Genomic DNA, 57,671 nt, shown 5'->3' on the forward strand with positions numbered 1-57,671 from the left:
TTGGCCTGGTTCGAAGCATCGTCGCGGGGTTCGTGACGCTCCATCCGGGTGGTGTTCCGCGACTTTTCCCGCGCCATCGGCGCCGGATTCGGAACACTCAGCACGACCGAGTCGGCCTGGCGAATGTTCAGAGGGATCGCGGGTGTCGGCTTCAAAGACACATTGCGTGCATTGACCATCAATGGCTTCAACGCGCCCGCGTGCTTGCTCAGATCCGCAGTGGAGGTCAGTTCGCTCAGGCGCAACGCCGATGCGGCCAGCCATTGCCGCGCCCGGGGCGACTTGATCTTGCTCAGCACCTTGCTGCTCAGTCGCACGGGCACGCCAACGCCGCCGGAAACGCGCATCAGCAGAAAACTGATCAACAACTCGACCCGGACTTCGGCCACTACTTCTGCCAGATACTGCGGCGGCAGCATCTTCAGCCAACTGGTGAACGCTGCCAGATGGATAAACAGCAACGGCTCGTCACTAAGGATCAGCAAGCCATTGGCGATAGCCTCGCTGGAGGCGTCGAGTAGCGCTTGCAGCTCGACATCGCTCAGGTACTGCAGGAGTTTTTCGCTGTTGGCCTGCAGGTCGGCGAGCAGGGCAAACAGCTGTTTAACGTCATCCCAGATGTCGTGCAGGGCTTTCTCGAAACCGCGCCAGTCGGCCTGTTGCAACTGCTGGTAACGATCAGCCAAACCGGCGCCGGAAAACTCCGCCCACAGCGGCTGAAACCCGTCCCACTCCTGGCGAAGCCAGACCTCCATCCCGTCCAGAATCTCTTCATAGGAGGCGTACAGCGCTTGGATATGGTCGGTGGAAACATCAGGAAAGAAGGTGATGCGGTAACGCTGGCCCCGGTCGCAGTCGCTGACTTCCAGAATGCCGCTCGGGCCGATGGTATGGCGCAGTGGTTCACCGAAACTCAATACCCCGTCGATTTCGCCGATCACCGGTTCCAGCATCACCGGGGTATCGCCGATCGGTACGAACCGCGCCGCCTCGAACAGGTGCACCAGGGTCAACGGGCCGCTCGCGGGGCACATGACCACCGGGGTCTGGATCGGCTGGCGGGATTTGACCGGAGCGCTGAGGTGCACGTCGTCGCCGACCTTGAACACCTGCTCGACATCCAGTGCCGTACCCGTCCAGAGCTGCTCGGCCCAGGCCTCGTAGTTGTTCAGGCACAGGCGGAACTCGCGGATCAGCGTTTCGAAGTCCGGGTGTTGCGGGTTCAGGGCGGCAACCACCAGCAGGCCGATGCTGTTGTTCAGGGCCAGGAGCCGATCGGTTTGGAACATTCGCAAGCACTCGCGCACATGAAAGAGGTGCGCGGACTTTGCGGGGGATCAACATGGAAAGAAGTCGGGAAAGTAGGCGTTATCTGTAGGGCATTTCGCTAAATGTCAGCGAGTCATTCCACCGCCCGTAAACATTGCCCGTTGCTCAATGTCCGCTGGCCTCGCTATGCTGCTGAACCCATTAATCAGATCCGCGTAGCGGCGCCGTTTGGGCCGCCCGGGATGTTTTTGATAACGGATCCGATGATGAATGCACCGATGAAGACGTTTGGCCCGATCAAGGCCGTGATTTTCGACATGGACGGTTTGCTGCTGGACACCGAAGGTATCTACACCGAGGTCACCTCGCTCATTGCCGAGCGTTACGGGCGGACCTTCGACTGGAGTGTTAAACAGAACATCATCGGTCGTGGCGCCAATGACCTGGCGAACTACGTGGTGCAGGCGCTGGATCTGCCGATCAGCGCCGAAGAGTTTCTGCTGATCCGCGAGCCGCTGATGCGTGAACGCTTTCCCAAGGCCCAGGCGATGCCCGGCGCGGAGGAGCTGATTCGCCACCTCAAGGCGCACAACATTCCGATCGCCGTGGGCACCAGTTCGTCGCGGCAGTCGTTCGGCCAGAAAACCACCTTGCACCGTGACTGGTTTGCGCTGTTCGATTTCATCGTCACGGCGGATGACCCGGAAGTCGGCGCGGCGAAACCGGCGCCGGACATCTTCCTCACCGCTGCCCGGCGTCTGGGTGTTGCACCTGAAGATTGTCTGGTGTTCGAGGATTCGCCGTTTGGCGTCACAGCAGCCAAAGCGGCGGGGATGACCGCCATTGCGATTCCGGATGCAGCCATGGCCGATGAAAAATACGCGCATGCCGACGGGATTCTGCGCACGCTCAAGGCGTTCACCCCGAGTGCCTGCGGTTTGCCGACGCTGGAGTGGGCTTGATCTGCCGATAAGCGCCGAAAAAAACGCCGCCCTCTGTAAGGAGGCGCGGCGTTTTTTGTTTCCGGGATTCAGCGCAATCAGGCGCCAAAACCACCGTCGATGGTCAGGCTGGCACCGGTGATGTAACCGGCTTCCGGGCCGACCAGATAAGCGACGAAACCGGCGATTTCATCGGCGGTGCCGTAACGACCGACGGCCATCAGCGGGATCAGGCTCTCGGCGAAATCGCCATGGGCCGGGTTCATGTCAGTGTCGACCGGGCCGGGCTGCACGTTGTTGATGGTGATGCCGCGCGGGCCCAGATCACGGGCCAGGCCTTTGGTCAGGCCGACCAGTGCCGATTTGCTCATCGCGTACACCCCGCCACCGCCGAAGGGCATGCGGTCGGCGTTGGTGCTGCCGATGTTGACGATGCGTGAGCCTTCGCCCATGTGCTTGGCGGCTTCCTGAGAAGCGATGAACACGCTGCGCACGTTGATCGCCAGGGTCTGGTCGAAGTCTTCGAGTTTGAAGTCTTCCAGCGGCGCGATGGCCAGGACGCCGGCGTTGTTCACCAGAATATCCAGGCGGCCAAAGGCTTCGACGGTGGCGCTGACGGCATTGCGGATTGCGGCTTCATCGGCGCTGTCGGCCTTGATCGCCAAGGCTTTGCCGCCGCTGGCGGTGATGCTGTTCTGCAACTCTTCGGCCTTGGCGGTGGAGCTGACGTAGGTGAATGCGACAGCGGCGCCTTCAGCGGCCAAGCGTTTGACGATGGCGGCGCCGATACCACGGGAACCGCCTTGAATCAGAGCGACTTTGCCGCTGAGGTGTTGAGTGGTCATGTTCGATCTCCAGAAAATTCAAGGCGGGGTGCCTTGTTGTTGGAGCCGAGTATCGGCCTCGCATCGACAACCGTGTAGACCATGATTGCTATAGTCTGTGTAAACCAGAAGTTTATAGTGGCGATCATGGAAACTTTCAGCAGCATCGAATGCTTCGTGCGCAGCGCCGAAGTCGGCAGCTTTGCCGAAGCCGCCCGGCGCTTGAGCCTGACCCCGGCCGCCGTCGGCAAGAGTGTGGCGAAGCTCGAGGTGCGGCTCGGTGTACGGCTGTTCCAGCGTAGTACACGCAGCCTGACCCTGACCGAGGCCGGTCAGCTGTTTTTGAGTCAGGTCAGTGGCAGTCTGACGACGATTCAGAATGCGGTGGCCAATCTGTCGAGTGTGGAAGGGCTGCCGGCGGGAACGTTGAAAGTCAGCATGGGCACGGTATTCGGGCGCTTGTACATCGTGCCATTGCTGCAAGAATTTTTACGTCGGTTTCCGGCGATCAACCCTGACTGGCATTTTGATAACCGTCAGGTCGATTTGATTGGGCAGGGTTTCGATGCGGCGATTGGCGGCGGCTTTGAATTGCCCCAAGGCGTGGTCGCACGCAGATTGGCACCCGCGCATCGTGTGTTGGTCGCATCTGCTGAGTATCTGCAAAGGCACGAAGCCATCGCCGAACCGGATGACCTGCAACGTCACGATGGCATCCTGATTCGTTCGCCGCAAACCGGTCGGGTGCGCTCCTGGCAGTTGATCAGTGGCGGCAGTCAGCTCTGTCAGCCCTTGACCCTCAAGACGCGAATGACCATGAGCGACTCCGAAGCCGCCTGCGCTACGGCAGCACAAGGGCTGGGCATCGCGCTGGTCAGCATGCCGTTTGCCGTGGGTTACCTCGAGGCGGGCACGTTGCAACGGGTGCTGCCGGACTGGTACATCGATGACGGCAACATTTCGATCTACTACGCCGAGCATAAATTGTTGCCGGGCAAGACTCGGGCGTTTGTCGATTTTGTGATTGAGCAATTTGCGCAGCAGGGGTTGGCTCGGCGGTTCAGTGCTTTCTGAGCAAGACGTGGCACCGAGTTGACCCATTCGCGAGCAAGCCCGCTCCCACATTGGATCTGTGGCGTTCACAAATCCAATGTGGGAGCGGGCTTGCTCGCGAAGGATACTACTCGGTATTCGTCTGTGAACTCAGCGAGCAAACCGCTCCGCCCAGCCAATAATCTGCTTCGGCCGTGGTGTCGCGTAAGTCCGTACCTTGGACGTCGACAACCCCAGCCGCACCAGCGATTCAGCAATGGTCACCGCCGCCGTCACGCCATCCACCACCGGCACCCCGGTGCGGCGACGAATCTGTTCATCCAGCCCGGCCATGCCGCCGCAGCCCAGGCAAATCACCTCGGCCTTGTCCTGAGTCACCGCCAGTTCCGCTTGTTGCACGATGGCTTCCAGTGCGCGCTGTGGTTCGTGCTCCAGCTCCAGCACCGCAAGACCACTGGCCCGCACCGAGGCACAGCGATCCCACAGGCCCGAGAGTTTCAGCCGGTCCTCGATCAGCGGCACGGTGCGATCCAGCGTGGTCACCACCGAATAGGCGTGACCGAGAAACATCGCGGTACTGGCGGCGGCGTCGGTGATGTCCACCACTGGCACGTTGAGCAGTTCCTGCAAACCTTCGCGACCATGCTCGCCGTAACCGGCCTGAATCACCGCGTCGAACGGTTGGTCGTAGGACATCACCCGGTCCATCACGGCGATGGCCGCCAGGTAACTTTCGAAATTGCCTTCCACCGAGTCGGCGCCGAAGAACGGCGTGAGGCCGACGATTTCCGTGCCGGGAGACGCGACGGCCTGCGCCGAGCGGGCGATGGCCTGGGTGATGGATTCGGTGGTGTTGACGTTGACCACAAGAATACGCATGGGAAGTCCTTATTGCGGGCAGTTCAGCGGCCCAAATCCGGGCCACAAGGAAGTTAATGGCTGACGTTGTCGACGGCGATCGATTCGCCGCTGATGTCGGCGTAGTGCGGCTGACGTTTGGCGATGATCAGGTAGAGCATCGCGGCAATGCCGGCGCCCACCAGCCAGGAGAACGGCGAGATGCTGTGGAAGCCCGGCACCAGCGCCAGGACAATGGCGATCAACGCTGCCGGAATGAACGCCGCCACCGCGCGGAAATTCACTCCACGGCTGTAGTAATAGGCGCCGTTGGGGTCTTCGCTGTACAACTGCGGGACGTTGATCCGGCCTCTGCGGATCAGCCAGTAGTCGACCATGATCACCCCGTACAGCGGGCCGAGCAGGGCGCCGAGGCCGGAGAGGAAGTACACGATCACCAGCGGGCTGTTGTAGAGGTTCCACGGCAGGATCAGCACGGCGATGGTCGCGCTGATCAGCCCGGCGCGGCGGAAGGTCAGGTACTTCGGCGCCAGGTTGCTGAGGACGAACGCCGGGGCGACGAAGTTGGCCATGATGTTCACCGCCACGGTGACGATCAGGAACGCCAGGCAACCCAGTACCAGGAAAAACGTGTTGGGGATCGAAGCGATGATTTCGGTCGGGCTTTCGATGATCCGCCCGTTGATCTGAAATTGCGCACCGCAGAGCAGGACGGTGATGGCGGCGAATACCAGTATGTTCACCGGCAGGCCCCAGAAATTGCCGACCTTGATGGTCTTGCGGCACGGCGAAGAACGCGCAAAGTCACAGAAATTCAGGATCAGCGTGCCGTAGATCGCCAGCCACAAGGCGCCGCCGGCAAAGATGTTGCGCCACATTTCGCCACCGCTCAGCGGTTCGCGGATCGACCAGGCAATGGTCGCGTTGGCCTGGGTGTACATCCACGCGGCGAGGGCGGCGACGGTCAGCAGAATCACCGGGCCGGCAAAAGCCTCGTAACGGCGAACCATTTCCATGCCGTAGGCGAGAATCGCCAGCTGCACGAACCAGATCGCTACGAAGCACACCCAGCCCAGCGTCGACAGGCCGAGAATCGAGTTGTGGTCGTAATCGGCGAAACCGGGGTGAATCGCCGTCAGCAGCACGCGAAACACCACCGACGCCAGATACGTCTGAATGCCGAACCAGGCGATGGCGATCACCGCGCGAATCAACGCCGGAATCTGCGCGCCGTGGATGCCGAAACTGATCCGGCTGATCACCGGAAACGGCACCCCGGTTTTCTGCCCCATGTAGCCGGACAGGTTCATGAAGAAGTACACCAGCGCCGCGCCGATCCCCAGCGACAGCAGAATCTGCCAGCCCCCCAGGCCCAACGCATACAGCCCGATGGCGAACGAGTAGTTGGCGATGTTGTGCACATCGTTGGTCCACAGGGCGAAGATGCTGTATTTGCCCCAGCGCCGACCTTCGGCGCGGGTCGGTGCCAGGTCGCTGTTGTGCAGGCGCGGGCTGAGTTGTAACGGTTGAGCCAGACCCGCGTCGGGCAATGGCTGGTCGAGGGCAGAGGCGGGCAGATTCAGCGCGATGTTGTTGGAGAGACTTGTACGCATTCCGGCAGGCTCCTGATGGGCGGGGCCGCGATGACTGTGCATGAGCTCAGTGCTCGACAAATCTTCGTCGCGGCCAGCAGACATCACTGGTTACGGGGCATCTGCAGCCTGTACGGGATAGGGCGCTTCAGGCTTGCGGATCGAAAGTGTGGATTGATGTTTTGCAGTTTTGTATACAAAACATGTATGCACCAAAGCCAGATCTGTGCCAGTCAGCGATCTATGCAGCGATGCGCTCATTTCGAAAAGTTATCGATGAGCGCTAAGTGTTTGAAAATAATTGGTTATAAATTGACCGATTGAACAGGTATTTATTTTTTGCGAGGGATTTTGCGGAGGTGGCAGAACGCAGGGGAATTCAGCAGGGATGTAACTTTTCAGGGCGTGAAAGCAAAAAGTGCACACATAAATGGCACCGATGGTGACATTCGTGTGTACACATTTTTTTCATGGCACCACGAAGCAAATGTGGGAGCGGGCTTGCTCGCGAAGGCATCTTCCCAGTCAACAAATTCGCTGACTGACAGACCGCTTTCGCGAGCAAGCCCGCTTCCACAGGGGGAGACATCATTGGGGCGAGATTTACGCCTTGCTGATGATATTCCCCGCATGCAGCCCGCACTCTTTCTGCGTCGCTTCTTCCCACCACCAGCGGCCTTCGCGCTCGTGCTGGTTCGGCAGCACCGGGCGGGTGCACGGTTCGCAGCCGATGCTGATGAAGCCGCGTTCATGCAGGCTGTTGTACGGCAGTTCGAGCATGCGGATGTAACCCCAGATCTCTTCGCTGGTCATCTGCGCCAGCGGGTTGAACTTGTACAGGGTGCGTTCGGGCGTGGAGAACGCGGTGTCGATCTCCAGCACCGCCACGGCGCTGCGGGTGCCCGGGCTCTGGTCGCGGCGCTGGCCGGTGGCCCAGGCTTTGACGCCGGACAGTTTGCGCCGCAGCGGTTCGATCTTGCGGATGCCGCAGCATTCGCCATGGCCGTCCTTATAGAAGCTGAACAGGCCTTTTTCCTTCACGAACGGTTCCAGCTTCGTGTAGTCCGGCGACACCAGTTCGATATCGATCTTGTAGTGCTCGCGCACCTGATCGATGAAGCGATAGGTTTCCGGATGCAGGCGGCCGGTGTCGAGGCTGAACACCTTGACGTTCTTGTTCAGCTTCCAGGCCATGTCCACCAGCACCACATCCTCGGCACCACTGAAAGATATCCACAGCTCGTCACCGAACTCGGCGAACGCGAGTTTCAGGATGTCTTGGGCGGATTTGTTGGCATAGGTCGTGGCGAGTTCCACGACATCGAACGTTGGGCTCATCAGGGCGGCTTCCTACAGGTCGGTGGCGCTGGGCGCTCTATATGGCGGCGATGGTAACAAAAAGCGGCGGAGTAGGGTGTGCCCGCTGCGTTGCGCGGTGGCGGGGGAGTCGCTAGAGTTCGGGCTCGCTCGACTCAATAATCACTACAAACGGGAGTGTCTTGTGGAAATTGCTTGCCTGGATCTTGAAGGGGTACTGGTGCCGGAAATCTGGATCGCCTTCGCCGAAAAAACCGGAATCGAATCCCTCAAGGCCACCACCCGGGACATTCCCGATTACGACGTGCTGATGCAGCAGCGCCTGCGCATCCTCGACGAGCACGGCCTGAAGCTCTCGGACATCCAGGAAGTGATCGCCACCCTCAAGCCGCTGGACGGCGCGGTGGAGTTCGTCGACTGGCTGCGCGAGCGCTTTCAGGTGGTGATTCTCTCGGACACTTTCTACGAATTCTCCCAGCCGCTGATGCGGCAACTGGGCTTCCCGACCTTGCTCTGCCATCGCCTGATCACGGACGACAGCGGGCGAGTGACCAGCTATCAATTGCGTCAGAAAGATCCCAAGCGTCAGTCGGTGCTGGCGTTCAAAAGCCTGTACTACCGGGTAATTGCGGCGGGAGATTCGTATAACGACACGAGCATGCTGGGCGAGGCGGACGCGGGGATTCTGTTTCATGCGCCGGACAACGTGATTCGCGAGTTCCCGCAGTTTCCGGCGGTGCATACGTTTGTCGAGTTGAAGCAGGAATTCCTCAAAGCCTCAAACCGGGATTTGAGTTTGTAATTACAACATTGTGGCGAGGGAGCTTGCTCCCGCTCGGCTGCGCAGCAGTCGTAAGATTTTGGGGAGCGCTTCGCACTCCAGCGGGAGCAAGCTCCCTCGCCACAAAAAGTTATAGGTTTTGCAGGGTATCGAGGAGGATTCTGACCTTGGTAATCGACTCCTGATACTCCGCCTGCCAGTCCGAATCGGCCACGATCCCGCCACCACCCCAGCAGCACACCTGCCCATCCTTGACCAACAGACTGCGAATCGCGATGGAACTGTCCATCTCGCCGCGTACGTCCAGGTACAGCAACGAACCGCAATACAAACCGCGCCGGGTCGGTTCCAGTTCGTCGATGATCTGCATCGCACGGATCTTCGGTGCGCCGGTGATCGAGCCGCCGGGGAAGCTGCCAGCAATCAGATCCAGCGCATCGCGATCCTCGGCCAGTTCACCGGTCACGCTGCTGACCAGGTGATGCACATTCGGATAGCTTTCCAGGCTGAACAGCTCTGGCACTCGCACCGAACCAATCCGGCAGGTGCGGCCGAGGTCGTTGCGCAGCAGGTCGACGATCATCAGGTTTTCCGCGCGATCCTTGGGGCTGGCCAGCAGTTGGGCGGCGTTGGCGGCGTCTTCGGCCGGCGTCAGGCCACGCGGGCGGGTGCCCTTGATCGGGCGGGTTTCCACTTGGCGTTGGCTGACTTTGACGAAGCGCTCGGGCGACAGGCTCAACACTGCGTCGCCGTCGGGCAGGCTCTGGAAACCGGAAAACGGCGTCGGGCAGGCCTCGCGCAACGCGCAATAGGCCAGCCACGGATCGCCCTGACACGGTGCGCGGAAACGCTGGGCGAAGTTGACCTGATAGCAGTCGCCGGCCTGGATGTATTGATGAATGCGTTCCAGCGCCTGGCGATAGTCATCGGCCGACAGGTCGGCGGTCATCGGCGTGTCCAGCTTGAACGGCGTCAGCGGCGCTGAAGTCGGTTGGCTGAACAGCGCGATCAGCCGTTGCCGCTCGCTGTCGGCCAGTGACGGGTGAAATATCAGTTGGCTGGTGGCGGTCTGGTGGTCGCTGATCAGCGCCCAGTCGTACAGGCCGAACCGCGCGTCGGGCAGTTGCAGATCATCCCGGGCCTGGCTCGGCAGGTGTTCCAGATGCCGGCCAAAGTCGTAGCTCAGATAGCCGATCAGGCCGCCGGCGAATGGCAGGTCATATTCGCCAGGCAGCTGCGCCTCGCCCAGACGGCTCAGATTATCGCGCAGGCGTTGCAGGAAAACGCTGCCGCTTTCGTCGGGCAACACCGCCAGTTGTTCCAGCGGCCAGGCGCTGAGCAGGTCAAAACGGCCACGGTCGGCACTCGGCCGGCCGCTGTCGAGCAGCACGGCGCCGGGCGCATGGCGGATGGCCGCGAAGTAGTCGGCGGGGTTGGCGCGGTAGGGCAGCGGGTGTACGGAACAGGTCAACATGGGCGGGGCAGATCGGCCATTGAGGCGGGGTGGGGATTGTAGTCCTCTCGGCTGCCAGATCAAAATCAAAAGCTACCCCCTCACCCCAGCCCTCTCCCCCAAGGGGGCGAGGGGGAAAGGGGGCGGATCTTCATGCTTTTCAAGTTCTGAGTTCGACTCGAACTTGCAGGTCGATGTACTTCGAGCATCCAACACGGTCAGTCCCCTCTCCCTCCGGGAGAGGGCTAGGGTGAGGGGCTCTTCAGCTTTTCAGCTTCAGCCCTCGACCGCCGGAATATGCCCAAACATCTCCTGAGTAAACGCCACCCGTTCTTCAACTGACTCCGTCACCCCACGCGCCTTCAGGTCTTCCAGATGCGCCTCGACCGCATGCGTACGCTGAGTCAGCCCGCAATCGTTGGCAATCTGGATATTCAGCCCCGGTCGCGCATTCAGCTCGAGAATCAGCGGACCTTTCTCCTGGTCCAGCACCATGTCCACACCGATGTAACCCAGCCCGCAAAGCTCATAACAGCCAGCCGCGAGCTTCATGAAGCCGTCCCAGTAGGGCAGTTGCACGCCGTCCACCGCGTTGGTGGTGTCGGGGTGTTTGTTGATGATGTTGTTCAGCCAGGTACCGCGCAGGGTCAGGCCGGTGGCGAGGTCGACGCCGACGCCGATGGCGCCCTGGTGCAGGTTGGCCTTGCCGCCGGACTGACGGGTCGGCAGGCGCAGCATGGCCATCACCGGATAGCCCATCAGCACGATGATGCGGATGTCCGGCACGCCTTCGTAGCTGATGCTCTTGAAGATCTGGTCCGGAGTCACCCGGTATTCGATCAGTGCGCGGTCGCGGTGACCGCCCAGCGAATACAGGCCGGTGAGGATGCTCGAGATGTGGTGTTCGAGTTCTTCATGGGCAAGGATCTTGCCCGAGACCGTGCGATAGCGGCCCTCGAAGCGGTCGGCGATGACGATGATGCCGTCACCGCCGGCGCCCTGGGCGGGCTTGATCACGAAGTCGTTGTGCCCGCCGATGATCGCGTCGAGCTTGTCGATTTCCTTCTCCGTGGAGATCACGCCGTACAGCTCCGGCACATGAATGCCGGCAGCGATGGCGCGCTCCTTGGTGATGATCTTGTCATCGACGATCGGGTACAGGCTGCGCTTGTTGTATTTGAGCACGTAGTCGGCGTTACGCCGATTGATGCCCATGATGCCCCGCGCCTCCAGCGCCTTCCAGGTCTTCCAGAAACCGAACATCAGGCGTCAGCCTTCTTCAGGAAAGCCTTGAAGCGCACCAGTTCGGTCAGGCGATAACCGCGATAACGCCCCATCGCCAGCATGAAACCGACCAGAATCAGCAGGATCGCCGGGAAGGTGAACACGAAGTACACCAGCTCCGGCACGGTCATGATCAGGTGTGCCAGCGAGGCGGCGAACAGGGTGCCGATCGCCACTTTCATGGCATGGCTGGCGCCACGTTCTTCCCAGGTGATCGACAGGCGTTCGATGGTCATGGTCAGAATCACCATCGGGAACAGCGCCACCGACAAACCGCGCTCCAGGCCGAGTTTATGGCTGAACAGACTGATGGCGGCAATCAGCACCACCACGAAGGTCAACACTACCGACAGGCGCGGCAGCATCTGCAGCTTCAAATGTTCCAGATACGAGCGTAATGACAGGCCCAGCGCGGTGATTACGGTAAACAGCAGGATGCCGAAGCCCAGTTGCGTTTCGCGGAAGGCCAGGGCGATCAGTACCGGGGTGAACGTGCCGAGGGTCTGCAGGCCGATCAGGTTGCGCAGGATCAGGATCACCAGCACGCCGATCGGGATCATCACCATGATCATGAACGTTTGCTGGGTCTGCAGCGGCAGGCCATACAGCGAGTATTCGAGGAAGTTGGCGTCGGTGTTTTCGTCAGTCAGCTTGGCCAGACGAATCGCGTTCATCTCGCTGTTGTTCAGGCTGAAGGTCACGTTGGCTTTCTTCGCGCCCTCGATGGTGATCAGGTTTTCATCACCGGTCCACCACAGCAGGCGGTCGGTCGGCAGGCCTTGTTCGCCGGTTTCCGGGTTGAAGTACAGCCAGTCGTTGCCGTTGAAACTGCGCAGCCACAGTTCCGGGGTTTGCGGTTGATCGGCGACGAGGCGGATGGTGTGGACTTTTTCTACCGGCACGTGAGCGATCGACAGCAGCAGTTCGACGATCTTCGCCTTGTGCGGCGTCGACGGGTCGCCGGCCAGCAGCAGTTTGACGTTGTCATCGTTGGCGTTGTTGACGCGTTTGATCGCTTCGCCGATGAAGGTTTCGACGTCGGCCGAGTGCTGGCGGATCGGCGCGAGCAGGGCTTCGGCGGCGATTTTTTCCGGGCCTTCGATGGCGATGCTGTCGCGGAAGGTCGGGCCTTTGATCTTGGATTTTTCCGCGGTGTAGCGCTTGGTCAGCACCAGACGGTAATAAAGGGTCTGGTTGCCCTTGGCCCGGCGCGCCGACCAGGTGACCTTGCGGTTGCCGTCGACACGGTTGACCGCCACGCCGTAATTATTGGAGATAAAGCTTTCGTTGAGGCTGACGTAATCGCGGCTCAGGGGCGGCACGAACATCTGGACCTTCACCGGGTCCTTGGTGCTGGCGACGAACTCGACTTTGGCGTCGATGTTCCACAAGTCGTCGGTAGCGTCTTCGGTCACCGGGATGCCGAGCACGAAAATCTGATAGGCCGTAACCGAAACGCCCAGGAGCACCAGAATGGTGATCAGGATTTTCAGGTGGAAGGTTAGAGAACGCATGGAAATTACTCGGCGGTATGAGCGGCGATGGTGCAGGCAGGTTTGCCGGCAGCGTATTTAAGACTGGGGTCGACCAGCGCGTCGAAGCGTTTCAGCGCTTCGGAGCCGATCAAAAGCGGGTATTGGAACGCACTTCGGTCGGTCAGGTTCACTTCGATGCTGCGCAACGCCGTGCCCATGCAGATATCCAGCTCGATCACCGGGCGCGCGGTGTACTTTTTACCTTCTTCCGGGTCGTAGTCGCCGGCGCGGCGTTTGATCTTGCTGACCCGGGCCAGCGGCCGCTCGATCGGGTGCGAATGCGCCGCGTCGATCGCCAGGTAGAAACGCACCCAGGACTCGCCGTTGCGTTTGAAGCGTTTGATGTCGCGGGCACTCAGTGAGGCGGTCTTGGCGCCAGTGTCGAGTTTGGCCGCGACTTGCAGATTGATGCCGTCAAGCGATGCGTATTCGTTGAGGCCGTACACGGTTTTTTCCCCCGCCGCGGCGAGGCCGGGCAGGCAAAACAGCGCAAAAAATGTGGGGAAGGGCTTGAGTCTCATAAATCCTGGTGCGCAGCGTTCCGTTTTCGGTTCAGGTTCCTGGCAATACTGCGCAAGCTCCTTCGTGTGCCTATCAGCTTTTTATGACAAGCCGTACAAATGGCCAGCAAATGCGGGCGGCATTCTAGCACGGTGGTTTTATGGCGCCAGCGCTGGGGCCGGTCTATAAAAGATCAAAAGATCGCAGCCTGCGGCAGCTCCTACAAAGGATTCGCGTACATTCTGTAGGAGCTGCCGAAGGCTGCGATCTTTTCGGTTTATTAGACGATTGTCGACAATATCCATTTATCCTTTGACTGGTGCCGGCTAATTGGCTAGTTTTTGCTGCATTGGATTTGAAGGTGTCGACAATCATGCTGGATCAACTCGATCCCCCGGTCATCAGCGGCGAGGATTCCGAGACGCTCTCGGAAAACGTCTTCCGGCGCATCCAGGCGGCCATCGTCAAAGGCGAGATCGCCCCAGGCAGCAAGATCTCCGAACCCGAGCTGGCGCGCACTTATGGCATCAGTCGCGGGCCGCTGCGCGAGGCCATCCATCGGCTCGAAGGCCAACGCCTGCTGGTGCGCGTACCGCATGTCGGCGCGCGGGTGGTGTCGCTCAGCCACGCCGAATTGCTCGAACTCTACGAAATCCGCGAATCCCTTGAAGGCATGGCTTGCCGGCTGGCGGCCGAGCGCATGAGCGTCGAAGAAATCGACGAACTGCGCCGGGTGCTGGAAACCCACGAGCGCGACGCGGCGTTCCAGGCCGGAGTCGGCTATTACCAGCAGGAAGGCGATTTCGACTTTCACTACCGGATCATCCAGGGCAGCGGCAACCGCACGCTGACCCAGATGCTCTGCGGCGAGCTGTATCAACTGGTGCGCATGTACCGCATCCAGTTTTCCACCACGCCCAACCGCCCGCGTCAGGCCTTCGCCGAACACCACCGGATTCTCGATGCCATCGCCGACCGTGACGGCGAGCTCGCGGAATTGTTGATGCGCCGCCACATCGGCGCCTCGAAACGCAACATCGCCCGTCACTACCAGGACGGCGCCGACAATAAGACAGCCACTGAACGAGGTGAGTCATGAGTTCCAAGCAGAACACTCCAGGCCAGCGTTTCCGCGATGCGGTCGCCAGCGAGCATCCATTGCAGGTGGTCGGCGCGATCAACGCCAACCACGCGCTGCTGGCCAAGCGTGCCGGTTTCAAGGCGATCTACCTGTCCGGTGGCGGGGTGGCCGCAGGCTCGCTCGGCGTGCCGGACCTGGGCATCACCGGCCTGGATGACGTGCTCACCGACGTGCGGCGCATCACCGACGTCTGCGACCTGCCGCTGCTGGTGGACGTCGACACCGGTTTCGGCTCGTCGGCGTTCAACGTGGCACGCACCGTGAAGTCGATGATCAAGTTCGGCGCCGCGGCGATTCACATCGAAGACCAGGTCGGCGCCAAGCGTTGCGGCCACCGTCCGAACAAGGAAATCGTCAGCCAGCAGGAAATGGTCGACCGCATCAAAGCCGCCGTCGATGCCCGTACCGACGACAGCTTCGTGATCATGGCGCGCACCGACGCCCTGGCCGTCGAAGGTCTGGAATCGGCCCTGGATCGCGCCGCCGCGTGCATCGAGGCCGGCGCCGACATGATCTTCCCGGAAGCCATCACCGAGCTGGAGATGTACAAGCTGTTCGCCAACCGGGTAAAGGCGCCGATCCTCGCCAACATCACCGAGTTCGGCTCGACACCGCTGTACACCACCGAGCAGCTTGCAGGGGCGGATGTGTCGCTGGTGCTGTACCCGTTGTCGGCGTTCCGCGCGATGAACAAGGCAGCGGAAAACGTCTACACCGCGATCCGCCGCGACGGCACCCAGCAGAATGTCATCGACACCATGCAGACGCGCATGGAGCTTTACGATCGCATCGATTACCACACGTTCGAGCAGAAGCTCGATGCGTTGTTTGCACAGAAGAAAGGCTGAATTAAACCCTGTGGGAGCGGGCTTGCTCGCGAAGACGGACTGATATCCAACATTGATGTCGACTGATCCAGCGCTTTCGCGAGCAAGCCCGCTCCCACACGTTTCCCCTACAAATTCAAGAAGATTGGAGACAGCAATGGCCGAAGCAAAAGTACTCAGTGGCGCCGGGCTCCGGGGCCAGGTTGCCGGGCAAACCGCACTGTCCACCGTGGGCCAGGCCGGTGCCGGGCTGACCTATCGCGGCTACGACGTGCGTGAACTGGCAGCAGACGCGCAGTTCGAAGAAGTGGCATACCTGCTGCTGTACGGCGAACTGCCGACCCAGGCGCAACTCGACGCTTACCAGCAAAAGCTGAGCAAGCTGCGCGACCTGCCGCAAGCACTGAAAGAAGTGCTCGAACGCATCCCCGCCGACGCCCATCCGATGGACGTGATGCGCACCGGTTGCTCGTTCCTCGGCAACCTCGAGCCGGAGAAAGACTTCTCCGAACAGCGCGACAAGACTGACCGTCTGCTGGCCGCATTCCCGGCGATCATGTGCTACTGGTATCGCTTCAGCCACGACGGCAAACGCATCAACTGCGTTAGCGACGAGCCGACTATCGGCGGCCACTTCCTGCACTTGTTGCACGACAAGAAGCCGAGCGAACTGCACGTCAAAGTGATGAACGTGTCGCTGATCCTTTACGCCGAGCACGAATTCAACGCCTCGACGTTTACCGCTCGCGTTTGCGCATCGACCCTGTCCGACCTGTACTCCTGCGTCACTGCGGCTATCGGTTCGCTGCGTGGCCCGCTGCATGGCGGCGCCAACGAGGCGGCAATGGAAATGATCGAGCGCTTCTCGTCGCCGGAAGAGGCGATCAAAGGCACCCTCGGCATGCTCGAGCGCAAGGACAAGATCATGGGCTTCGGCCACGCGATCTATAAGGACAGCGATCCGCGTAACGAGGTGATCAAGGGCTGGTCGAAAAAACTCGCCGACGAAGTCGGTGACAAGGTGCTGTTCCCGGTCTCCGAAGCCATCGACAAGACCATGTGGGAGCAGAAAAAACTGTTCCCCAACGCCGACTTCTACCATGCCTCGGCGTACCACTTCATGGGCATCCCGACCAAGCTGTTCACGCCGATCTTCGTCTGCTCGCGCCTGACCGGCTGGGCCGCGCACGTGTTCGAACAGCGCGCCAACAACCGCATCATCCGTCCAAGCGCCGAGTACATCGGCGTTGAGCAGCGCAAGTTCGTGCCAATCGAACGTCGCTGAATGGTGAGCTGACCCGATCCTTGAAGCCACCACAAATCCCTGTAGGAGTGAGCCTGCTCGCGATGACGGACTGACATTCACCATTGATGTCGACTGATCTACCGCTATCGCGAGCAGGCTCACTCCTACAAGGGACGGTGTGAATCTTGAGTCGGGCGTCTGCCCACCCTTTGAAACTACCGTGACCCGAGTCCTGACCCGATGAACACAGCATTCCGCAAAAACCTGCCCGGCAGTTCCCTGGATTATTTCGACGTCCGTGCGGCGGTCGAGGCGATTCAGCCCGGCAGCTACGACACCCTGCCGTACACCTCCCGCGTGCTGGCGGAAAACCTCGTGCGTCGCTGCGACCCGGCCACGCTCAGCGATTCGCTGAAACAACTGATCGAGCGCAAACGCGACCTCGACTTCCCGTGGTTCCCGGCACGCGTGGTGTGCCACGACATTCTCGGCCAGACCGCACTGGTCGACCTCGCCGGCCTGCGTGACGCGATCGCCCTGCAGGGCGGTGACCCGGCGCAGGTCAACCCGGTGGTGCCGACGCAACTGATCGTCGACCACTCGCTGGCGGTGGAAGCGGGCGGTTTCGACAAGCAGGCGTTCGAGAAGAACCGCGCCATCGAAGACCGGCGCAACGAAGACCGTTTCCACTTCATCAACTGGACCAAAAAGGCCTTCAAAAACGTCGACGTGATCCCGCCGGGCAACGGCATCATGCACCAGATCAACCTGGAGAAAATGTCTCCGGTGATCCAGGTGCGCGACGGCGTGGCGTTCCCCGACACTTGCGTCGGCACCGACAGCCACACCCCGCACGTCGATGCGCTGGGCGTGATCGCCATCGGCGTCGGTGGCCTCGAAGCCGAGAGCGTGATGCTCGGCCGCGCCTCGTGGATGCGCCTGCCGGAGAGCGTCGGCGTCGAACTGACCGGCAAGCTGCAACCCGGCATCACCGCCACCGACATGGTGCTGGCGCTGACCGAATACCTGCGCAAACAGAAAGTCGTCGGCGCCTGGCTGGAGTTCTTTGGCGAAGGCGCGTCCGCGCTGACCCTCGGCGACCGCGCGACCATCTCCAACATGGCCCCGGAATACGGCGCCACCGCGGCGATGTTCTACATCGATCAGCAGACCATCGACTACCTGAAACTCACTGGCCGCGAAGACCAGCAAGTGCAGCTCGTCGAGCAGTACGCCAGGCTCAACGGCCTGTGGGCCGACAGCCTGAAAGGCGCGCAATACGAGCGTGGCCTGACTTTCGATCTGTCGTCGGTGGTGCGCAACATGGCCGGCCCGAGCAATCCGCACGCCCGTGTGGCGGTAGCGGATCTGGCGGCCAAAGGCATCTCCGGGCAGTGGGATGACGTGCCGGGGCAAATGCCCGACGGCGCGGTGATCATCGCCGCCATCACCAGCTGCACCAACACCAGCAACCCGCGCAACGTGATCGCCGCCGGCCTCTTGGCGCGTAATGCCAACAAGCTTGGCCTGACCCGCAAGCCGTGGGTCAAATCTTCGCTGGCGCCGGGTTCGAAAACCGTGGCGCTGTACCTCGATGAAGCGGGGCTGACCACCGAGCTGGAGCAACTTGGTTTCGGTGTCGTCGCGTTTGCCTGCACCACCTGCAACGGCATGTCCGGCGCACTTGATCCGCTGATTCAGCAAGAGATCATCGACCGCGATCTGTATGCGACTGCCGTGCTTTCCGGCAACCGCAACTTCGACGGCCGCATCCACCCCTACGCCAAGCAGGCATTCCTCGCGTCGCCGCCGCTGGTGGTCGCTTACGCCATCGCCGGCACCATCCGTTTCGACATTGAGAAAGATGTGCTGGGCGTGGTCGACGGCAAGGAAATCCGCCTGAAAGACATCTGGCCGAGCGACGAAGAAATTGACGCGGTGGTGAAGTCGTCGGTCAAGCCGGAGCAGTTCCGTCAGGTCTACATCCCGATGTTCGCCGTCCACGAAGACACCGGCCCGAAAGTCACGCCGCTGTACGACTGGCGCGAGATGAGTACCTACATCCGCCGTCCGCCGTATTGGGAAGGTGCGCTGGCCGGCGCGCGGCCGCTCAAGGGCATGCGCCCGCTGGCGGTGCTCCCGGACAACATCACCACCGATCACCTGTCGCCCTCGAACGCGATCATGCTCGACAGCGCCGCCGGTGAATATCTGGCGAAAATGGGCCTGCCGGAAGAGGACTTCAACTCCTACGCCACGCACCGTGGCGACCACTTGACCGCGCAGCGTGCAACCTTCGCCAACCCGAAACTGTTCAACGAAATGGTCCAGGAAAACGGCAAGGTCAAACAGGGTTCGCTGGCGCGGGTCGAGCCGGAAGGCCAGGTGATGCGCATGTGGGAAGCCATCGAAACCTACATGGAGCGCAAGCAGCCGCTGATCATCATTGCCGGCGCCGATTACGGTCAGGGTTCGTCCCGCGACTGGGCGGCGAAGGGCGTGCGGCTGGCGGGTGTCGAAGCGATCGTCGCCGAAGGTTTCGAGCGTATCCACCGCACCAATCTGGTGGGCATGGGCGTATTGCCGCTGGAGTTCAAACCGGGCACCGACCGTCACACGCTGGCCATCGACGGCAGCGAAACCTACGACGTGATCGGCGCCCGCACCCCGCGCGCCGACCTGACGCTGGTGATCCACCGCAAGAACGGCGAGCGCGTTGAAGTGCCGGTGACCTGCCGCCTGGATACCGCTGAAGAAGTGTCGATCTACGAGGCCGGCGGCGTGTTGCAGCGCTTCGCCCAGGACTTCCTCGAAGAGTCGGCTGTTGCCGTTTAAATCACGTAGTGCGAGCGCGGGTCGGTTGACCCGCGTTTGCGGATAAGGAGCACCATGGCTCACGCAGCTCATTTCGCACCGCAGATCAAAATCCCCGCCACATACATGCGCGGCGGCACCAGCAAAGGCGTGTTCTTCAGCCTCAAGGATCTGCCCGAAGCCGCGCAGGTTCCCGGCCCCGCCCGCGATGCTTTGCTGCTGCGGGTGATCGGCAGCCCCGACCCGTACGACAAACAGATCGACGGCATGGGTGGTGCCACCTCAAGTACCAGCAAAACCGTGATCCTGTCGAAAAGCAGCAAGGCCGATCACGACGTCGATTACCTGTTCGGTCAGGTGTCCATCGACAAGCCGTTCGTCGACTGGAGCGGCAACTGCGGCAATCTCTCGGCAGCGGTCGGTTCGTTCGCCATCAGCAACGGTCTGGTGGAGGCCAGCCGCATTCCGCACAACGGCGTGGCGGTGGTGCGCGTGTGGCAGGCCAATATCGGCAAGACCATCATCGCCCACGTGCCGATCACCAACGGCGAAGTGCAGGAAACCGGTGATTTCGAACTCGACGGCGTGACCTTTCCGGCCGCCGAAGTGCAACTGGAGTTCATGGACCCGGCAGCGGAAGAAGAGGGCGGCGGTTCGATGTTCCCCACCGGTAACCTGATCGACGAGCTGGAAGTGCCGGGTGTCGGCACGTTCAAGGCGACCATGATCAACGCGGGGATTCCGACGATTTTCGTCAACGCCGAAGATATCGGCTACACCGGCACCGAGCTGCAAAGCGCGATCAACAGCGACCCGAAAGCCCTGCAGATGTTCGAAACCATCCGCGCCTACGGTGCATTGCGCATGGGCCTGATTGCGAATCTGGACGAAGCGGCCAAGCGACAGCACACGCCGAAAGTGGCGTTTGTCGCCAAGCCTGCGGATTACATCGCATCCAGCGGCAAGGCGATTGCTGCCGCTGATGTGGATCTGCTGGTGCGTGCGTTGTCGATGGGCAAGTTGCACCACGCGATGATGGGTACGGCGGCGGTGGCAATCGGCACGGCGGCGGCGATTTCCGGGACTCTGGTGAATCTCGCGGCGGGCGGTGTCGAGCGCAATGCTGTGCGCTTCGGCCATCCGTCCGGGACGCTGCGCGTAGGCGCCGAGGCCAGTCTGGAAAACGGTGAGTGGGTAGTGAAAAAGGCCATCATGAGCCGCAGTGCGCGCGTCCTCATGGAAGGTTTCGTCCGTATCCCTGGCGACTCTTTCTGATCCAGTATCGATGCCCTCACCCCAACCCTCTCCCGGAGGGAGAGGGAGCAGACCGAGTTGTAATTGGATGTCCTGCGACCTGAAGCATCTTGGCGATTATGGATTCACGGGAGAGCTTTCAGGTCGACGTATGTGTTGAATATCACCCTAGCCTCTCCCGGAGGGAGAGGGAGCAGACCGAGTTGTAATTGGATGTCCTGCGACCTGAAGCATCTTGGCGATTATGGATTCACGGGAGAGCTTTCAGGTCGACGTATGTGTTGAATATCACCCTAGCCTCTCCCGGAGGGAGAGGGAGCAGACCGAGTTGTAATTGGATGTCCTGCGACCTGAAGCATCTTGGCGATTATGGATTCACGGAAGAGCTTTCAGGTCGACGTATGTGTTGAATATCACCCGGTCGGTTCCCTCTCCCTCCGGGAGAGGGCCAGGGTGAGGGAAACAATCCACTGACGAAACATCACAAAGCAGACACCACGATCTGCTCTGAACAAAAAACCAACCAGCCCCTGAGGAAGACCACCCCACTCATCATTCCCCACCAGGAGAACCGCAATGAGCGCCAACGTCGACCAGAACAACCGCCCCGACTACGACCGTGTCCTGCAGGACATCGCCGATTACGTCCTCACCTTCAACGTCGAATCTGCCGAAGCCCTCGACACCGCCCGCAACTGCCTGATGGATACCCTCGGCTGTGGCCTGCTGGCGTTGCGTTTTCCCGAATGCACCAAGCACCTTGGCCCCATCGTCGAGGGCACCGTCGTGCCGTTCGGGGCGCGGGTGCCGGGCACTTCCTATCGCCTCGACCCGGTGAAAGCCGCGTGGGACATCGGCTGCATTGTGCGCTGGCTCGACTACAACGACACCTGGCTCGCCGCCGAGTGGGGGCATCCGTCGGACAACCTCGGCGGAATTCTCGCGGTGGCCGATCACCTGTCGCAAAAGCGCGTTGCCAATGGTGAGAAGCCGCTGACGATTCGCGATGTACTTGAAGCGATGATCATGGCCCACGAAATTCAAGGCGTGATCGCTCTGGAAAACTCGTTCAACCGCGTCGGCCTAGACCACGTGCTGCTGGTGAAAGTCGCTTCGACCGCCGTCACCGCCAAACTGAGGGGGGCCAATCGCGAGCAACTGCTGTCGGCGTTGTCCCATGCCTTCGCCGATGGTCAGGCGCTGCGCACCTATCGCCATGCGCCGAACGCCGGATCGCGTAAATCCTGGGCGGCGGGTGATGCGACCAGCCGCGGAGTGCGTCTGGCCGACATTGCCCTGCGTGGCGAGATGGGTATTCCCGGGGTGTTGACGGCCAGGCAGTGGGGCTTCTACGACGTATCGTTCAGCCATACCAATAACGATCTGGCGCTCAAGCCCGAAGGCAAACGTGCCTTCAGTTTCTCGCGGCCCTACGGCAGTTACGTGATGGAAAACGTGCTGTTCAAGATCAGCTTCCCCGCTGAATTCCATGCGCAAACGGCCTGCGAAGCGGCGGTGACCTTGCATCCGTTGGTGCGCAACCGCTTGCATGAAATCGACCGCATCGTCATCACCACCCATGAGTCGGCGATTCGCATCATTTCCAAGGTCGGACCGTTGGCCAACGCCGCCGACCGCGACCACTGCCTCCAGTACATGACCGCCGTGCCGCTGGCATTCGGCAATCTGCTGGCCGAGCAATACGAGGACGATTTCCACGCCGCGCACCCGATCATCGATGTGCTGCGCGAGAAAATGGTCATCGTCGAAGACCCGCGTTTCACCCGCGAGTATCTGGAGGCCGACAAGCGCTCGATTGCCAACGCGGTGCAGGTGTTTTTCAAGGATGGCTCGAGCACCGAGAACGTGGTGGTGGAATACCCGATCGGCCACCGTCGCCGCCGCGCCGATGGCATCCCGTTGCTGGAGGACAAGTTCAAGGCCAACCTGGCGACGCGTTTCACCGGCCAGCGCAGCAACGAGATCTTCACCCTGTGCAAGGATCAGCAAGCGCTCGAAGCCACGCCGGTCAATCGCTTCGTCGACCTGTTCGTGATCTAGGCCAACGCCAGAGGTGTCGCGGGCTACAGGCTGCCCTCGACATCCTCCAGGCTGAAGGTTTCGGTGTGGTCGTCGTAGGAGAAAATCTCCGCATAACGACCCCAGGCGATCACCACTTCCAGGGTTCTCTCGACGAACGCTTCGGTCAGCGAGTCCTGCAGTTCCTGCTCGAAACGCACCCGTGGCGCGCGGTGACCATTGCGCTCCAGTAGTACCTGACGGATGCGCGCGGCCAGCGGCACGTGGCGAATCAGGTGCTCGGCAAACAGGGTTTTGCGCTCCTGGGTGCCGTAGTCGGCGAACAGTTTGCCGGCGTCGGTCAGGGTGATGTCGGCGCCTTTGAGTTCAGCGAAACCGAGGTGCTCGATCATCTCGGCCACGGGGAACAGGTCATCGACTTCCAGCAGACGCCGTTCGGCCACGGTGGGCAGGCCGGCGTGGCCGTTGTAGGGTTCGGCGGCGATGGTTTCGATCAGACCGGCCATCAGGTTGGTCGAGACCTCAGGCAGCGGACTGCTCATTTTCAGCTCGGGTTTGCCGGCGCTGGCATCGGCGCTGCGCCGGTCAGTCATCTGCGCGTAAATGTCGTCGACCATCTGCCGGAAAGCCGGATCCAGGCGGTTGCGTGGATGGGCGAACGGCACTTTGATTTCCGCCACCACCCGTCCCGGGTTGGACGACAACACCAGAATGCGGTCGCACATCAGCACCGCTTCTTCGATGTTGTGGGTGACGATCAGGATCGATTTGATCGGCAGTTGCTTGCCGCTCCACAGGTCCAGCAGATCCGTGCGCAGGGTTTCGGCGGTCAGTACGTCCAGTGCCGAAAAGGGTTCGTCCATCAGCAACAGGGTCGGGTTGACCACCAGCGCACGCGCGAAGCCCACGCGCTGGCGCATGCCGCCGGACAACTCGCGCGGGTAGGCGTTTTCGAAACCGTCGAGGCCGATCAGGTCGATCGCCGCCAGCGCCCGTTTACGCGCAGCCTTGCGTTCGACCTGCAAGGCTTGCAGGCCGGCCTCGACGTTTTCCAGCACCGTCAGCCACGGGAACAGGGCGAAGGTCTGGAACACCATCGCCACACCTTCGGCCGGGCCGTGCAGCGGCTGGCCGTTGTACAGGACATCGCCCGATGACGGTTCGATCAGGCCGGCAATGATCCGCAGCAAGGTGGATTTGCCGGAGCCGGAGCGGCCGAGCATGCCGACGATCTCGCCTTCGCGCAGGGTCAGATCGACCCCGCTGAGCACTTGCAGTTCTTCCTTGCCCTTGCCAAACACCCGGTTCACATCGCTGAGCGAGTAGATTTCGGGGCTGGCGGCGGTTTGTCCGGTATAGGTATTCATCGCAGCGAGTCCCATCAGTTCAGGCGCAGTTTGTTTTCGGCCACGGCGTACATCGGTCGCCAGACCAGACGATTGAAGGCCACGACAAAGATCGCCATGACCACCACGCCGAGGGTGATTTTCGGAAAATCTCCGGCGGCGGTGGTCTGGGCGATATAGGCCCCGAGACCGTGGGCAACGACTTTGTCCTGCCCCCAGGAGACGAATTCGGAAACGATGCTGGCGTTCCACGCACCGCCCGAGGCGGTAATGGCGCCGGTCACGTAGTACGGGAAAATGCCCGGCAGCATGACTTTGCGCCACCACAACCAGCCGCGAATGCGGAAGTTGGCGGCGGCCTCCTTGTAGTCATTGGGGAAGGCGCTGGCTCCGGCGATCACGTTGAACAGGATGTACCACTGCGTGCCGAGCACGATCAGCGGGCTGAGCCAGATGTCCGGGTTCAACTGGTAGCGCAGGATCACGATGACGAATACCGGGAACAGCAAGTTCGCCGGAAATGCCGCGAGGAACTGCGCCAGCGGCTGGATCTTTTCCGCCAGCGCCGGACGCAGGCCGATCATCACTCCCAGCGGCACCCAGATCAGCGAAGCAATGAGAATCAGACCGGCCACTCGCAGCAAGGTGAAGAACCCCAGCAGCAATACATGGCCGACCTCGGCGAGCGTCACTTCTGTGCCGACATACAGGACGATGTGATAAAGCGCATAAGCCGTGAGCAGCGCGATCAATGTGCCCCAGATCCAGTCGATCATTTTCGCTCTGCTCGGGTTGTCCGCGCTGAGGGTGTGGCGCGCCGCGCGCGGCAGGTTCAAGCGCATGTTGCCCAGCCGGCTGATGGCGCGGCTGAACGGGCGCAGCAGGCGCTGGATCAAGCGGGTGCGCTGGATCAGGTTCAGTACCCAGGATTCGGGCGCGGCGGTCTGCGAGGCGGTGTTTTCCATGCGGAACTTGTCGGCCCAGGCCACCAGCGGGCGGAACAGGAACTGGTCGTAGATCAGGATCACCACGATCATCGTCATGATCACGTAACCCACCGCGTGCAGGTCTTTCTGCGCGATGGCCATGGCCAGATACGAGCCGATACCCGGCAGGGTGATGGTCTGGTCCCCCACCGTGATTGCTTCCGACGCCACCACGAAGAACCAGCCGCCGGACATGCTCATCATCATGTTCCACACCAGCCCGGGCATGGCGAAAGGCACGTCGAGTTTCCAGAAACTCTGCCAGCCGGACAGTTGCAGGTTGGTCGACACCTCCACCAGATCCCGCGGCAGCATGCGCAGCGACTGGTAGAAGCTGAACGTCATGTTCCACGCCTGACTGGTGAAAATCGCAAAGATCGCGGCGAATTCCGCCCCGAGTACCCGGCCGGGAAACAACAGCAGAAAGAAGGTCACGGTGAACGAGATGTAGCCCAGCACCGGCACCGATTGCAGGATGTCCAGCACCGGCACCAGCAGTTTTTCGGCGCGACGGCTTTTCGCGGCCAGGGTGCCGTAAAGCAGGGTGAACACCAGCGCCGCGACCATCGCCGCGAGCATGCGCAGGGTGGTCCGCATGGCGTATTCCGGCAGGTTGCCCGGATCGAGGGAAATCACTTCGCTCTGCAAGGTGGCGATTGGCGCCCAGGTTTCCCGGGCGGTGATCGAGAAAAACAGCAAGAAGCCGATCACCAGCGGCATGGCGATCAGATCCCAGCGATTGGGCAGCAAGCGCCGGGTCGTGGCCGGGATGTAGTGACGGAACACTTTCTTCATACGCAGTGATTCCAGCGGTGTCCAAGGGGGCGCGGCAGTCTGAGCGTAGCTTCTGTCTGCACGACCCACCGAGTGAGCGGATGCTCGTTCTTCAGGTTCAAGTGGGAGGTGAATGTTGCGGGCCCGCTGAATTCATCAGGCCAGGAGGGCTGGCGCATCCGGTTTGGGAACCGGATGCGCTGCTTGCGCGGATTGTATATTTCCAGATGTTACAAAGACGTAAAGACCGTGTCTGTTTTGAGTGAAGAAACTTTCATCCGGTAAATGCCCGTCCGCCTACGCGAAACGCAGGATTACCCGGCGATTGTTGCGGCTTTTCTTCTCGATTTTTTCGCAATACACCCGGCCGATTTCCCGGGTGTTGTGCACATGGGTGCCGCCACAGGGCTGGATGTCGACGCCGCTGACCTCGACCATGCGCAAGTCACCCTGAATGACGGGCGGCTTGACCGTCTTGCTGCCGGTCCTCTCCAGCAAGGCGGGGTACTCGGCGGCCGGCATCGACAGGGTATTGACCGTGCAGGCCTGTTCGATCAGCGTGTTGAGGTCGCGGGTGATGCTGTCCTTGTCGAGGGTCATTTCCGGCAGATCGAAATCCAGTCGGCCCTTGTCGGCGCTGATGCTGCACCCGGTGACTGGCGCATTGATCAGCGCACCGAGCAGATGCAGGCAGGTATGCATCTTCATGTGCTGATAGCGCCGCTCCCAGTCGAGACTGGCGTTGACCAATGCGCCGGTACACAACTGCGGCGGACACTCCTGCACCTGATGCCAGATGATCGACGGCAGCAGGGGATCGCGCACCGTCCCGGTGACTTCGATCCGCGTACCATCCACCAGACTGAAATGCCCGGTGTCACCCGGCTGCCCGCCACCGGTTGGGTAGAAAAGGGTGTGTTCCAGCACGACGGCCTGATCGACCACTGCGATGACGCGGGCACCAAAGGCGCGCCGGTAGGGTTCGCTGTTAAACAGGCTGAGGGTTTCCATGGTGTGTACCGACATTTGAACCTCCGATGTTCAAAGTTGAGTGGTGTGTGAGCCCTTGTGCTCACGTCGGGTCGTGGGCTTTCAGCGTTTGAGCGGTAGCTTGGTGATCGCGAAACCGGCGAGCAGGATTGCCGAGTACAGCATCAGGTCCCGCGAGATCGGCGTGCCTTCGTACCAGGCGCCGATGAGCAGGGCGAATACCGGGAAGATGATGAACACGAACGACAACAGCACCGGGCTGAGGCGTTTGAGCAGGATGAAATACACGATAAAGCCGCCCACTGACGCCACCAGTCCGAGGTACAGCAGAGCGCCCCATGAGCGCGCGGTCACGTCCTTGAATACCGGTGCTTCCACGTTCAAGCCGACAATAAATAACATCAGCCCGGCGATGCCGATCGGCAGGGTGTTGTAGGTGATCACGCTGATCGCGCTGCCGTGCTTTTTAGTCACCACGTAACACAGCGCATGCAGGATCGCCGCGCACAGAATCGCCAATACGCCGAGCCATTCCGCCTGATCCAGATGCAGGCCCTGGCTGCGAATGATCATGAACAGACTGGCGAAACCGATGGCGATACCGAGCATCTGTGTGGGGAGGATTTTCTCGCGCAGGAACAGCGCGGAAAACATCAGGATAAACACCGGCATGCAACTGAACAGCAGCGCTGTCAGACCGGACGAAACGTGCATCTCGCCGTAGTTGAGTAGGTAGTACGGCAGGCTGAAGTACGACAGCGTGACGAACACGAAAAACCAGCGGCTCTGTCGCGGGAACAACAGCGGTTCCCTGCGCAGTGCGGCGAAGCTCAGGAACAGCGGAAAGGCGATCAGAAAGCGCAGGCCCGCGGCGGTCAGTGGCGGCACGCTTTCCACGGCAATCCTGATCCCCAGCCACGTGGTGCCCCAGCTCAGGCAGACGATCAGAAACAACGTGCTGGTGAGCAATCCGGCGAGCCAGGGGTTGCTGATGTTCAGCGGTGCGCTGATGGCAGTCGACATGCTGGGTGCTCCGCAGCAAAGGAATTGACCCGGTTGTTGAAAAGGGCTATCCCTGATTGAACCTGTTTTCAGCACGCTATTCGGGGCGACAATGACTGTCAAAGTAAGTATTGCCATGGTGTCAATCCTCCGCGATGGCCTCGCCAACGGGGTGGGGGTAAAGTACAAGCGCCTGGCGGATGCGGTGCAGCAGGCCATCGCCGAAGGCGTGATTGCGGCGGGAGCGAAATTGCCGCCGCACCGGCTGTTGGCCGATAGTCTGGGCGTGACCATTGGCACCATCAGTCGCGCCTATGGCGAACTGGAGCGGGTCGGTCTGGTGGTGGCCCGGGTCGGCGATGGCACTTATGTGCGTGAGCGCGGGATGGAGCGGCCGCAGGACAAGGGCTTTCGCAATGTCAGCGATGAGCCGCGCGCCTGTTTCGACATGAGCCGCAATCAGCCGATCCCTGGGCAGGAAGCGGCATTCATGAGCCAGACCCTGCACAGCCTCGCCAGTGATCCGCGCGGCTTGCAGCAGTTGACCGGTTACACCGTCGAAAGCGGTTTGCTGCGGCATCGGCAGGCGGGGGCGCGTTGGTTGAGTCATGGCGCGTTCCAGCCGCACGCCGATCAGGTGTTGTGCGTCAATGGCGGCCAGCATGGCTTGCTGTGCGCCTTGATGGGCCTGCTCAAGGCCGGCGACACGTTGGTTACCGAGCATCTGACCTATCCAGGCCTGATCAGCGTCGCGCGCCAGTTGGGGATCAAACTCATCGGTGTCGCAATGGATGACGAAGGGCTGCTGCCGGCAGCGCTGGACGACGTCTGCCGGCAGCATCGCGTCTCGGCGCTGTACTGCACGCCGACGATTCAAAACCCGACGGCGGCAGTCATGTCGGTGCCACGGCGCGAGGCGATTGCCGACATCTGTCGCCAACACCATCTGCTGGTTTTCGAAGACGACGCGCATGCGGTGCTGGCCCGCCAGCGGCCGTTGCCGCTGAGCCATTTCGCCGCCGAGCGCGCGGTGTTGATCGGCAGTCTGAGCAAGGCCGTTTCAGCCGGTCTGCGGGTCGGTTATCTGCATGCACCGCAAACGCTGATCGGGCGCCTGAGTGCGGCCATTCGCGGCACCTGCTGGATGGCCAATCCGCTGGCGATGGAGTTGGCGAGCCGCTGGATCGACAACGGCATGGCCGAGCGTTTGCTGGATGAGCAGATCAGCGAAATCGGCCGGCGCAAGGCGCTGGTCGCACCGGTGTTGGCGGGGCTCAATTACAAGGCGGATGCGCATAGCCCGCACTTCTGGATTGAGGTGCCGGAGCTGTGGCGCGCATCGCAAATTGCTGCGGAGCTGAAGGAAAACAACTACCTGGTGGCCACCGCCGAGGCCTTTGCGGTCGGGCATGCGGCGGTGCCGCAGTTCATTCGAGCGAGTGTGTGCAATGCGGTGGGGGATGACCGGTTGTTGCTGTCCGGGTTCGAGGCTCTGGCGCGGGCATTAACGGAAACCGTGTAATCGTTCTTCGCGAGCAAGCCCGCTCTCACATGCGATCGCATTCCAACTGGAGGAGCTCGATCAACCTGTGGGCGCGGGCTTGCTCGAAGGCGTCGGAACAGACGCCACAAATCTATTTGAACCGCCGCTCCACGCCTTTCTCCACCAGAATCTTCGCCGAAATCTCTTCCACCGAAAAATGCGTGGAGTTGATGTGCGGGATGTTCTCGCGGCGGAACAGGTTTTCCACTTCGCGCACTTCGAATTCGCACTGGGCGTAGCTCGAATAGCGGCTGTTGGGCTTGCGCTCGTTGCGGATCGCGGTGAGGCGGTCGGGGTCGATGGTCAGGCCGAACAGCTTGTGCTGATGGGCGCGCAGGGCGGTCGGCAGGGTCAGGCGTTCCATGTCGTCTTCGGTCAGCGGATAGTTGGCCGCGCGGATACCGAATTGCATTGCCATGTACAGACACGTCGGCGTCTTACCACAACGCGACACGCCCACTAGTATCAGGTCGGCCTTGTCGTAATAGTGGGTGCGCGCGCCGTCGTCGTTGTCGAGGGCGAAGTTCACCGCCTCGATGCGCTCCATGTAATTGGAGTTGTGGCCGATCGAGTGCGACTTGCCGACGGTGTAGGAAGAATGCTCGGTCAGTTCCTGTTCGAGCGGGGCGAGGAACGTCGAGAAAATGTCGATCATGAAACCATTGGAGGTTGCGAGAATCTCACGGATGTCCTGATTGACGATGGTGTCGAAGATGATCGGACGGAAGCCGTCGGTTTCGGCGGCTTTGTTGATTTGTTGTACCATGGCCCGCGCTTTGTCCGCGTTGTCGATATACGGCCGCGTGAGCTTGGTGAAGGTAATGTTTTCGAACTGCGCCAGAAGGCTTTGACCCAGGGTTTCGGCGGTAATGCCGGTGCCATCGGAGATAAAGAAAGCAGATCGTTTCATTTGCACCTTGGGCCTTAAGCTAAAGAGTATTTCTGGATATGATAGGCGCGATTTGCCGGCCGCCATTGGCCCGCATTCTCACTTATTTTCCAGGTCCAGGCCATACAGCCGGCCAACGCTCCCCCGAGCCGCCGGTTTCTGAGCTTTTCCAACACAGTTAGTGGAGAGATCACCTTGGTAGAGTACGTAGTTTCCCTCGATAAGCTCGGCAAACACGATGTTGAGCATGTGGGGGGCAAGAACGCATCCCTGGGCGAGATGATCAGCAACCTGGCGGGTGCCGGTGTGTCGGTCCCCGGCGGCTTTGCCACCACCGCGCAGGCCTATCGCGACTTTCTCGAACTGAGCGGCCTCAACGATCAGATCCACAAGGCTCTCGACGCCCTGGACGTCGATGACGTCAATGCACTGGCCAAGACCGGTGCGCAGATCCGTCAATGGATCATGGACGCCGAATTCCCTGAAAAACTCAATACCGAGATCCGCACCGCGTTCGCCGCGCTGTCGGCCGGTAACCCTGACGTGGCCGTGGCCGTGCGTTCTTCCGCCACCGCCGAAGACTTGCCGGATGCCTCGTTCGCCGGTCAGCAGGAAACCTTCCTGAACATCCGTGGTGTGGAAAACGTTATTCGCGCCGCCAAAGAGGTGTTCGCTTCGCTGTTCAACGACCGGGCGATTTCCTACCGCGTGCACCAGGGCTTCGACCACAAACTGGTCGCCCTGTCGGCTGGCGTGCAGCGCATGGTGCGTTCGGAAACCGGTACCGCCGGCGTGATGTTCACCCTCGATACCGAATCCGGTTTCCGTGACGTGGTGTTCATCACCGGCGCCTACGGTCTGGGCGAAACCGTTGTTCAAGGCGCGGTCAACCCCGACGAATTCTATGTACACAAAGGCACCCTGGAAGCCGGTCGCCCGGCGATCCTGCGCCGCAACCTCGGCAGCAAGGCGATCAAGATGATCTACGGCGACGAGGCCAAGGCCGGTCGTTCGGTGAAGACCGTCGATGTCGACAAGGCTGAACGCGCGCGTTTCTGCCTGACCGACGCCGAAGTCAGCGAGCTGGCCAAGCAGGCGATGATCATCGAGAAGCACTACGGCTGCCCGATGGACATCGAGTGGGCCAAAGACGGTGACGACGGCAAGCTGTACATCGTGCAGGCCCGTCCGGAAACCGTGAAAAGCCGCACCCAGGCCAACGTCATGGAACGTTACCTGTTGAAAGAAACCGGCACCGTGCTGGTGGAAGGTCGTGCCATCGGCCAGCGCATTGGCGCCGGCAAAGTGCGGATCATCAAGGACGTCTCGGAAATGGACAAAGTCCAGGCCGGCGACGTGCTGGTCTCCGACATGACCGACCCGGACTGGGAGCCGGTGATGAAGCGCGCCAGCGCCATCGTCACCAACCGTGGCGGCCGTACCTGCCACGCGGCGATCATCGCCCGTGAACTGGGGATTCCAGCGGTCGTGGGTTGCGGCAACGCCACCCAACTGCTCAAGGATGGTCAGGGTGTGACCGTGTCCTGCGCCGAAGGCGACACCGGTTACATCTTCGAAGGCGAGCTGGGCTTCGACGTCAAGAAAAACTCCGTGGACGCCATGCCGGAGCTGCCGTTCAAGATCATGATGAACGTCGGCAACCCGGACCGCGCCTTCGATTTCGCGCAGCTGCCGAACGCCGGTGTCGGCCTGGCCCGTCTGGAATTCATCATCAACCGCATGATTGGCGTCCACCCGAAAGCGCTGCTGAACTACGATGGCCTGCCGCAGGAAATCAAGGACAGCGTCGACAAGCGCATCGCCGGTTACAACGATCCGGTCGGCTTCTACGTCGAAAAACTGGTGGAAGGCATCAGCACCCTCGCTGCTGCGTTCTGGCCGAAGAAGGTCATCGTGCGTCTGTCGGACTTCAAGTCCAACGAATACGCCAACCTGATCGGCGGCAAGCTGTACGAGCCGGAAGAAGAAAACCCGATGCTCGGCTTCCGTGGCGCTTCGCGTTACATCAGCGAATCGTTCCGTGACTGCTTCGAACTCGAATGCCGCGCGTTGAAACGCGTGCGCAACGAGATGGGCCTGACCAACGTCGAAATCATGGTGCCGTTCGTGCGTACCCTCGGCGAAGCCAGCCAGGTGGTCGATCTGCTCGCCGAAAACGGCCTGGCCCGTGGCGACAACGGCCTGCGCGTGATCATGATGTGCGAACTGCCATCCAACGCGATCCTGGCTGAAGAATTCCTCGAGTTCTTCGACGGTTTCTCGATCGGTTCCAACGACTTGACTCAGCTGACACTGGGCCTGGACCGTGACTCCGGGATCATCGCGCACCTGTTCGACGAGCGTAATCCGGCGGTCAAGAAGCTGTTGGCCAACGCGATTGCCGCGTGCAACAAGGCCGGCAAATACATCGGCATCTGCGGTCAGGGCCCTTCGGACCACCCGGATCTGGCCAAGTGGCTGATGGAGCAGGGCATCGAAAGCGTGTCGCTGAACCCGGACTCCGTGCTGGAAACCTGGTTCTTCCTCGCCGAAGGTCAGGCGCAGGCTTGATCCATATGTGAACGGCCATCCACGCCTGTGGGAGCGGGCTTGCTCGCGAAGACGGAATGAGATCCGCCACAAATGTTGGCTGATACACCGCTTTCGCGAGCAAGCCCGCTCCCACAAAGGTCGGGGGCTTTGAGATTGAAGTAGGGCGGGCTCCTGTAGATGCCGCCCTTTTTTGTGCAAGAGCATTATGCAAAGCAGCAGCAACCTGTTTCCTGTCGCCCTGATCAGCGCCGAACGTCGCGGTGATCTGAGCGAAGATGTGTATCGACTCAAACCCGGCAACAGTCCCGACTGGTCCGTGGAAATCGCCGTGACCCGCTTGGGCATGGCCGACGACACGACACCACGCGGCGTGCCGGTGATTTTGTTGCACGGCAGTTTTTCCAATCGGCGCTTCTGGTTTTCCCCCAAGGGCCTCGGGTTGGGTGCGTACCTGACCCGTCTGGGCTTCGACGTGTGGATCCCGGAGATGCGCGGTCACGGCCTGTCGCAGCGCAACGAGGACTACCGGCGCAACCGCGTAGCCGACTACGCCCGTTACGATCTGCCGGCGATTGCCGCGTTCGTCCGCGAGCAGAGCGGGCAGGTGCCGCACTGGATCGGCCATTCGCTGGGCGGCATCACGCTGGCGGCGGCGCTGGGTGGCGAATACCTCGGCGAGCCGGCCGTGGCCTCGGCGGCGTTTTTCGGCACGCAGGTCAGCCGCACGTACTGGCCGCTGAAGATTCCACCGGTGGAGTGGAGCGGGCGCTTCATTCTCAAGCGTTTCGCGCAGTTGTCCGGCTCACGCCTCAAGCGCGGCCCGGAAGACGAGCCGATCGGGCTGGCGCTGGAAAGCATGCGCTGGTACGGCTTGTTCGGGCGTTTTGGCGACAAGGACAAGGACTGGTGGGCCGGCCTGGCCGAGGTTCAGGTGCCGGTGCTGGCAGTGACCGCGGCGGGCGATCATCAGGATCCGGCGTGGGCCTGTCGCAAACTGTTCGAGCAGATCGGCTCCGAGCACAAACAGTTCGTCAATCTGGGGCGCGAGCAGGGCTTCAGCGACAACTTCGGGCATGTCGAGATGTTGGTGAGCAAGGCGGCGCAGGCCGAGGTCTGGCCGCTGGTGGCACGCTGGTTGAACGATCAGCAGACGCCGTTGCTCGGCGACAAGCCGGATCTTGCCGCTGCGGTCTGAGTCCGGGGCTCTGAAAAGGGCATTTCGTTCAGGTCGCCTTGCGGCTAAGATATGACGCATTGTGCGGTTCTGGTCATATTTGGTGGCTGTTTAGCTATTACGTTTCAGCGTTTGTTCAGGTTCGTTCAGCGACCATTGCATGAACTAAGGTAAACAGCGACCGCCGGGACTCGTTTCAAAAGAGTGCGACATCCTTGATCGTCTTCCTTTTTACAGGAGTTTTTCGATGAACCATTACCTCACGCCTGACCTGTGCGACGCCTATCCGGAGCTGGTGCAGGTGCTGGAACCGATGTTCAGCAATTTCGGCGGCCGTGATTCCTTCGGCGGCGAAATCGTGACCATCAAATGTTTCGAAGATAACTCGCTGGTCAAAGAGCAAGCCGAACTCAAGGGTAACGGCAAGGTGCTGGTGGTCGATGGCGGCGGTTCGCTGCGGCGCGCGCTGCTGGGCGACATGATCGCCGAGAAAGCCGCGAAAAACGGCTGGGAAGGGATGGTCATCTACGGTTGTATCCGTGACGTCGACGTTATTGCCCAGACCGATCTCGGCGTTCAGGCGTTGGCCAGCCATCCGATGAAAACCGAAAAGCGCGGTATCGGCGATCTCAACGTACCGGTGACTTTCGCCGGCGTGACGTTCCACCCGGGCCACTACATCTATGCGGACAACAACGGCGTGATCGTTTCGCCAAGTCCGCTGCAGATGCCTGAATAAGTTTTTCGACAAAGGGATGCGGATGTTCGAGGAACAAAACGCGCAGTGGGGGCTGGTGCATGCCCTGGTGCTGGACGGTAAAGGCGGTGCGCGTTCGATTGCCCGGACTGAGCTCGACGATCTGCAACTGCAGGCCCATGAGAGCCTGTGGCTGCATTGGGATCGCAGCCATCCGCAAACCCAGACCTGGCTGCGCAAATCCAGCGGCCTGAATGAATTTGCCTGCGACCTGCTGCTGGAAGAGAACACCCGGCCACGCCTGTTGCCGTTGCCGGATGCCGAACTTCTGCTGTTTCTGCGCGGGGTCAACCTCAACCCCGGCGCCGAGCCGGAAGACATGGTCTCGGTGCGGATTTTCGCGTCGGCGCAACGGGTCATCTCGCTGCGTTTGCGTCCGCTGCGTGCCACCGATGAGCTGCTGGCGCTGCTAAGCGAAGGCAAAGGCCCGAAAACCTCATCTGAACTGATCCTGTATCTGGCGCAATTCCTTACCAACAAGGTGCAGGATCTGGTCACCTGCCTGTCGGAACTGGTCGATGAAGAGGAAGAAAAACTGGATGCCGACGAACGGTATACCCCCGAGCATGGCTCGATTTTGCACATCCGCCGCCGGGCGGCCGGACTGAAGCGTTTTCTGGCACCGCAGCGGGATATTTTCGGACAACTGACCCGGATAAAACTGCCGTGGTTTGTCGACGATGACGCCGACTACTGGAACGAATTGAACAACAGCCTGACGCGCTATCTGGAAGAGCTGGAATTGACCCGAGAGCGCATGGGGCTTGTGCTGGAGGCCGAAGACCGGCGTTTGAACGTGCGCATGAATCGCACGATGTACCGCTTCGGCATCATCACCTGCATCTTTTTGCCGATGAGTTTTCTCACCGGCCTGCTGGGCATCAATGTGGGCGGCATTCCGTTCTCGAGCAGCCCTTATGGTTTCCTGATTGCCTGTCTGACGGTGCTGGCGATGGCCTTCGGTCAATGGTGGTTATTCCGCCGTTTGCGCTGGGTGTGAATATGCAACATGTGACCCGACCAAATTTGCCCGCGTCTTTCACAGACATCACGAGAGGTGCGTATGCACGATCCGTTTGAACAGTCTTTGCGCGACATGCTCAACGCCTCGCCGTCCAGCCGTGACGACGACGCATGCCTGGGTCGCGTACTCAAAACCGCCAACCGCCAGGTGGGCGCCGGTGATCTGTTCAGCCTGCTGGGCCGCTGGCTGCCCGCGCTGATGATCGCCCTGAATAACGGATCGGCCCACGTCTCGCCGGTTTCCCGTCTTCGTAAAACTACTGCACGCACTGCTGATAAGGCTGATTGAATATGGAACTTGATCTCTGGACTCAGAGCCTCGTCACTGCAATGACTGCGTTGTGGACCAAAGTCGCCAACTTCATCCCGAACCTGTTCGGCGCACTGGTGGTGCTGCTGTTGGGTTTCGTGGTGGCCAAGCTGCTCGATACCTTGCTGTCCAAATTGCTCGCCAAACTGGGCCTTGATCGCCTGATGGGCGGCACCGGCCTGACCAAGTTGATGTCGCGGGCCGGCCTGCAAGTGCCGATCTCAACCTTGATCGGGAAGATTGTTTACTGGTTCGTTCTGCTGATTTTCCTGGTTTCTGCAGCAGAGTCCCTTGGACTTGAGCGAGTTTCAGCTACGCTGGACATGCTGGCCTTGTATTTGCCGAAGGTTTTCGGCGCCGCGCTGGTGTTGCTGGTGGGTGTTTTGCTCGCGCAATTGGCCAACGGCCTGGTGCGCGGAGCGGCAGAAGGCGTAGGGCTGGACTACGCTTCGGGTTTGGGCCGAATCGCCCAGGGGCTGGTGATCATCATCAGTATCTCGGTCGCGATCAGCCAGCTCGAGGTCAAGACTGACCTGCTGAACCATGTGATTGTCATCGTATTGATTACCGTTGGTCTGGCCGTTGCGCTGGCCATGGGTTTGGGAAGCCGGGAAATTGCCGGTCAGATTCTTGCGGGAATCTATGTGCGTGAGTTGTATCAGGTTGGGCAACAAGTGCGTGTTGGCGAGGTCGAAGGCCAGATCGAAGAGATCGGCACGGTTAAAACCACATTGCTGACCGATGAGGGTGAGCTAGTCTCACTCTCCAATCGGATCCTGCTGGAACAGCATGTGAGTAGCCGCTAACCCGGCAAACCCTGCTAATGTATGCCGCCGCAAAATGCCCTGAGAGGGGTGCGGCGGACATTGACCTGACTGTCGGCACGACTTGTTTTGAATAAAGCCCAAACGCTATCCACGCGCTATGACCCCCGTGAGCTCTCTGATGAGGAGTTGGTCGCGCGCTCGCATACCGAGCTGTTTCACGTGACGCGCGCCTATGAAGAGCTGATGCGGCGTTACCAGCGAACATTATTTAACGTTTGTGCGAGATATCTTGGGAACGATCGCGACGCAGACGATGTCTGTCAGGAAGTGATGCTTAAGGTGTTGTACGGCCTGAAGAACTTCGAGGGGAAATCGAAGTTCAAAACCTGGCTCTACAGCATCACGTATAACGAATGCATCACGCAGTATCGGAAGGAACGGCGAAAGCGTCGCTTGATGGACGCCTTGAGTCTGGACCCGCTGGAAGAAGCGTCGGAAGAAAAGGCGCCGAAACCCGAGGAGAAGGGCGGACTCGATCGCTGGCTGGTGTATGTGAACCCGATTGACCGTGAAATTCTGGTGCTACGATTTGTCGCAGAGCTGGAGTTTCAGGAGATCGCAGACATCATGCACATGGGTTTGAGTGCGACAAAAATGCGGTACAAACGTGCTCTAGACAAATTGCGTGAGAAATTTGCAGGCATTGCTGAAACTTAGTTCAGCGCAAATATCTCTTACGTGTAGGCAAGTTCTGATAGACTTGCCGCCGAGTTGTCCCCCGGTTTGCGGGACTGCTTCACAATCACCAGATGGGGATTTAACGGATGAAACTGAAAAACACCTTGGGCTTGGCCATTGGTTCTCTTATTGCCGCTACTTCGTTCGGCGCACTGGCACAAGGCCAAGGCGCAGTTGAAGGCGAGATCAACTACAAGAAGCAGTACAACGACAGCATTGATCATGTCGAAGACGGCTTCAACCCAGGCGCCAAAATCGGTTACTTCCTGACCGACGACGTCTCGATCAACTTCGGCTGGGATCGTAACAACCACACCCGTTCGAACGACGGTACCGGTAGCCAGAAACTGCGCGGTGACAACTTCGGTCTGACCGCTCAGTACCACTTCAACAACGCTGGCGACGCTCTGCGTCCTTACGTTGAAGGTGGTGTTAAGCACGGCAACCTGACCAACGTAGCTGCTGACGGCCACACCGGTCGCGACCAGTCGACTTTCCTGACTGCTGGCGCTGGCGTTAAGTACTACTTCGCTGAAAACTTCTTCGCCCGTGCTGGCGTAGAAGCTGACTACAAACTGGACAACGGCCGTTGGGACTACGCTCCATCGGTTGGTCTGGGTGTGAACTTCGGTGGCGGCGGCAAGCCAGCTGCTGCTCCAGTTCCAGCTCCGGCTGAAGTCTGCTCCGACAGCGACAACGATGGCGTTTGCGACAACGTTGACAAGTGCCCGGACACCCCAGCCAACGTAACTGTTGACGCTGATGGCTGCCCAGCAGTTGCTGAAGTTGTTCGTGTAGAGCTGGACGTGAAGTTCGACTTCGACAAGTCGGTCGTCAAGCCAAACAGCTACGCTGACATCAAGAACCTGGCTGACTTCATGAAGCAGTACCCAGCCACTCACACCACTGTTGAAGGTCACACTGACTCCGTCGGTCCTGACGCTTACAACCAGAAACTGTCCGAGCGTCGTGCAAACGCCGTTAAGCAGGTTCTGACCCAGCAGTACGGTGTTGAGTCGTCCCGCGTTCAGTCGATCGGCTACGGCGAATCCCGCCCAGTTGCTGACAACAAAACCGAAGCTGGCCGTGCTGTTAACCGTCGCGTAGAAGCGCAGGTTGAAGCTCAAGCTAAGTAATTAGCTGCCGCTACGAGAAAAGCCCGGCTCAGGCCGGGCTTTTCTTTGCCTGCGATTTGGCTTTACAGGGCGTACACAGTTCCCTTGCGGGAGCTGCCGGAGACTGCGATCCTTTGCTCTGCAATGGCAGCCACTGCGCCGATGACGAGTATGGCCGGGCTCTTGAGCTCAAACCGGCAGGCGTCGTCACTCATGCTCATCAGATCAGTGCGGCACTCACGCTGCTCTGGCAGAGAGGCATTCTCGATCATCGCCACCGGCGTATCTGCCGCCATCCCGCCGGCCAATAGCTGATCGCGAATCTCGCCAAGCTTGGCCACCCCCATGTAAATCACCAGTGTCGTCCCACCTCGCGCCAACGCCTGCCAGTTCAATTGACTGTCGTCCTGGGTGTGCGCGGTCACCAGCGTCACCCCGCGCGCCACACCGCGCAACGTCAGCGGAATATCGCATTGCGTCGCGCCGGCGAGTCCGGCGGTAATACCGTTGACCAACTCGACCTCAATCCCACGTTCGCGTAACCACTGCGCCTCTTCGCCGCCACGACCGAAAATGCACGGGTCACCGCCCTTGAGCCGCACCACGCAGTTGCCTTGGCGCGCATAACGCAACATCAGCCGATGGATGAACGCCTGCGGTGTCGAGCGACAGCCGCCGCGTTTGCCCACGGCAATGATTCGCGCGGTGGGGCAATGCTCCAGCACCGCGGCATTGACCAGATCGTCAATCAACACCACCTGCGCTTCACGCAATGCGCGCACCGCTTTGAGCGTCAGCAGTTCGGGATCACCGGGACCTGCACCCACCAGCCAGACTTTTGCATTCATGGTGTTTTCCTTATCAGCTGGATACCGGCTGCAGATCGGCCGCCAGCAATCGTTTGATTTCCGGGACGCACGAACCGCATTGCGTGCCGCATCCCAGTTGTCGTTTGAGGCCTTGCAGATCGAGACCCTGGCGAATCCCGGCACACACCGCGCTGTGGCTGACGTTTTGGCAGTTGCATAGGGTTTTTCCCGGATTGGCCTGCAAACCGGCACTGCCCGGCGGCGCACTCATCGGCGCCAGCAGCCAGCGTCGCAGTTGTTCATCGGCGCGGCCCTCCAGCCATAGCCCCTGCAGCCAATGCCGGGCCAGGGTTTCGCCGGCCAGGCGGATCGCGGTGATGCGGCCGTTTTCGATGCGTACCCGTTTGCCGATGGCGCGACGCGGGTCGTCGTAGGCCAGCACCGGCCCGTCGAGCAGCGCCAGACACTGATCGATATCGCGCAGCAGTTGCGGCTCCGGCGCCGTGACGCTGGCAGCGCGTATCAGCAGCGCGGGCCGTTCACGTCCGGCAAGGCTGAGGCTGACGTAGGAAAACGCCTCACACAGGGGTCGTAGTGTCTCGAAATGCCGTTGAACATCGCCCTCGATGAGTGCGAAGAGCTGCCATGGCAGATTCACCGGTTCCAGACGCACGCCGCTGTGCTTGAGTTCGGGCTGCTTCGACAGCGGGTCGAAGGCCGCCAGGGTCAGGCTGTTTACTCCGCCCTTGAGAAAGCGCTCGCCCCAGTGCATCGGCAAAAAAGCCTGACCCGGACGCACGCCGTCGTCGCTGCCGACAGCCACAATCACCGCACCGCGTCGACTCTTCAGATTGACCAGATCTCCCGGCTGCAAACGATGACGGCGCATTTCGTCCGGATGCAGGCTCAACAGCGCTTCGCTGACATGCCCGAACAATTGCGCTGCGGTGCCGGTGCGGCTCATACCGTGCCATTGATCGCGCAGACGGCCGGTGATCAGGGTCAGCGGAAACCGTGCATCGCGTTGTTCTTTGGCCGCGCGATAAGGATCGGCAACAAACTGCGCACGACCGTTGGCCGTGGGAAAAATCCCGTCGCCATACAAACGCGCGGTGCCTTTTCGGGCCCCGGTGGGGAAGGGCCACTGCTGCGGTCCCAGTTCATCGATCAATTGATGGCTGATGCCCGACAGGTCCAGATCGCGTCCACGGGTCAGTTGCTTGTATTCGTCGAACAACTGCGCCGGATGCTCGAAAGCAAACAGGCTTGGTTGTTGCGGACGCAGACGTTGCTCCAGCCGTTGTGCGAAATCCACGGTGATCGCCCAGTCCGGCCGCGCTTCACCGGGTGGGAGAATGGCCTGGCGCACGTGGGAAATGCGCCGTTCGGAGTTGGTCACCGAGCCTTCCTTTTCGCCCCAACTGGCAGCGGGTAACAACAGGTCGGCGAAGGCGGCGGTTTCGGTGGTGCGGAAGGCTTCTTGCAACACCACGAACGGGCAGGCCTGCAGCGCCTCGCGAACCGCGTGTTGATCGGGCATGGACTGTGCGGGGTTGGTGCAGGCAATCCACAGCGCCTTGATCTGGCCGCTGCGCATCCGCTCGAACAGCTCGATGGCGCTCAGTCCAATGTTTTCAGGCAGTTGATCGACGCCCCAATAGGCTGCCACTTCGGCGCGGTGTTCGGGGTTGGCTGCCTCCCGGTGACCGGGCAGCAAATTGGACAGGCTGCCGGTTTCCCGCCCGCCCATGGCATTTGGCTGACCGGTCAGCGAGAAAGGTCCTGCGCCTGGCCGGCCGATCTGCCCGGTGGCCAGGTGCAGATTGATCAGCGCGCTGTTTTTCGCGCTGCCAGCGGTGGACTGATTCAGGCCCATGCACCAAAGCGACAGGAAACTTGGCGCCGTGCCCACCCATTCCGCGCACTGCTGCAATTGCTCGACACTGATCCCGCACAGTTGCGCGACCATTTGCGGGGTGTAATCGCGCACCCGATTTTTCAGTTCAGGCAAACCGTCGGTGTGCGCCCTGATGAAGTCGCGGTCGATCCAGTCTTCCCACAGCAGCAGATGCAAAATCCCATGGAACAGAGCGACATCGGTGCCGGGCAAAATTGCCAGATGCAGGTCCGCCAGCTCACAGGTGTCGGTGCGTCGGGGGTCGATGACGATGACCTTCATCTGCGGTCGGCGCGATTTTGCCTCTTCAAGGCGTCGGAAAAGAACCGGGTGGGCGTAGGCCATGTTACTGCCGGCGATCATCACGCAATCGCTGAGCTCCAGATCTTCATAGCTGCACGGCGGCGCATCGGCGCCGAGGCTGCGCTTGTAACCGACCACTGCCGACGACATGCACAGCCGGGAATTGCTGTCGATGTTGTTGGTCCCGACTAGCGCTCGCGCCAATTTGTTGAAGGCGTAATAGTCTTCGGTCAGCAACTGTCCGGAGATGTAAAACGCCACGCTGTCCGGGCCGTGTTCGGCGATGGTCTCGGCAAAGACCTGGGTCGCGTGATCCAGCGCCGTATTCCAGTCGCAGCGACTGCGCGCCAGGCCTTTGCCCAGACGCAGCTCCGGGTACAGCGCCCGGGCGGCCAGATCGCCGGTCAGGTGCAGGGTCGAGCCTTTGCTGCACAATTTGCCGAAGTTGGCCGGATGCGCCGGATCGCCGCTGACGCCGAGAATGCGCTCGCCGTCATGCTCGATCAGCACGCCGCAGCCGACGCCGCAGTAGCAGCAGGTCGAGGCGGTCGTCTGGCGGTTCATCAGACCGCATCCCGCAGTGCCAACTGCACGCGGCCGTTTTCGACCCGGGCCGGATGATGGTGCGCGCAGCCGATGTCCGGGGCCTGAGCCTCGCCGGTTTGCAGGTCGATCTGCCAGTTGTGCAGCGGGCAGGCCACGCGTTTTCCGTAGATCAAACCTTGTGACAGCGGCCCGCCCTTGTGCGGGCAGCGGTCGTCGAGGGCGAAAACTTCGTCGTCGCTTGTACGAAAAATCGCGATGTCGCCTTTCGGCCCGGCAATGATCCGCGAACCGAGGGCGTTGATCTCTTCCAGGGCACAGATATCGAGCCAATTCATGCCGGCACCTCCAGGTTTTTCACGGGGATCACCTCGAATTCTTTCTTCAGTTGCGGCTGCGCCAGACGCTCTTTCCACGGGTCCTGTTCGAACGACAGGGAGAACTGCAGACGCTCGTTCAGGGCCTTGCGCCGCTCCGGATCTTCAAGCACGGCCTGCTTGATGTGCTCCATGCCGACCCGTTGCAGGTAGTGCACGGTGCGTTCGAGGTAAAAGGCTTCTTCGCGATACAGCTGCAGGAACGCGCCGTTGTATTCACGAACTTCCTCGGCGGTTTTCAGCTTGACGAAGAACTCGGCGACTTCGGTCTTGATCCCGCCGTTGCCGCCGATGTACATCTCCCAGCCGGAGTCGACACCGATGATTCCTACGTCCTTGATCCCCGCTTCCGAGCAGTTGCGTGGGCATCCGGAGACAGCGAGTTTCACCTTGTGCGGCGACCACATGTTGAACAGGTCGTGCTCAAGCTCGATACCCAACTGCGTCGAGTTCTGCGTGCCAAAGCGGCAGAACTCGCTGCCGACGCAGGTTTTCACGGTGCGGATGGATTTGCCGTAGGCGTGGCCGGACGGCATGTCGAGGTCTTTCCAGACGCCCGGCAAGTCCTGCTTCTTGATCCCCAGCAGGTCGATGCGCTGACCGCCGGTGACCTTGACCATCGGTACGTTGTATTTGTCGGCCACGTCGGCGATGCGGCGCAGTTCCGAAGGGTTGGTCACGCCGCCCCACATCCGTGGCACCACCGAATAGGTGCCGTCCTTCTGAATGTTGGCGTGGGCGCGTTCGTTGATCAGGCGCGATTGCGGATCGTCCCTGGCTTCGCCGGGCCAGGTGGAAATCAGGTAATAGTTCAGCGCCGGCCGGCAGGTGGCACAGCCATTCGGGGTGCGCCAGTTGAGGTAGCTCATGGTGTCGGCGATGGTCAGCAGATGCTGTTCGCGGATCGCCTGGCGGATCTGCCCGTGGTTGAGGTCGCTGCAACCGCAGATGGCTTTTTCGCTTTTCGGTTTGACGTCCGCCGCGCCGCCGACGGTGTTGATCAGGATCTGCTCGACCAGCCCGGCGCAGGAGCCGCAGGAACTGGCAGCCTTGGTGTGCTTCTTCACGTCATCGACGCTGAACAGGCCGTGTTCCTGAATCGCCTTGACGATGGTGCCTTTGCACACGCCGTTGCAGCCGCAGACTTCGGCAGTGTCGGCCATGCTCATGGCTTTGTCCTGGCCCTGATGTCCTACGTCGCCGATAGAATTTTCACCAAACATCAGGTGATCGCGGATCTCGCCGATGGCGTGATTCTCACGAATCTGTCGGAAATACCAACCGCCATCTGCCGTATCGCCGTACAGACAGGCGCCGACCAGCACGTCATCCTTGATCACCAGTTTTTTGTACACGCCGCCGATCGGGTCGGAGAGGGTGATGGTTTCGGTGCCTTCGCCGCCCATGAAATCACCGGCGGAAAACAGGTCGATGCCGGTGACTTTCAATTTGGTCGAGGTCACCGAGCCCTGATAGCGGGCGAAACCCAGTTGTGCGAGGTGATTGGCGCAGACCTTGGCCTGTTCGAACAGCGGCGCCACCAGGCCATAGGCGATGCCACGATGGCTGGCGCATTCGCCGATGGCATAGATGCGCGGATCGTAGGTCTGCAGGGTGTCGTTGACCAGAATCCCGCGGTTGCAGGGGATGCCGGCGCGTTCCGCCAGTTCGGTATTGGGGCGGATGCCGGCGGCCATCACCACCAGATCGGCGGGGATGATCTCGCCGTTCTTGAACTGTACCGAGCCGACCCGGCCGTTGCCTGCGTCGTGCAGGGCTTGGGTCTGCTCGCACAGACGAAAGTGCAGGCCACGGGCTTCGAGCGCCGTTTGCAGCAGTTGGCCGCTGGTCTTGTCCAGCTGTCGCTCCAGCAGCCATTCGCCGATGTGCACCACGGTGACGTGCATGCCGCGCAGCATCAGGCCGTTGGCGGCTTCGAGGCCGAGCAGGCCGCCGCCGATGACCACCGCGTGCTTGTGGGTTTTGGCGGTGTCGATCATCGCCTGGGTGTCGGCGATGTCGCGGTAGCCGATCACACCCTGCAAGGTATTGCCCGGAATCGGCAGGATGAACGGCGTCGAGCCGGTGGCGATCAGCAGGCGATCATATTCAGCCTCGGTGCCGTCCTCGGCGATCACCCGGCGTTTGACCCGGTCGATCTGCACCACCTTGCGGTTGAGCAGCAACTTGATGTGGTTTTCCAGGTACCAGTCGAGGTCGTTGAGCACGATCTCTTCGAAGGTCTGTTCACCGGCCAGCACCGGCGACAGCAGGATGCGGTTGTAGTTGGTGTGCGGTTCGGCACCGAAGACCGTGATGTCGTACAGCTCGTTGCTCAACTTGAGCAGTTCTTCCAGGGTGCGAACCCCGGCCATGCCATTGCCGATCATCACCAGTTTGAGTTTTTTCATCAGGTTCTCCGGGGAGCGGTGGCTGGCCTCTTGTGGGCAGTCAGGCCGTGCTCGACAAATGTTGCGCAAACAAAAAAAGGCGTCCCGCTAGTTGCCTAGCGAGGACGCCTTTGTCCTGGTCCCGTTCTCTCGGGAAGCCCGGCCTTCGTCGTTGAAGGCTGGGCTTTATGTATGGTGAAACGGGTAATGCAGCGGTTGTGCCAAGTGTGGGGGTGGCGGGTTTATTGCGTTTAGTCAGCGTTTATCAAGGTTTTTTGCACCTTATCGAAGCGGGCTGCCCATTCGTGGAGCGTTCAAACAGAAGGATTTGTAGTGATTGGACGGACGCCTTCGCGAGCAAGCCCGCTCCCACAGTAGAACCGAGTCGTTCACAAATCCCCTGTGGGAGCGGGCTTGCTCGCGAAGGGCGCGAAGCGGTATCAGCGGTGAAACAACACCACCAGCAGCACCAGATTCCCCAGCAAAGCCAGCAATGCTACCGTCCGCCAGACCGTCAACGGCTCACGCTCCAGCAAAGGCCTGGGTCGCACACTCAAACTGCGCCGCTCCCCTTGTTCCAGCACCAGCAACCATTCCTCAGCCGTTTCGAAGCGCTGTTGCGGATCCGCCGCCACGCCACGCTCCAGACTCTGCGCAATCCATTCCGGCACGTCCGGGCGGTAGCGACCGGCACTCACCGGCAGGCCGAATCGCGGCCGCTGGAAAGCTTCGACCTCGCCATAGGGGAAATGCCCGGTCAGCAGGAAAAACAGGGTCACGCTCACCGCGTACAGATCCTGTTGCGCACTCGGTGGCTCGCCGCGAAAGGCTTCCGGGGCGATGAAGCTGGGCGTTCCCGGCAGCGTTGACGGTGCGTCAGCGGACAGACCGGGGCAGTACGCCAGACCAAAATCCAGCAGACGTAACTCTCCATCGTCACCCAGATGCAGGTTTTCCGGCTTGATGTCGCGGTGCAGAATCTGCCGCCGATGCAGCAGGCCTACCGCCCGCAGCAAGCGCTCGGCAATGTCCTGCCACTGCGCCAACGGCAACGGGTTGTTGTTTTGAAACAGCTGCGCCAAGGTCATCCCGGAATATTCGCGCATCACGTAGTACAAATGCTGACGCTGAGTGCCGGCATGGATTTCAGGAAAATGCCGCCCGGCGACACGCTTGAGGAACCATTCTTCCGACAGCAAGGCTTGCCCGGCCTGGGGATCATCGGCCAGCCGCGCCGGCAGGGTTTTCAACAACCAGCCCCGAGCTTGGCCATCCAGCACTCGATACAGTAGCGATTGCTGGCTCTGAGCGACAACGCCCTGCACCTGCCAGCCTTCGAACATCTGCCCGGTTTTCAGCGCTGGCGGCAGCGGCCACTGCTGTAAGTGAATCAGCGCATCGCCGATGTTCGCTTCGCCGAGCGCATCGACCCGCACCAGCAGCGCACTGGCATTATCCTGACTGCCGGCCAGATGCGCAGCGTTGACCAACGTGTGTGCGGCGCTATCGAGATCCGGCTGATCGCGCAGAATCGCCGCGATTGCGGTATCGCCCAGAGACGACCACACGCCATCGCTGAGCAGCACGAAACATTCGCCCTCGCGTAAGTCACCGTCGAGAAAATCCAGCACCAGATGCTGATCCAGCCCCAGCGCGCGTTTGAGCACGTGCTGCATGCCCGGCTGCTCCCAGACATGATCCTGCGAAATCCGCTGCAAAGCGTCGGCCTGCCAGCGATAGACCCGGCAATCGCCGACGTGGGCCAGGGTGAAACGCCGACCGCGCAGGACCAGTGCGCTGACCGTGGTCAGCAGCGGTTGCCCGCCGCCATTGGCCTGCAACCAGCGATTTTGTGCGAGCAGCAGGCGATCCAGCGCCTGCGCCACGCTCCAGGTTTGCGGCGTGGCGTAGTAGTCCAGCGCCAGTGCCTGCAGGGTCGAGCGTGCGGCCAGGCCGCCGTCGGCGCATTGGCTTACGCCGTCGGCAATGGCGACCAGATAGCCTTTGCTGGCGGCCAGCGCCGGGGCGGGCGTCACCAGGCGCATTGCGTCCTGATTTTCCGCGCGCGGGCCGGTGGCGCTGGCCTGGGCAAAGCTCAGTTGCAGGGGCATGAAGGCTTCAGACCCGCGCAGCGGTCACTGCGGCCGAACCCCAGGTGGTTCTCCAGCGACGTTTGACCCCGTGCAGACCGAACCACGCCAACACGCCGAGGCTGGCGAACAACCACAGCGCCAGTTGATAGCTACCGGTGCTTTGCTTGATCGCGCCCATGCCGGCCGCCAGGGCAAAACCACCAATGCCACCGGCCATGCCGATAAGCCCGGTCATCACGCCGATCTCCAGGCGAAAACGTTGCGGCACCAACTGGAACACCGCGCCGTTGCCGGCACCGAGACCGAGCATGGTGCAGACGAACAGCGCCAGTGCGGCGTAGGAGCTGGGCAGGTTGAAACCGACAGCGGCGATGCAGATTGCCGCCACGGTGTACATCGCCAACAAGGTGCGGATGCCACCGAAGCGATCCGCCAACGCACCGCCGAGCGGACGCATCAGGCTGCCACCGAACACGCAGGCAGCGGTGTAGTAACCCGCCGTGACAGGACTCAGGCCGTATTGGTCGTTGAAGTAGCCGGGCAGGGCGCTGGCCAGGCCGATGAAGCCGCCGAAGGTCACGCTGTAGAAAAACATGAACCACCAACTGTCGCGGTCGCCAAGGGCCTTGAAGTAGTCGGCCATGGCTTTGGCCTTGGGCCGCTGCGGGGCGTTTTTTGCCAGCCAGGCGAACAGCACCAGCGTCAGGATCAATGGAATCAGGGCGAAACCGAACACGTTGCTCCAGCCGAACGCCGCAGCCAGCACCGGGGCGATCAGCGCGGCGAACACGGTGCCGGAGTTACCGGCGCCGGCGATGCCCATGGCCTTGCCCTGATGCTGCGGTGGATACCACTGCGAAGCCAGCGGCAGGGCCACGGCAAACGAAGCACCGGCCATGCCGAGGAACAGTCCCAGAATCAGCGCCTGTTCATAACTGTGGATGCCGAGTTTCCATGCGCCGAACAGCGCGCAGATCACGATCACCTGACCGATCAGGCCAGCGGTTTTCGGCGACAGACGATCGGCCAGCATGCCCATCACAAAGCGCAGCACCGCGCCGGCGAGAATCGGTGTCGCCACCACCAGACCACGTTGTTGTGTGGTCAAGTGCAGGTCGGCGGCGATCTGCACCGCCAACGGGCCGAGCAGGTACCAGACCATGAAACTCAGGTCGAAATACAGGAACGCTGCGAACAGGGTCGGGGTGTGGCCGGATTTCCAGAAGCTTGAATTCATCGCGCACCTCAGCTGAAAAGAATCTCGAAAGGAGTCACAGCAGGTGGCGCGCCGCCACGGCCGCACCACCGGCCCCGGGCTGTGGGGCCAAAACGCAAAAACGCCGCTACCTGGTTCGCCGATGTGGGCGAGCGGGGTGAGCGACGTCTTTGTCGTGGGTGGGGCAACCGCCGTTGGTTACCTGTGCGGAATACTTAGCCAGATTTGTGCCAACACTTGAAAGATCAAAAGCCCCTCACCCTAACCCTCTCCCATAGGGAGAGGGGACTGATCGAGTTGTTCCAACGAATTCAGCGACGTGAACGACCGAGTCGATTACGAATTCACCCAACATCGTTCAGGTCGGCATATCACTGCGCTATCGCCCAATCAGTCCCCTCTCCCATAGGGAGAGGGGACTGATCGAGTTGTTCCAACGAATTCAGCGACGTGAACGACCGAGTCGATTATGAATTCACCCAACATCGTTCAGGTCGGCATATCATTGCGCTATCCCCCAATCAGTCCCCTCTCCCATAGGGAGAGGGGACTGATCGAGTTGTTCCAACGAGTTCAGCGACGTGAATGACCGAGTCGATTATGAATTCACCCAACATCGTTCAGGTCGGCATATCATTGCGCTATCCCCCAATCAGTCCCCTCTCCCATAGGGAGAGGGGACTGATCGAGTTGTTCCAACGAGTTCAGCGACGTGAATGACCGAGTCGATTATGAATTCACCCAACATCGTTCAGGTCGGCATATCATTGCGCTATCCCCCAATCAGTTCCCTCTCCCTCTGGGAGAGGGTTAGGGTGAGGGGCTTTTCAAGCGCTCAGCGGTTTTCAGCCAAGCAACTCACTCATGGCAATGATCTGCTCCGCCACCTGAATCAGCTTCTGCTGGCGACTCATGGCCTGGCGGCGCATCAGGGTGTAGGCCTCTTCCTCGTTGCAGTCCTTCATTTTCATCAGCAGCCCTTTGGCCAGTTCGATGCGTTTGCGCTCGGCCAATTGCTGGTCGCGGGCCAGCAGTTGCGCGCGCAAGGCCTGATCGCTTTCGAAACGCGCCATGGCCACATCGAGAATCGGCTGCAGGCGCTGGGCGTGGATGCCCTCGACGATGTAGGCACTGACCCCGGACTTGATCGCCTGACGCATCACCCCCGGGTCATGTTCGTCGGTGAACATCACGATCGGCCGGGGCTGGTCGCGGCTGACCAGCACCACTTGCTCCATGACATCGCGGCTCGGTGACTCGGTATCGATCAGGATCACGTCCGGGCGCACTGTTTCGACGCGGGCCGGCAGGTCGATGGTCAGACCGGACTCATCGATGACCTCGAAACCGGCCTCGGTCAGCGCGGCCTTCAGGCGCCCGACTTTTTTCGCGGTGTCGTTGATCAGCAGAATGCGCAGCATATTGGCGGCCTCCTGTCAGCGGCGGGCGAGCAGAGGAGCGGCGTCGCTCAGGGCGTGCAGCTTGAAACTGCGGGCGTAACCAGCCGGATCGCTGCCGTCCCAGACTTTGCCATCGAGCAACTGGCTACTGCGCATTTCCTTGCCCCACGCGGCGACACCGACGGCGGTGGCCGCTTCGCGATAGATATCCAATTGTTGGACCTGGCGGGCCACCGCGAGGTAGTCGGGATCCTCGCGTAACAGGCCCCAACGGCGGAATTGGGTCATGAACCACATGCCGTCGGACAGGTACGGCAGATTCACCTCGCCGTTGCCGTGAAAGCGCAAGGCGTGCGGGTCCTGCCAGCGATTGCCGAGGCCATCGGCGTAGTCCCCGAGAAAACGCGGTTCGATGCAGGGCAGCGGGGCGTCGAGGTATTCCGGGGCGCTCAGCAGCTGCGCGGTGCTGCGGCGGTTTTCCGGGTTTTGCTCGATGAAGCGGCTGGCCTCGAGGATTGCCATCACCAGCGCCCGTGCGGTGTTGGGGTATTGCTCGACGAACGCGCGGGTGCAGCCAAGGACTTTTTCCGGGTGGTCAGGCCAGATGCTCTGGCTGGTAGCGAGGGTGAACCCCAGATCCTGTTGCACGGCGCTGGCCGCCCACGGCTCACCGACGCAGAAGCCATCGATACGCCCGGCTTGCAGGTGAGCGACCATTTGCGGCGGCGGCACCACCACGCTGTCGACGTCCTGCAACGGATGAATGCCCTGACTCGCCAGCCAGTAATACAGCCACATCGCATGGGTGCCGGTGGGAAAGGTCTGGGCGAAGGTCAGTTTTGCGCGGGTTTGGTGCGCCTGCCGATCCAGCGCTTCAGGACTGGTCACGCCCAGTTGCTGCAACCCGTGGGACAGGTTGAGACTCTGGCCGTTCTGGTTCAGCCCCATCAGCACCGCCATGTCGCTCGGGGCGACGCCGCCGATGCCCAGGTGCACCGCGTAAATCAGCCCGTACAGGCTGTGGGCCACATCCAGTTCGCCGCTGACCAGTTTGTCGCGCAAGGTCGCCCAGGACGCCTGGCGCTTGAGGTTGATCGTCAGGCCGTAGGGCTGGGCAAAGCCCTGTGTTGCGGCCACGACCACCGAGGCGCAATCGCTCAGGGCCATGAAGCCGAGGTTGATCACACGCTTTTCCGGGGCATCACTGCCGTTGACCCAGGCCAGCGGCCCTACGGACGAATCACTCATATAAAGCCACCTTCAAAAAAAACGCCGTCCCAGGCTTTGCCCAGGCAAAACCTCCGAACGACGCCATTGTTCGTGCCCGCACGCCGCCATTGGCCTGTGGGCTGATACCCCTGAAAGTGCAAGGCATATGCCAGTCAGGCTGATTTACCTGTGTGCCTCGCGCCGGGGGACGTTGCCCGGCTATAATCGCCGCCTCTTTTCGCCGCCCGAGTCATCGCCGCCCATGTACACCCTGGCCCGTCAGCTGTTGTTCAAACTTTCCCCGGAAACCTCCCACGATCTGTCGCTGGATCTGATCGGCGCGGGTGGGCGTTTGGGCCTCAACGGCATGCTGTGCAAGAAGCCGGCGAATGTGCCGGTGACGGTCATGGGCCTGGACTTCCCGAACCCGGTGGGTCTGGCGGCCGGTCTGGACAAGAACGGCGCGGCCATCGACGGTTTCTCGCAACTGGGTTTCGGTTTCGTCGAAATCGGCACCGTGACCCCGCGTCCGCAGCCGGGCAACCCGAAACCACGGATCTTCCGTCTGCCGGAAGCCGAGGCGATCATCAATCGCATGGGCTTCAACAACCTCGGTGTGGATAACCTGCTGGCGCGGGTCGCGGCGGCCAAATACAAGGGCGTGCTGGGGATCAACATCGGCAAGAACTTCGACACTCCGGTCGAGCGCGCGGTGGACGACTATCTGATTTGCCTGGACAAGGTGTATGCCCACGCCAGCTATGTCACGGTCAACGTCAGCTCGCCGAACACCCCGGGCCTGCGCAGCCTGCAGTTCGGTGATTCGCTCAAGCAGTTGCTGGCGGATCTGGCCACGCGCCGCGCCGAACTGGCCCTGCGCCACGGCAAGCACGTACCGCTGGCGATCAAGATCGCTCCGGACATGACCGACGAAGAAACGGCGCAGGTGGCTCAGGCACTGATCGAAACCGGAATGGACGCAGTGATCGCCACCAACACCACCCTGAGTCGTGTCGGCGTCGAAGGCATGGAGCACGGTGACGAGGCGGGTGGTCTGTCCGGCGCTCCGGTGCGTGACAAGAGCACGCATACCGTGAAGGTGTTGGCGGCTGAGCTGGGTGGTCGGTTGCCGATCATCGCGGCGGGTGGCATCACTGAGGGCAAGCATGCGGCGCAGAAGATCACCGCGGGTGCGAGCCTGGTGCAGATTTACTCGGGCTTCATCTATAAGGGCCCAGCGCTGATTCGCGAATCGGTAGACGCGATCGCCGCCTTGCGCTGATCCCATTGTGGGAGCGGGCTTGCTCGCGAAAGCGCTGTTTCAGTCAACATTTGCGGTGGCCGACACGACGCTTTCGCGAGCAAGCCCGCTCCCACAGGTTATGTGTGCAGTTCAAATGATTTGCGGGCATAAAAAAGGGCTCCTCGAAGGAGCCCCTGGGCCGTAGCCCGCCGTCCGGGAAGGACGTGCATGGTAAGTCGCTAAAAATTCAGATTGTCGTGTTGCAATAAGTGCCCTGTGTCAGCCGACGGCGTGAAGTTCGTTGAGTCTGTGGATCCCCGCAGTGCCGGTCATACCGTCCCAGTTGTCGCCGCGTCCTTCTCGCCAGCCGTTGATCCAGGCTTGGCGTACCGACGGTAGAGTAAATGGGCAAAGCTCGCGGGATTTGCCACCAACGCCATATTGATATCCGCGCAAAAATGCTCTTTCCAACGGATCACGCTTAAGTCTTCTCATAGGGTGTTTCCCTCACTTGTTGACTGTTTTCGTCGCGTTGACCTCAACCGAGGTCTGGCAGAAAAAACTCTGCCGTTGGGCGGCTCGCTGCCGGCGTGGCGAGCCAAGGTGTTGACGCCGTTGCGACGTCAACCTGTGGTCAGTTCTAACCAATGAGTCACACCGAGGGAATGATCGTTTTGTCATAAGGACGTAACGAAAATAGTGCTACAGCCATAAGTAACGACGGGTTTCATGAACGTTTTTTCAGCAAACCCCGGTATGATCGGCCCCGCACTGGATGATGGGGTTAATCCTTTAGTGAGAATGACCCACGTTTACGCTGGGGTAATATTCGACGAAGGGTTGCTTTGAGTCATTTTGTTTCATCAACTTTAATACCTGTCCTTGCATCTAAGCTCTTTTAACCCGAGCAGCGGGGATGGAACGGCACACCTTCGTGCCACGCGGGCGCTCTTTTAGAAAAGCGCCTGATTGAAAACCGGATCGGCAATGCGTTGTCGATTCACTAGCCAAAGGCTCTGGAAATACCATGTCCGACCGTTTCGAACTCTTCCTCACTTGCCCCAAAGGCCTTGAAGGCCTGCTCATCGAGGAAGCCGTCGGGCTTGGCCTTGAAGACGCCCGCGAGCACACCTCCGCCGTGCGTGGCATGGCGACCATGGAAACCGCTTATCGCCTGTGCCTGTGGTCGCGTCTGGCCAACCGGGTGCTGCTGGTGCTCAAGCGCTTCCCGATGAAGGATGCCGAAGACCTGTACCACGGCGTGCTTGACGTCGAGTGGCAGGATCACATGCTCGCCGACGGCACCCTGGCCGTTGAATTCAGCGGCCACGGCTCGGGCATCGACAACACCCACTTCGGTGCGCTGAAAGTCAAAGACGCCATCGTCGACAAACTGCGTACCCCGCAAGGCGACCGTCCGTCGATCGACAAGCTCAACCCGGATCTGCGCATTCACCTGCGCCTGGATCGCGGTGAAGCGATCCTGTCCCTCGACCTTTCCGGCCACAGCCTGCACCAGCGCGGCTACCGCCTGCAGCAGGGCGCGGCACCGCTGAAGGAAAACCTCGCGGCAGCGATTCTGATCCGTTCCGGCTGGCCGCGCATTGCGGCCGAAGGCGGCGCGCTGGCTGACCCGATGTGCGGTGTCGGTACGTTCCTCGTCGAAGCCGGGATGATCGCCGCCGACATGGCGCCGAACCTGCGCCGCGAGCAGTGGGGCTTTACCGCATGGCTCGGCCACGTTCCGGCGCTGTGGAAAAAACTCCATGAAGAAGCGGTCGAACGCGCCGCTGCCGGCCTGGCCAAGCCGCCGCTGTGGATTCGCGGTTACGAAGCCGACCCGCGGCTGATTCAGCCGGGCCGCAATAACGTCGAGCGCGCCGGTCTGAGCGAGTGGATCAAGATCTATCAGGGCGAAGTCGCGACCTTCGAGCCGCGTCCGGATCAGAACCAGAAAGGTCTGGTGATCTGCAACCCGCCGTACGGCGAGCGTCTGGGCGACGAAGCCAGCCTGCTTTACCTCTATCAGAACCTTGGCGAGCGCCTGCGACAGGCCTGCCTGAACTGGGAAGCGGCGGTATTCACCGGCGCGCCGGATCTGGGCAAGCGCATGGGCATTCGCAGCCACAAACAGTATTCGTTCTGGAACGGCGCGCTGCCGTGCAAGTTGTTGTTGATCAAGGTGCTGCCGGACCAGTTCGTCACCGGCGAGCGGCGTACTCCGGAACAGCGTCAGGCCGAGCGTGAGCAAGCAGCCTACGATCAGACCCCGAACGAGCCGCAAGAGCGCAAGTTCAACAAGAACGGCAACCCGATCAAACCGACGCCAGCCCCGGCGCCAGTGGTCGAGCAGCCGCGCCTGAGCGAAGGCGGGCAGATGTTTGCCAACCGCCTGCAGAAAAACCTCAAGGCGATGAGCAAGTGGGTCAAGCGCGAAGGCATCGACTGCTACCGCGTCTACGATGCCGACATGCCGGAATACGCCATGGCCATCGACCTGTACCACGACTGGGTGCACGTGCAGGAATACGCCGCGCCGAAGTCGATCGATCCGGAAAAGGCCTCGGCGCGCATGTTCGATGCCCTGGCGGCGATCCCGCAGGCGCTGAACGTCGACAAGAGCCGCGTGGTGGTCAAACGCCGCGAGCGGCAGAGCGGCACCAAGCAATACGAGCGTCAGGCGGCGCAAGGCAAGTTCAATGAGGTCAGCGAAGGCGGCGTCAAGCTGCTGGTGAACCTCACTGACTACCTCGACACCGGGCTGTTCCTCGACCACCGGCCAATGCGTATGCGCATTCAGAAAGAGGCCGCCGGCAAGCGCTTCCTCAATCTGTTCTGCTACACCGCGACCGCCAGTGTGCACGCGGCCAAGGGCGGTGCGCGCAGCACCACCAGCGTCGACCTGTCGAAGACTTACCTCGACTGGGCGCGGCGCAACCTGTCGCTGAACGGCTTCTCCGACAAGAACCGTCTGGAGCAGGGCGACGTGATGGCGTGGCTGGAAAGCAGCCGCGACGAGTACGACCTGATCTTCATCGACCCGCCGACCTTCTCTAACTCCAAGCGCATGGAAGGTATCTTCGACGTGCAGCGTGATCAGGTGCAGTTGATCGACCTGGCCATGGCACGTCTGGCGCCGGGTGGCGTGCTGTATTTCTCCAACAACTTCCGCAAGTTCCAGCTGGAGGAGAACCTGGCCGAACGTTACGCGGTCGAGGAAATCAGCGCGCAGACCATCGATCCGGATTTTGCGCGTAACACCAAGATCCACCGCGCCTGGAAAATCACGGCTCGTTGACGCTTGGGCGGGTTGGATCCACAGAGCCTTGATTTTTAAAGGCTCTTGGATCCGATCAGCGCTAGCCAAATTAATGGCTAATAGCTATAACTCAACTCATGGCCAATGGGGTTTTCCCCCCCGAAACAATGGCGTCGTGAGTTGCCCCTATGTCGTTGCACCCCGTGCGCCCAAAGATTCTGGGTTTTATCAGCGAAGACGTCTCGGCCTGGCTGGTCGCGCTGCTGGTATTGCTCGCCGGCGGGATTCTCACGGGGCTGCTCGCCTGGGCCACCCTCAATCAGTTTCACCATCAACTGCGCCAACGCTTCCAGCTGCTGGCCAATGAGCGTTACAGCCGCATCGAAGAACGTTTCCAGGATCAGGAACAGCGTCTCGACGGCCTGCGCCGTTTCTTCGCCAACTCCGATTCGGTCTCACGCAACGAATTCGACGGCTATGCCAAACCGCTTCTATTACGCACCCAGGCCTATTCCTATGCGCCGCGGGTCAGCCGTGCCGAACGCCCGGCGGTCGAACAGGCCGTGCGTAACGAAGGCTTCAGTACGTTCACTTTTCGTGAACTGAACGCTGACGATCAGTTGCAGACCGCCGCTGATCGCCCCGAATACGTACCGGTGATCTACACCCAGAGCCTCAGTCGCTTGCCCACGCCGCTGGGTTACGACTTGCTGGCGCAACCGCTGCGCCGGGCGACGCTGGAACGCGCCGACCGCACCGGGCACATGGTGGTGTCGCAGCCATTGCATCTGGTGGGGATTGATCCGGCGTATGCCCGGGGCGTCTTGCTGCTGGCGCCGGTCACCCGTGAAGGGGCGCTGAAAGGGCCGCCGCAAGGCTATGTGATGGCGGTGATCAGCATGCAGCAGTTGCTGGCCGACGGACTGCCGGAGGAGCACCAGGATTTCCTCAATGTCCGCATTCTCGACCTGTCCACCGATGAACAGCATGAAGTGCTCTACGAGTCCGCCAACCAGGCCGGGGCCAGTGATCTGTCCGCCACACGTCTGTTGCGCATGGCCGACCATGACTATCAAGTGGATATGCAGCCCAGCGAAGCGTTTCTGCAGGCCAACCATTCGTCAATCAGCAGCCTGGTGGTGCTGGGGGCGCTGCTGAGTCTGTTGCTCAGCGCACTGCTTTACGTGCTGGTCAGTCAACGCCAGCGCGCCTTGCGCATGGTCGAACTGCGCACGCAGGAACTGCACGCCCGCGAGCAGGAATTGCGCGGCACCCACGGTCAGTTGCGTGGCGTGCTGAATGCCGCAACCCAGGTGGCAATCATCGCCACCGACCTGCGCGGGGTGATCAACACCTTCAACCCCGGCGCCGAACAGATGCTCGGCTACAGCAGCGCTGATGTGGTCGGCCACATGACTCTGGAGAACCTGCATCTGCCGCGAGAGCTGGCCGCGCGTTCGGCGGAGTTGAGTGCGCGTTACGGCAAGAGCATTCCGACCTGCCACGCGATGCTGGTCGAGGGCGGCGAGGTCGGCGGTCATGAGGCGCGCGAATGGACGCTGGTGCGCAGCGACGGCAGTCATCTGCCGGTGAACATGCTTGCCACCCCGGTGCTCGATGAGCAGGGTTTGTGGGTCGGGCATCTGGCGATCTGCATCGACATCACCGAGCGCAAGCGCGTGCACGAAGCGCTGGCGGCGCGCGATGTATTGCTGAAAAAGCTCAGCGCCCACGTGCCCGGCGGCATCTACCAATTCAAGATGGAGTTCGACGGGCGCTTCAGCGTGATCTACGCCAGCGATGGCATCCGCGAGATCTACGAGCTGGAGCCGGACGTGCTGCTGCTCAATGCCGAGGCGATTTTCACCCGCATCCATCCACAAGACGTCTCGCGAGTGCGCAGCTCGATCCGTGCTTCGGCAGACAGCCTCAGCCCATGGCGCGAGGAATACCGTGTGCAGTTGCCCGAGCGCGGCCTGCGCTGGGTGCGCGGCGAGGCAACGCCGGAAGAGCTGCCGGGCGGCGGCGTGCTGTGGCACGGCTACATCTCGGACATTTCCGACTTGAAACGGGTGGAAGAGGAATTGCGGGCGCTGTCGGTCACCGACTCGCTGACCGGCATCCACAACCGCCGCTACTTCCAGGAACGCCTGACCACCGAAATGGCCCGGGTCGAGCGCGGCGGCGGTGAGCTGTCGGTGATCATGCTCGACATCGACCACTTCAAACGCATCA

Annotated in this window: 43 protein-coding genes and 1 pseudogene (1 of these 44 running past the window's edge); 21 read left to right on the forward strand and 23 right to left on the reverse strand. The window is 61.0% G+C overall.

The window, feature by feature from the left end:
• Positions 1-1,289: pseudogene (locus ACOYXI_RS00340) on the reverse strand (type IV secretion protein Rhs); the annotation flags it as partial.
• Between the two features lie 246 nt (positions 1,290-1,535).
• Between ACOYXI_RS00340 and ACOYXI_RS00345 the strand changes: the two are divergent.
• Complete coding sequence (locus ACOYXI_RS00345; RefSeq protein WP_461674109.1) at positions 1,536-2,231, forward strand: HAD-IA family hydrolase; 696 nt, start codon at positions 1,536-1,538, stop codon at positions 2,229-2,231.
• A gap of 77 nt (positions 2,232-2,308) precedes the next feature.
• Here the strand turns inward: ACOYXI_RS00345 and ACOYXI_RS00350 are convergent, their stop codons facing one another.
• Entirely contained in the window at positions 2,309-3,055 is a 747-nt protein-coding gene (locus ACOYXI_RS00350) for a 3-oxoacyl-ACP reductase family protein (RefSeq protein ID WP_027613305.1), read from the reverse strand.
• Between the two features lie 126 nt (positions 3,056-3,181).
• Here ACOYXI_RS00350 and ACOYXI_RS00355 point away from each other — a divergent pair, with 126 nt between their 5' ends.
• The gene (locus ACOYXI_RS00355) at positions 3,182-4,108 is read left to right on the forward strand and encodes a LysR family transcriptional regulator (protein ID WP_282413683.1); all 927 of its coding nucleotides are present in this window, start codon (positions 3,182-3,184) and stop codon (positions 4,106-4,108) included.
• 129 nt (positions 4,109-4,237) lie between these two features.
• Here ACOYXI_RS00355 and ACOYXI_RS00360 read toward each other — a convergent pair whose 3' ends face one another.
• The 3 genes from ACOYXI_RS00360 to ACOYXI_RS00370 all read right to left on the reverse strand — a co-directional run bounded on the left by ACOYXI_RS00360 (position 4,238) and on the right by ACOYXI_RS00370 (position 7,875).
• Positions 4,238-4,966 carry an aspartate/glutamate racemase family protein gene (locus ACOYXI_RS00360; RefSeq protein ID WP_027613303.1) on the reverse strand — a complete coding sequence of 243 codons (729 nt, stop codon included), beginning with the start codon at positions 4,964-4,966 and terminating at the stop codon, positions 4,238-4,240.
• Between the two features lie 53 nt (positions 4,967-5,019).
• Positions 5,020-6,558, reverse strand: a complete 1,539-nt coding sequence (locus ACOYXI_RS00365) for an NCS1 family nucleobase:cation symporter-1 (protein ID WP_247269733.1) — start codon at positions 6,556-6,558, stop codon at positions 5,020-5,022.
• A gap of 582 nt (positions 6,559-7,140) precedes the next feature.
• Complete coding sequence (locus tag ACOYXI_RS00370) at positions 7,141-7,875, reverse strand: phosphoadenylyl-sulfate reductase (RefSeq protein WP_003223260.1); 735 nt, start codon at positions 7,873-7,875, stop codon at positions 7,141-7,143.
• Between the two features lie 163 nt (positions 7,876-8,038).
• Between ACOYXI_RS00370 and thrH the strand changes: the two genes are divergently transcribed.
• On the forward strand, positions 8,039-8,656 hold the full coding sequence (thrH, locus tag ACOYXI_RS00375; protein ID WP_098967943.1) for a bifunctional phosphoserine phosphatase/homoserine phosphotransferase ThrH: 618 nt from the start codon (positions 8,039-8,041) through the stop codon (positions 8,654-8,656).
• Positions 8,657-8,765: 109 nt separating this feature from the next.
• Here thrH and pabB read toward each other — a convergent pair whose 3' ends face one another.
• From pabB to rloA, 4 genes are all read right to left on the reverse strand, one after another.
• Entirely contained in the window at positions 8,766-10,109 is a 1,344-nt protein-coding gene (gene pabB / locus ACOYXI_RS00380) for an aminodeoxychorismate synthase component I (RefSeq protein WP_135295290.1), read from the reverse strand.
• A gap of 255 nt (positions 10,110-10,364) precedes the next feature.
• Positions 10,365-11,351 carry an alpha-L-glutamate ligase-like protein gene (locus ACOYXI_RS00385; RefSeq protein ID WP_098967945.1) on the reverse strand — a complete coding sequence of 329 codons (987 nt, stop codon included), beginning with the start codon at positions 11,349-11,351 and terminating at the stop codon, positions 10,365-10,367.
• A complete protein-coding gene (gene rloB, locus ACOYXI_RS00390; RefSeq protein ID WP_007960894.1) occupies positions 11,351-12,886 on the reverse strand; it encodes an osmotic stress tolerance membrane protein RloB in 1,536 nt (511 codons plus the stop codon). Before rloB ends, ACOYXI_RS00385 begins: the two co-directional genes overlap by 1 nt.
• A 5-nt stretch (positions 12,887-12,891) precedes the next feature.
• Entirely contained in the window at positions 12,892-13,428 is a 537-nt protein-coding gene (gene rloA, locus ACOYXI_RS00395; RefSeq protein WP_025110318.1) for a retropepsin-like aspartic peptidase RloA, read from the reverse strand.
• A gap of 356 nt (positions 13,429-13,784) precedes the next feature.
• Here rloA and ACOYXI_RS00400 point away from each other — a divergent pair, with 356 nt between their 5' ends.
• From ACOYXI_RS00400 to prpD, 6 genes are all read left to right on the forward strand, one after another.
• On the forward strand, positions 13,785-14,507 hold the full coding sequence (locus tag ACOYXI_RS00400; RefSeq protein ID WP_177416209.1) for a GntR family transcriptional regulator: 723 nt from the start codon (positions 13,785-13,787) through the stop codon (positions 14,505-14,507).
• Complete coding sequence (gene prpB, locus ACOYXI_RS00405) at positions 14,504-15,397, forward strand: methylisocitrate lyase (RefSeq protein WP_007960897.1); 894 nt, start codon at positions 14,504-14,506, stop codon at positions 15,395-15,397. The genes ACOYXI_RS00400 and prpB overlap by 4 nt, the downstream gene beginning before the upstream one ends.
• A gap of 136 nt (positions 15,398-15,533) precedes the next feature.
• Entirely contained in the window at positions 15,534-16,661 is a 1,128-nt protein-coding gene (gene prpC, locus ACOYXI_RS00410) for a bifunctional 2-methylcitrate synthase/citrate synthase (protein WP_003223270.1), read from the forward strand.
• Between the two features lie 201 nt (positions 16,662-16,862).
• A complete protein-coding gene (gene acnD / locus ACOYXI_RS00415; RefSeq protein ID WP_461674110.1) occupies positions 16,863-19,457 on the forward strand; it encodes a Fe/S-dependent 2-methylisocitrate dehydratase AcnD in 2,595 nt (864 codons plus the stop codon).
• Between the two features lie 54 nt (positions 19,458-19,511).
• The gene (prpF, locus tag ACOYXI_RS00420) at positions 19,512-20,711 is read left to right on the forward strand and encodes a 2-methylaconitate cis-trans isomerase PrpF (RefSeq protein WP_461674111.1); all 1,200 of its coding nucleotides are present in this window, start codon (positions 19,512-19,514) and stop codon (positions 20,709-20,711) included.
• Between the two features lie 555 nt (positions 20,712-21,266).
• Entirely contained in the window at positions 21,267-22,751 is a 1,485-nt protein-coding gene (gene prpD / locus ACOYXI_RS00425) for a 2-methylcitrate dehydratase (RefSeq protein ID WP_210557450.1), read from the forward strand.
• A gap of 23 nt (positions 22,752-22,774) precedes the next feature.
• Here prpD and ACOYXI_RS00430 read toward each other — a convergent pair whose 3' ends face one another.
• From ACOYXI_RS00430 to ACOYXI_RS00445, 4 genes are all read right to left on the reverse strand, one after another.
• Positions 22,775-24,097, reverse strand: coding sequence for an ABC transporter ATP-binding protein (locus ACOYXI_RS00430; protein ID WP_134785845.1), 1,323 nt, complete (start codon positions 24,095-24,097; stop codon positions 22,775-22,777).
• Positions 24,098-24,111: 14 nt separating this feature from the next.
• A complete protein-coding gene (locus tag ACOYXI_RS00435) occupies positions 24,112-25,857 on the reverse strand; it encodes an ABC transporter permease (RefSeq protein WP_461674112.1) in 1,746 nt (581 codons plus the stop codon).
• Positions 25,858-26,133: 276 nt separating this feature from the next.
• The gene (locus tag ACOYXI_RS00440) at positions 26,134-26,862 is read right to left on the reverse strand and encodes an alanyl-tRNA editing protein (RefSeq protein WP_210557452.1); all 729 of its coding nucleotides are present in this window, start codon (positions 26,860-26,862) and stop codon (positions 26,134-26,136) included.
• Between the two features lie 66 nt (positions 26,863-26,928).
• A complete protein-coding gene (locus tag ACOYXI_RS00445; RefSeq protein ID WP_098967954.1) occupies positions 26,929-27,849 on the reverse strand; it encodes a DMT family transporter in 921 nt (306 codons plus the stop codon).
• Positions 27,850-27,940: 91 nt separating this feature from the next.
• Between ACOYXI_RS00445 and ACOYXI_RS00450 the strand changes: the two genes are divergently transcribed.
• Positions 27,941-29,350, forward strand: a complete 1,410-nt coding sequence (locus ACOYXI_RS00450; RefSeq protein WP_461674113.1) for an aminotransferase-like domain-containing protein — start codon at positions 27,941-27,943, stop codon at positions 29,348-29,350.
• A gap of 112 nt (positions 29,351-29,462) precedes the next feature.
• Here ACOYXI_RS00450 and ppsR read toward each other — a convergent pair whose 3' ends face one another.
• Positions 29,463-30,281: a posphoenolpyruvate synthetase regulatory kinase/phosphorylase PpsR gene (ppsR, locus tag ACOYXI_RS00455; RefSeq protein ID WP_007960912.1), complete on the reverse strand. Its 819-nt coding sequence runs from the start codon at positions 30,279-30,281 to the stop codon at positions 29,463-29,465.
• Between the two features lie 174 nt (positions 30,282-30,455).
• Here ppsR and ppsA point away from each other — a divergent pair, with 174 nt between their 5' ends.
• The 8 genes from ppsA to ACOYXI_RS00495 all read left to right on the forward strand — a co-directional run bounded on the left by ppsA (position 30,456) and on the right by ACOYXI_RS00495 (position 38,718).
• Positions 30,456-32,831 carry a phosphoenolpyruvate synthase gene (gene ppsA, locus ACOYXI_RS00460; RefSeq protein WP_096797095.1) on the forward strand — a complete coding sequence of 792 codons (2,376 nt, stop codon included), beginning with the start codon at positions 30,456-30,458 and terminating at the stop codon, positions 32,829-32,831.
• Positions 32,832-33,018: 187 nt separating this feature from the next.
• The gene (locus tag ACOYXI_RS00465; protein ID WP_027613293.1) at positions 33,019-34,008 is read left to right on the forward strand and encodes an alpha/beta fold hydrolase; all 990 of its coding nucleotides are present in this window, start codon (positions 33,019-33,021) and stop codon (positions 34,006-34,008) included.
• A 226-nt stretch (positions 34,009-34,234) separates the two neighbouring features.
• Complete coding sequence (rraA, locus tag ACOYXI_RS00470; protein ID WP_098967958.1) at positions 34,235-34,726, forward strand: ribonuclease E activity regulator RraA; 492 nt, start codon at positions 34,235-34,237, stop codon at positions 34,724-34,726.
• A gap of 22 nt (positions 34,727-34,748) precedes the next feature.
• On the forward strand, positions 34,749-35,744 hold the full coding sequence (locus ACOYXI_RS00475; RefSeq protein ID WP_225138134.1) for a zinc transporter ZntB: 996 nt from the start codon (positions 34,749-34,751) through the stop codon (positions 35,742-35,744).
• 63 nt (positions 35,745-35,807) lie between these two features.
• Positions 35,808-36,056, forward strand: a complete 249-nt coding sequence (locus tag ACOYXI_RS00480) for a hypothetical protein (RefSeq protein WP_003223293.1) — start codon at positions 35,808-35,810, stop codon at positions 36,054-36,056.
• Between the two features lie 2 nt (positions 36,057-36,058).
• The gene (locus ACOYXI_RS00485; RefSeq protein WP_007916401.1) at positions 36,059-36,883 is read left to right on the forward strand and encodes a mechanosensitive ion channel family protein; all 825 of its coding nucleotides are present in this window, start codon (positions 36,059-36,061) and stop codon (positions 36,881-36,883) included.
• An 87-nt stretch (positions 36,884-36,970) separates the two neighbouring features.
• Complete coding sequence (gene sigX, locus ACOYXI_RS00490) at positions 36,971-37,561, forward strand: RNA polymerase sigma factor SigX (RefSeq protein WP_011333251.1); 591 nt, start codon at positions 36,971-36,973, stop codon at positions 37,559-37,561.
• A gap of 107 nt (positions 37,562-37,668) precedes the next feature.
• Positions 37,669-38,718, forward strand: a complete 1,050-nt coding sequence (locus ACOYXI_RS00495) for an OmpA family protein (RefSeq protein WP_027613290.1) — start codon at positions 37,669-37,671, stop codon at positions 38,716-38,718.
• 62 nt (positions 38,719-38,780) lie between these two features.
• On the opposite strand, the gene cobA is transcribed toward ACOYXI_RS00495, so the two are convergent.
• The 8 genes from cobA to ACOYXI_RS00535 form a co-directional block, all read right to left on the reverse strand.
• Positions 38,781-39,545 carry a uroporphyrinogen-III C-methyltransferase gene (gene cobA / locus ACOYXI_RS00500; protein ID WP_134785851.1) on the reverse strand — a complete coding sequence of 255 codons (765 nt, stop codon included), beginning with the start codon at positions 39,543-39,545 and terminating at the stop codon, positions 38,781-38,783.
• 13 nt (positions 39,546-39,558) lie between these two features.
• Positions 39,559-42,270 carry a nitrate reductase gene (locus tag ACOYXI_RS00505; RefSeq protein ID WP_134785852.1) on the reverse strand — a complete coding sequence of 904 codons (2,712 nt, stop codon included), beginning with the start codon at positions 42,268-42,270 and terminating at the stop codon, positions 39,559-39,561.
• Entirely contained in the window at positions 42,270-42,587 is a 318-nt protein-coding gene (gene nirD / locus ACOYXI_RS00510) for a nitrite reductase small subunit NirD (protein WP_027613287.1), read from the reverse strand. The genes ACOYXI_RS00505 and nirD overlap by 1 nt, the downstream gene beginning before the upstream one ends.
• Entirely contained in the window at positions 42,584-45,037 is a 2,454-nt protein-coding gene (nirB, locus tag ACOYXI_RS00515; protein ID WP_134785853.1) for a nitrite reductase large subunit NirB, read from the reverse strand. Before nirB ends, nirD begins: the two co-directional genes overlap by 4 nt.
• Positions 45,038-45,456: 419 nt before the next feature.
• Entirely contained in the window at positions 45,457-47,127 is a 1,671-nt protein-coding gene (locus ACOYXI_RS00520; RefSeq protein ID WP_461674114.1) for a protein kinase domain-containing protein, read from the reverse strand.
• 7 nt (positions 47,128-47,134) lie between these two features.
• Positions 47,135-48,346, reverse strand: a complete 1,212-nt coding sequence (locus ACOYXI_RS00525; RefSeq protein ID WP_027613284.1) for a nitrate/nitrite transporter — start codon at positions 48,344-48,346, stop codon at positions 47,135-47,137.
• A gap of 824 nt (positions 48,347-49,170) precedes the next feature.
• Positions 49,171-49,746: an ANTAR domain-containing response regulator gene (locus ACOYXI_RS00530; RefSeq protein ID WP_027613283.1), complete on the reverse strand. Its 576-nt coding sequence runs from the start codon at positions 49,744-49,746 to the stop codon at positions 49,171-49,173.
• Positions 49,747-49,761: 15 nt separating this feature from the next.
• Positions 49,762-50,973 carry a CmpA/NrtA family ABC transporter substrate-binding protein gene (locus tag ACOYXI_RS00535; RefSeq protein ID WP_461674115.1) on the reverse strand — a complete coding sequence of 404 codons (1,212 nt, stop codon included), beginning with the start codon at positions 50,971-50,973 and terminating at the stop codon, positions 49,762-49,764.
• 223 nt (positions 50,974-51,196) lie between these two features.
• Between ACOYXI_RS00535 and ACOYXI_RS00540 the strand changes: the two genes are divergently transcribed.
• Complete coding sequence (locus ACOYXI_RS00540; RefSeq protein ID WP_123587775.1) at positions 51,197-52,216, forward strand: quinone-dependent dihydroorotate dehydrogenase; 1,020 nt, start codon at positions 51,197-51,199, stop codon at positions 52,214-52,216.
• A gap of 240 nt (positions 52,217-52,456) precedes the next feature.
• Here ACOYXI_RS00540 and rmf read toward each other — a convergent pair whose 3' ends face one another.
• A complete protein-coding gene (gene rmf, locus ACOYXI_RS00545) occupies positions 52,457-52,672 on the reverse strand; it encodes a ribosome modulation factor (RefSeq protein WP_003223300.1) in 216 nt (71 codons plus the stop codon).
• Positions 52,673-53,204: 532 nt separating this feature from the next.
• On the opposite strand from rmf, the gene rlmKL reads away from it, so the two are divergent.
• Positions 53,205-55,475, forward strand: a complete 2,271-nt coding sequence (gene rlmKL, locus ACOYXI_RS00550) for a bifunctional 23S rRNA (guanine(2069)-N(7))-methyltransferase RlmK/23S rRNA (guanine(2445)-N(2))-methyltransferase RlmL (RefSeq protein WP_097087615.1) — start codon at positions 53,205-53,207, stop codon at positions 55,473-55,475.
• Between the two features lie 149 nt (positions 55,476-55,624).
• Positions 55,625-57,671 carry the 5' portion of a sensor domain-containing diguanylate cyclase gene (locus tag ACOYXI_RS00555; RefSeq protein ID WP_461674116.1) on the forward strand. 341 nt of this gene lie beyond the right edge of the window, so only the first 2,047 of its 2,388 coding nucleotides appear in the window; the start codon lies at positions 55,625-55,627; the stop codon falls past the right edge of the window.

The sequence above is a fragment of the Pseudomonas sp. G3-19 genome (genome assembly GCF_054855875.1).

Bases quoted from the DNA above. Each gene is read 5' to 3' on its own strand.
- ACOYXI_RS00345 (WP_461674109.1), top strand. From the start codon at position 1,536: ATGAATGCACCGATGAAGACGTTTGGCCCGATCAAGGCCGTGATTTTC.
- ACOYXI_RS00350 (WP_027613305.1), bottom strand. From the start codon at position 3,055: ATGACCACTCAACACCTCAGCGGCAAAGTCGCTCTGATTCAAGGCGGT.
- ACOYXI_RS00355 (WP_282413683.1), top strand. From the start codon at position 3,182: ATGGAAACTTTCAGCAGCATCGAATGCTTCGTGCGCAGCGCCGAAGTC.
- ACOYXI_RS00360 (WP_027613303.1), bottom strand. From the start codon at position 4,966: ATGCGTATTCTTGTGGTCAACGTCAACACCACCGAATCCATCACCCAG.
- ACOYXI_RS00365 (WP_247269733.1), bottom strand. From the start codon at position 6,558: ATGCGTACAAGTCTCTCCAACAACATCGCGCTGAATCTGCCCGCCTCT.
- ACOYXI_RS00370 (WP_003223260.1), bottom strand. From the start codon at position 7,875: ATGAGCCCAACGTTCGATGTCGTGGAACTCGCCACGACCTATGCCAAC.
- pabB (WP_135295290.1), bottom strand. From the start codon at position 10,109: ATGTTGACCTGTTCCGTACACCCGCTGCCCTACCGCGCCAACCCCGCC.
- ACOYXI_RS00385 (WP_098967945.1), bottom strand. From the start codon at position 11,351: ATGTTCGGTTTCTGGAAGACCTGGAAGGCGCTGGAGGCGCGGGGCATC.
- rloB (WP_007960894.1), bottom strand. From the start codon at position 12,886: ATGCGTTCTCTAACCTTCCACCTGAAAATCCTGATCACCATTCTGGTG.
- rloA (WP_025110318.1), bottom strand. From the start codon at position 13,428: ATGAGACTCAAGCCCTTCCCCACATTTTTTGCGCTGTTTTGCCTGCCC.
- prpB (WP_007960897.1), top strand. From the start codon at position 14,504: ATGAGTTCCAAGCAGAACACTCCAGGCCAGCGTTTCCGCGATGCGGTC.
- prpC (WP_003223270.1), top strand. From the start codon at position 15,534: ATGGCCGAAGCAAAAGTACTCAGTGGCGCCGGGCTCCGGGGCCAGGTT.
- acnD (WP_461674110.1), top strand. From the start codon at position 16,863: ATGAACACAGCATTCCGCAAAAACCTGCCCGGCAGTTCCCTGGATTAT.
- prpF (WP_461674111.1), top strand. From the start codon at position 19,512: ATGGCTCACGCAGCTCATTTCGCACCGCAGATCAAAATCCCCGCCACA.
- prpD (WP_210557450.1), top strand. From the start codon at position 21,267: ATGAGCGCCAACGTCGACCAGAACAACCGCCCCGACTACGACCGTGTC.
- ACOYXI_RS00430 (WP_134785845.1), bottom strand. From the start codon at position 24,097: ATGAATACCTATACCGGACAAACCGCCGCCAGCCCCGAAATCTACTCG.
- ACOYXI_RS00435 (WP_461674112.1), bottom strand. From the start codon at position 25,857: ATGAAGAAAGTGTTCCGTCACTACATCCCGGCCACGACCCGGCGCTTG.
- ACOYXI_RS00440 (WP_210557452.1), bottom strand. From the start codon at position 26,862: ATGTCGGTACACACCATGGAAACCCTCAGCCTGTTTAACAGCGAACCC.
- ACOYXI_RS00445 (WP_098967954.1), bottom strand. From the start codon at position 27,849: ATGTCGACTGCCATCAGCGCACCGCTGAACATCAGCAACCCCTGGCTC.
- ACOYXI_RS00450 (WP_461674113.1), top strand. From the start codon at position 27,941: ATGACTGTCAAAGTAAGTATTGCCATGGTGTCAATCCTCCGCGATGGC.
- ppsR (WP_007960912.1), bottom strand. From the start codon at position 30,281: ATGAAACGATCTGCTTTCTTTATCTCCGATGGCACCGGCATTACCGCC.
- ACOYXI_RS00465 (WP_027613293.1), top strand. From the start codon at position 33,019: ATGCAAAGCAGCAGCAACCTGTTTCCTGTCGCCCTGATCAGCGCCGAA.
- rraA (WP_098967958.1), top strand. From the start codon at position 34,235: ATGAACCATTACCTCACGCCTGACCTGTGCGACGCCTATCCGGAGCTG.
- ACOYXI_RS00475 (WP_225138134.1), top strand. From the start codon at position 34,749: ATGTTCGAGGAACAAAACGCGCAGTGGGGGCTGGTGCATGCCCTGGTG.
- ACOYXI_RS00480 (WP_003223293.1), top strand. From the start codon at position 35,808: ATGCACGATCCGTTTGAACAGTCTTTGCGCGACATGCTCAACGCCTCG.
- ACOYXI_RS00485 (WP_007916401.1), top strand. From the start codon at position 36,059: ATGGAACTTGATCTCTGGACTCAGAGCCTCGTCACTGCAATGACTGCG.
- ACOYXI_RS00495 (WP_027613290.1), top strand. From the start codon at position 37,669: ATGAAACTGAAAAACACCTTGGGCTTGGCCATTGGTTCTCTTATTGCC.
- cobA (WP_134785851.1), bottom strand. From the start codon at position 39,545: ATGAATGCAAAAGTCTGGCTGGTGGGTGCAGGTCCCGGTGATCCCGAA.
- ACOYXI_RS00505 (WP_134785852.1), bottom strand. From the start codon at position 42,270: ATGAACCGCCAGACGACCGCCTCGACCTGCTGCTACTGCGGCGTCGGC.
- nirD (WP_027613287.1), bottom strand. From the start codon at position 42,587: ATGAATTGGCTCGATATCTGTGCCCTGGAAGAGATCAACGCCCTCGGT.
- nirB (WP_134785853.1), bottom strand. From the start codon at position 45,037: ATGAAAAAACTCAAACTGGTGATGATCGGCAATGGCATGGCCGGGGTT.
- ACOYXI_RS00520 (WP_461674114.1), bottom strand. From the start codon at position 47,127: ATGCCCCTGCAACTGAGCTTTGCCCAGGCCAGCGCCACCGGCCCGCGC.
- ACOYXI_RS00525 (WP_027613284.1), bottom strand. From the start codon at position 48,346: ATGAATTCAAGCTTCTGGAAATCCGGCCACACCCCGACCCTGTTCGCA.
- ACOYXI_RS00530 (WP_027613283.1), bottom strand. From the start codon at position 49,746: ATGCTGCGCATTCTGCTGATCAACGACACCGCGAAAAAAGTCGGGCGC.
- ACOYXI_RS00535 (WP_461674115.1), bottom strand. From the start codon at position 50,973: ATGAGTGATTCGTCCGTAGGGCCGCTGGCCTGGGTCAACGGCAGTGAT.
- ACOYXI_RS00540 (WP_123587775.1), top strand. From the start codon at position 51,197: ATGTACACCCTGGCCCGTCAGCTGTTGTTCAAACTTTCCCCGGAAACC.
- rmf (WP_003223300.1), bottom strand. From the start codon at position 52,672: ATGAGAAGACTTAAGCGTGATCCGTTGGAAAGAGCATTTTTGCGCGGA.
- rlmKL (WP_097087615.1), top strand. From the start codon at position 53,205: ATGTCCGACCGTTTCGAACTCTTCCTCACTTGCCCCAAAGGCCTTGAA.